General features: G+C 36.8%; 51 protein-coding genes and 1 tRNA gene (1 of these 52 cut by a window edge). 30 read left to right on the top strand and 22 right to left on the bottom strand.

What is annotated here, in order from left to right; all coding sequences use genetic code 11:
- Positions 1-156 precede the first annotated feature (156 nt).
- The 3 genes from R2Q77_RS03155 to R2Q77_RS03165 form a co-directional block, all read right to left on the bottom strand.
- Positions 157-230, bottom strand: a tRNA-Asp gene (locus tag R2Q77_RS03155).
- A 103-nt stretch (positions 231-333) separates the two neighbouring features.
- Entirely contained in the window at positions 334-1,407 is a 1,074-nt protein-coding gene (gene prfA / locus R2Q77_RS03160) for a peptide chain release factor 1 (protein ID WP_316802251.1), read from the bottom strand.
- A 169-nt stretch (positions 1,408-1,576) separates the two neighbouring features.
- Entirely contained in the window at positions 1,577-2,320 is a 744-nt protein-coding gene (locus tag R2Q77_RS03165; RefSeq protein WP_316802252.1) for a UDP-2,3-diacylglucosamine diphosphatase, read from the bottom strand.
- A gap of 100 nt (positions 2,321-2,420) precedes the next feature.
- Here R2Q77_RS03165 and R2Q77_RS03170 point away from each other — a divergent pair, with 100 nt between their 5' ends.
- The 5 genes from R2Q77_RS03170 to R2Q77_RS03190 all read left to right on the top strand — a co-directional run bounded on the left by R2Q77_RS03170 (position 2,421) and on the right by R2Q77_RS03190 (position 8,008).
- The gene (locus R2Q77_RS03170) at positions 2,421-4,547 is read left to right on the top strand and encodes a prolyl oligopeptidase family serine peptidase (protein ID WP_316802253.1); all 2,127 of its coding nucleotides are present in this window, start codon (positions 2,421-2,423) and stop codon (positions 4,545-4,547) included.
- Between the two features lie 29 nt (positions 4,548-4,576).
- Positions 4,577-5,713 carry a helix-turn-helix domain-containing protein gene (locus R2Q77_RS03175; protein ID WP_316802254.1) on the top strand — a complete coding sequence of 379 codons (1,137 nt, stop codon included), beginning with the start codon at positions 4,577-4,579 and terminating at the stop codon, positions 5,711-5,713.
- A gap of 46 nt (positions 5,714-5,759) precedes the next feature.
- Positions 5,760-6,452 carry a hypothetical protein gene (locus tag R2Q77_RS03180; protein WP_316802255.1) on the top strand — a complete coding sequence of 231 codons (693 nt, stop codon included), beginning with the start codon at positions 5,760-5,762 and terminating at the stop codon, positions 6,450-6,452.
- Positions 6,453-6,629: 177 nt separating this feature from the next.
- A complete protein-coding gene (locus tag R2Q77_RS03185; RefSeq protein WP_316802256.1) occupies positions 6,630-7,640 on the top strand; it encodes an NAD(P)/FAD-dependent oxidoreductase in 1,011 nt (336 codons plus the stop codon).
- Between the two features lie 47 nt (positions 7,641-7,687).
- On the top strand, positions 7,688-8,008 hold the full coding sequence (locus R2Q77_RS03190) for a 2Fe-2S iron-sulfur cluster-binding protein (protein WP_316802257.1): 321 nt from the start codon (positions 7,688-7,690) through the stop codon (positions 8,006-8,008).
- Between the two features lie 81 nt (positions 8,009-8,089).
- Here the strand turns inward: R2Q77_RS03190 and R2Q77_RS03195 are convergent, their stop codons facing one another.
- Together R2Q77_RS03195 and R2Q77_RS03200 are read right to left on the bottom strand one after the other, a co-directional pair.
- Entirely contained in the window at positions 8,090-9,781 is a 1,692-nt protein-coding gene (locus R2Q77_RS03195; protein ID WP_316802258.1) for a S41 family peptidase, read from the bottom strand.
- 167 nt (positions 9,782-9,948) lie between these two features.
- Positions 9,949-10,164: a hypothetical protein gene (locus R2Q77_RS03200; RefSeq protein WP_316802259.1), complete on the bottom strand. Its 216-nt coding sequence runs from the start codon at positions 10,162-10,164 to the stop codon at positions 9,949-9,951.
- A gap of 214 nt (positions 10,165-10,378) precedes the next feature.
- Here R2Q77_RS03200 and R2Q77_RS03205 point away from each other — a divergent pair, with 214 nt between their 5' ends.
- Entirely contained in the window at positions 10,379-10,981 is a 603-nt protein-coding gene (locus tag R2Q77_RS03205; RefSeq protein WP_316802260.1) for a porin family protein, read from the top strand.
- A gap of 142 nt (positions 10,982-11,123) precedes the next feature.
- Complete coding sequence (locus R2Q77_RS03210; protein WP_316802261.1) at positions 11,124-11,504, top strand: hypothetical protein; 381 nt, start codon at positions 11,124-11,126, stop codon at positions 11,502-11,504.
- 96 nt (positions 11,505-11,600) lie between these two features.
- On the opposite strand, the gene R2Q77_RS03215 is transcribed toward R2Q77_RS03210, so the two are convergent.
- From R2Q77_RS03215 to R2Q77_RS03225, 3 genes are read right to left on the bottom strand one after another with little or no spacing between them, the layout of a single operon-like run.
- A complete protein-coding gene (locus tag R2Q77_RS03215; RefSeq protein WP_316802262.1) occupies positions 11,601-12,392 on the bottom strand; it encodes a DUF4397 domain-containing protein in 792 nt (263 codons plus the stop codon).
- A 22-nt stretch (positions 12,393-12,414) separates the two neighbouring features.
- Positions 12,415-13,968: a SusD/RagB family nutrient-binding outer membrane lipoprotein gene (locus R2Q77_RS03220; protein WP_316802263.1), complete on the bottom strand. Its 1,554-nt coding sequence runs from the start codon at positions 13,966-13,968 to the stop codon at positions 12,415-12,417.
- A gap of 11 nt (positions 13,969-13,979) precedes the next feature.
- Positions 13,980-17,060: a SusC/RagA family TonB-linked outer membrane protein gene (locus R2Q77_RS03225; RefSeq protein ID WP_316802264.1), complete on the bottom strand. Its 3,081-nt coding sequence runs from the start codon at positions 17,058-17,060 to the stop codon at positions 13,980-13,982.
- A 241-nt stretch (positions 17,061-17,301) separates the two neighbouring features.
- On the opposite strand from R2Q77_RS03225, the gene R2Q77_RS03230 reads away from it, so the two are divergent.
- Complete coding sequence (locus R2Q77_RS03230; protein ID WP_316802265.1) at positions 17,302-18,048, top strand: DeoR/GlpR family DNA-binding transcription regulator; 747 nt, start codon at positions 17,302-17,304, stop codon at positions 18,046-18,048.
- A gap of 68 nt (positions 18,049-18,116) precedes the next feature.
- Here R2Q77_RS03230 and R2Q77_RS03235 read toward each other — a convergent pair whose 3' ends face one another.
- From R2Q77_RS03235 to R2Q77_RS03245, 3 genes are all read right to left on the bottom strand, one after another.
- Positions 18,117-19,415 (bottom strand): RagB/SusD family nutrient uptake outer membrane protein, encoded by a 1,299-nt coding sequence (locus R2Q77_RS03235; RefSeq protein ID WP_316802266.1) that lies wholly within the window; start codon positions 19,413-19,415, stop codon positions 18,117-18,119.
- Positions 19,416-19,433: 18 nt separating this feature from the next.
- Positions 19,434-22,523 carry a SusC/RagA family TonB-linked outer membrane protein gene (locus R2Q77_RS03240; protein WP_316802267.1) on the bottom strand — a complete coding sequence of 1,030 codons (3,090 nt, stop codon included), beginning with the start codon at positions 22,521-22,523 and terminating at the stop codon, positions 19,434-19,436.
- Between the two features lie 116 nt (positions 22,524-22,639).
- Entirely contained in the window at positions 22,640-23,836 is a 1,197-nt protein-coding gene (locus tag R2Q77_RS03245) for an anhydro-N-acetylmuramic acid kinase (RefSeq protein WP_316802268.1), read from the bottom strand.
- Between the two features lie 157 nt (positions 23,837-23,993).
- On the opposite strand from R2Q77_RS03245, the gene nagB reads away from it, so the two are divergent.
- The 3 genes from nagB (at position 23,994) to R2Q77_RS03260 (ending at position 28,304) form a co-directional block, all read left to right on the top strand.
- Positions 23,994-25,919: a glucosamine-6-phosphate deaminase gene (gene nagB / locus R2Q77_RS03250; RefSeq protein ID WP_316802269.1), complete on the top strand. Its 1,926-nt coding sequence runs from the start codon at positions 23,994-23,996 to the stop codon at positions 25,917-25,919.
- Positions 25,920-26,108: 189 nt separating this feature from the next.
- Complete coding sequence (locus R2Q77_RS03255) at positions 26,109-27,251, top strand: DUF5009 domain-containing protein (RefSeq protein ID WP_316802270.1); 1,143 nt, start codon at positions 26,109-26,111, stop codon at positions 27,249-27,251.
- A 33-nt stretch (positions 27,252-27,284) separates the two neighbouring features.
- Positions 27,285-28,304, top strand: coding sequence for a LacI family DNA-binding transcriptional regulator (locus tag R2Q77_RS03260; RefSeq protein WP_316802271.1), 1,020 nt, complete (start codon positions 27,285-27,287; stop codon positions 28,302-28,304).
- Between the two features lies 1 nt (position 28,305).
- Here R2Q77_RS03260 and R2Q77_RS03265 read toward each other — a convergent pair whose 3' ends face one another.
- Entirely contained in the window at positions 28,306-29,847 is a 1,542-nt protein-coding gene (locus R2Q77_RS03265) for a glycoside hydrolase family 10 protein (RefSeq protein WP_316802272.1), read from the bottom strand.
- Positions 29,848-30,056: 209 nt separating this feature from the next.
- Between R2Q77_RS03265 and R2Q77_RS03270 the strand changes: the two genes are divergently transcribed.
- Positions 30,057-30,959 (top strand): hypothetical protein, encoded by a 903-nt coding sequence (locus tag R2Q77_RS03270; protein ID WP_316802273.1) that lies wholly within the window; start codon positions 30,057-30,059, stop codon positions 30,957-30,959.
- Between the two features lie 115 nt (positions 30,960-31,074).
- Here R2Q77_RS03270 and R2Q77_RS03275 read toward each other — a convergent pair whose 3' ends face one another.
- From R2Q77_RS03275 to R2Q77_RS03290, 4 genes are all read right to left on the bottom strand, one after another.
- The gene (locus R2Q77_RS03275) at positions 31,075-34,833 is read right to left on the bottom strand and encodes a sensor histidine kinase (RefSeq protein WP_316802274.1); all 3,759 of its coding nucleotides are present in this window, start codon (positions 34,831-34,833) and stop codon (positions 31,075-31,077) included.
- Positions 34,834-35,007: 174 nt separating this feature from the next.
- Entirely contained in the window at positions 35,008-35,889 is an 882-nt protein-coding gene (fabD, locus tag R2Q77_RS03280) for an ACP S-malonyltransferase (protein ID WP_316802275.1), read from the bottom strand.
- 85 nt (positions 35,890-35,974) lie between these two features.
- Entirely contained in the window at positions 35,975-36,607 is a 633-nt protein-coding gene (gene folE, locus R2Q77_RS03285; RefSeq protein WP_316802276.1) for a GTP cyclohydrolase I FolE, read from the bottom strand.
- A 7-nt stretch (positions 36,608-36,614) separates the two neighbouring features.
- The gene (locus R2Q77_RS03290; RefSeq protein WP_316802277.1) at positions 36,615-37,025 is read right to left on the bottom strand and encodes a 6-pyruvoyl trahydropterin synthase family protein; all 411 of its coding nucleotides are present in this window, start codon (positions 37,023-37,025) and stop codon (positions 36,615-36,617) included.
- 154 nt (positions 37,026-37,179) lie between these two features.
- Here R2Q77_RS03290 and mqnB point away from each other — a divergent pair, with 154 nt between their 5' ends.
- Entirely contained in the window at positions 37,180-37,803 is a 624-nt protein-coding gene (gene mqnB, locus R2Q77_RS03295) for a futalosine hydrolase (protein WP_316802278.1), read from the top strand.
- Positions 37,804-37,843: 40 nt separating this feature from the next.
- Entirely contained in the window at positions 37,844-38,677 is an 834-nt protein-coding gene (locus tag R2Q77_RS03300) for a 1,4-dihydroxy-6-naphthoate synthase (RefSeq protein WP_316802279.1), read from the top strand.
- 35 nt (positions 38,678-38,712) lie between these two features.
- Here R2Q77_RS03300 and R2Q77_RS03305 read toward each other — a convergent pair whose 3' ends face one another.
- From R2Q77_RS03305 to R2Q77_RS03315, 3 genes are all read right to left on the bottom strand, one after another.
- On the bottom strand, positions 38,713-39,408 hold the full coding sequence (locus R2Q77_RS03305) for a response regulator transcription factor (protein ID WP_316802746.1): 696 nt from the start codon (positions 39,406-39,408) through the stop codon (positions 38,713-38,715).
- A gap of 149 nt (positions 39,409-39,557) precedes the next feature.
- Positions 39,558-41,399 (bottom strand): HAMP domain-containing sensor histidine kinase, encoded by a 1,842-nt coding sequence (locus R2Q77_RS03310; protein ID WP_316802280.1) that lies wholly within the window; start codon positions 41,397-41,399, stop codon positions 39,558-39,560.
- A gap of 206 nt (positions 41,400-41,605) precedes the next feature.
- Positions 41,606-41,974 (bottom strand): DUF3127 domain-containing protein, encoded by a 369-nt coding sequence (locus R2Q77_RS03315; RefSeq protein WP_316802281.1) that lies wholly within the window; start codon positions 41,972-41,974, stop codon positions 41,606-41,608.
- A 71-nt stretch (positions 41,975-42,045) separates the two neighbouring features.
- Here R2Q77_RS03315 and R2Q77_RS03320 point away from each other — a divergent pair, with 71 nt between their 5' ends.
- The 9 genes from R2Q77_RS03320 to R2Q77_RS03360 all read left to right on the top strand — a co-directional run bounded on the left by R2Q77_RS03320 (position 42,046) and on the right by R2Q77_RS03360 (position 50,115).
- Positions 42,046-43,224, top strand: a complete 1,179-nt coding sequence (locus R2Q77_RS03320) for a class I SAM-dependent RNA methyltransferase (RefSeq protein ID WP_316802747.1) — start codon at positions 42,046-42,048, stop codon at positions 43,222-43,224.
- 69 nt (positions 43,225-43,293) lie between these two features.
- Positions 43,294-43,776 (top strand): hypothetical protein, encoded by a 483-nt coding sequence (locus tag R2Q77_RS03325; RefSeq protein WP_316802282.1) that lies wholly within the window; start codon positions 43,294-43,296, stop codon positions 43,774-43,776.
- Positions 43,777-44,004: 228 nt separating this feature from the next.
- Complete coding sequence (locus tag R2Q77_RS03330) at positions 44,005-44,283, top strand: helix-turn-helix domain-containing protein (protein WP_316802283.1); 279 nt, start codon at positions 44,005-44,007, stop codon at positions 44,281-44,283.
- An 86-nt stretch (positions 44,284-44,369) separates the two neighbouring features.
- Positions 44,370-45,014: an HD domain-containing protein gene (locus tag R2Q77_RS03335; protein ID WP_316802284.1), complete on the top strand. Its 645-nt coding sequence runs from the start codon at positions 44,370-44,372 to the stop codon at positions 45,012-45,014.
- 87 nt (positions 45,015-45,101) lie between these two features.
- On the top strand, positions 45,102-46,358 hold the full coding sequence (locus R2Q77_RS03340) for a putative DNA modification/repair radical SAM protein (protein ID WP_316802285.1): 1,257 nt from the start codon (positions 45,102-45,104) through the stop codon (positions 46,356-46,358).
- Positions 46,359-46,400: 42 nt separating this feature from the next.
- Positions 46,401-47,165, top strand: coding sequence for a TIGR03915 family putative DNA repair protein (locus R2Q77_RS03345; RefSeq protein ID WP_316802286.1), 765 nt, complete (start codon positions 46,401-46,403; stop codon positions 47,163-47,165).
- A 33-nt stretch (positions 47,166-47,198) separates the two neighbouring features.
- Positions 47,199-48,224 (top strand): sensor histidine kinase, encoded by a 1,026-nt coding sequence (locus R2Q77_RS03350; RefSeq protein WP_316802287.1) that lies wholly within the window; start codon positions 47,199-47,201, stop codon positions 48,222-48,224.
- A 226-nt stretch (positions 48,225-48,450) separates the two neighbouring features.
- Positions 48,451-49,092, top strand: a complete 642-nt coding sequence (locus R2Q77_RS03355) for a DUF47 domain-containing protein (protein WP_316802288.1) — start codon at positions 48,451-48,453, stop codon at positions 49,090-49,092.
- 12 nt (positions 49,093-49,104) lie between these two features.
- Complete coding sequence (locus R2Q77_RS03360) at positions 49,105-50,115, top strand: inorganic phosphate transporter (protein ID WP_316802289.1); 1,011 nt, start codon at positions 49,105-49,107, stop codon at positions 50,113-50,115.
- Positions 50,116-50,246: 131 nt separating this feature from the next.
- On the opposite strand, the gene R2Q77_RS03365 is transcribed toward R2Q77_RS03360, so the two are convergent.
- The 3 genes from R2Q77_RS03365 to R2Q77_RS03375 form a co-directional block, all read right to left on the bottom strand.
- Complete coding sequence (locus tag R2Q77_RS03365; RefSeq protein WP_316802290.1) at positions 50,247-50,864, bottom strand: FMN-binding negative transcriptional regulator; 618 nt, start codon at positions 50,862-50,864, stop codon at positions 50,247-50,249.
- 88 nt (positions 50,865-50,952) lie between these two features.
- A complete protein-coding gene (locus R2Q77_RS03370; RefSeq protein ID WP_316802291.1) occupies positions 50,953-52,218 on the bottom strand; it encodes a carboxypeptidase regulatory-like domain-containing protein in 1,266 nt (421 codons plus the stop codon).
- Entirely contained in the window at positions 52,211-52,789 is a 579-nt protein-coding gene (locus tag R2Q77_RS03375; protein ID WP_316802292.1) for a sigma-70 family RNA polymerase sigma factor, read from the bottom strand. The genes R2Q77_RS03370 and R2Q77_RS03375 overlap by 8 nt, the downstream gene beginning before the upstream one ends.
- A gap of 215 nt (positions 52,790-53,004) precedes the next feature.
- Between R2Q77_RS03375 and R2Q77_RS03380 the strand changes: the two genes are divergently transcribed.
- From R2Q77_RS03380 to R2Q77_RS03410, 7 genes are all read left to right on the top strand, one after another.
- Complete coding sequence (locus R2Q77_RS03380) at positions 53,005-53,775, top strand: DUF4197 domain-containing protein (RefSeq protein ID WP_316802293.1); 771 nt, start codon at positions 53,005-53,007, stop codon at positions 53,773-53,775.
- 108 nt (positions 53,776-53,883) lie between these two features.
- Positions 53,884-54,795 (top strand): hypothetical protein, encoded by a 912-nt coding sequence (locus tag R2Q77_RS03385; protein WP_316802294.1) that lies wholly within the window; start codon positions 53,884-53,886, stop codon positions 54,793-54,795.
- A 300-nt stretch (positions 54,796-55,095) separates the two neighbouring features.
- Positions 55,096-55,647, top strand: coding sequence for an RNA polymerase sigma factor (locus tag R2Q77_RS03390; RefSeq protein WP_316802295.1), 552 nt, complete (start codon positions 55,096-55,098; stop codon positions 55,645-55,647).
- A gap of 10 nt (positions 55,648-55,657) precedes the next feature.
- Positions 55,658-56,014: a hypothetical protein gene (locus R2Q77_RS03395; RefSeq protein WP_316802296.1), complete on the top strand. Its 357-nt coding sequence runs from the start codon at positions 55,658-55,660 to the stop codon at positions 56,012-56,014.
- Between the two features lie 137 nt (positions 56,015-56,151).
- A complete protein-coding gene (locus tag R2Q77_RS03400) occupies positions 56,152-56,418 on the top strand; it encodes a hypothetical protein (protein WP_316802297.1) in 267 nt (88 codons plus the stop codon).
- Between the two features lie 7 nt (positions 56,419-56,425).
- Positions 56,426-56,665: a hypothetical protein gene (locus R2Q77_RS03405; protein ID WP_316802298.1), complete on the top strand. Its 240-nt coding sequence runs from the start codon at positions 56,426-56,428 to the stop codon at positions 56,663-56,665.
- 12 nt (positions 56,666-56,677) lie between these two features.
- Positions 56,678-57,671, top strand: partial view of a macrolide family glycosyltransferase gene (locus R2Q77_RS03410; RefSeq protein WP_316802299.1) — the 5' portion only. It continues 227 nt past the right edge of the window; only the first 994 of its 1,221 coding nucleotides appear in the window; the start codon lies at positions 56,678-56,680; its stop codon lies beyond the right edge, outside the window.

Here is a 57,671-nt window from a genome sequence, read left to right on the forward strand (position 1 = left end):
CGGGATTGCAAATATAAGACAATATTTTGTTTATTACTATTTAAAGCAACAATTTAATCAAAAATCACGTAACCCACTGAATCTCATTCTATATATTTTTACAGAATAGTTTAAAAACAAAAAAGCCTTAACTTGAAAAAGTTAAGGCTTTTATTGCGGAATGGACGGGACTCGAACCCGCGACCTCCTGCGTGACAGGCAGGCATTCTAACCAGCTGAACTACCACTCCTTTTGTTCTTCTTTAAAGTTAGAACCTCTTGTCTCTTTCGAGGATGCAAATATAGAGACTATATCTTTATTTGCAAACTTTTTTTTCAAATACTTTTAACTCACTAATTAACAGCACCTTCCTGCATTTTTTCTGCATTTTCAGCAAACTGCAATGCAGAAATGATCTCCTGAATATCGCCATCCATAATGGTTGGAAGGTTATACATGGTTAAACCAATGCGATGCTCGGTAACCCTACCTTGAGGATAATTATACGTTCTGATTTTTGCTGAACGGTCTCCGGTTGACACCATTGTTTTACGTTTAGCCGCAATATCACCATTCTTTTTCTGCAATTCAATATCATATAACTTGCTACGTAGCATTTCCATTGCAATAACACGGTTACCCAGCTGCGAACGTTCCTGCTGGCAAACCACTACAATACCAGATGGCTTATGCGTAAGCTGAACTTTCGTTTCAACCTTGTTTACGTTCTGTCCACCAGCACCACCCGATCGTGAGGTTTGTAATTCAATATCGGCGGGGTTAATGTACAAATCGATTTCTTCCGCTTCCGGTAATACGGCTACTGATGCAGCTGAAGTATGGACACGTCCTTGAGTTTCCGTATCTGGCACGCGCTGCACGCGGTGTACGCCACTTTCGTACTTTAACTGACCGTAAACATCTTCTCCGCTAACTTTTAAAATTACCTCTTTATAACCACCGGCAGTACCTTCAGTTACATCAACAGTTTCTACTTTCCAGCCTTTAGTTTCAAAAAAGCGAGTATACATGCGGTACAAATCACCCGCAAACAGCGCTGCTTCATCACCACCAGTACCACCACGAATTTCGAATACAGCATTTTTAGCATCTTCAGGGTCTTTAGGGATCAACATTAAACGAATGTTTGCCTCCATTTCCTCCTGTTGTTTTAGCAGCAAGTCTAATTCTTCTTTTGCCATATCGCGCATCTCCGAGTCTTTCTCTACAGATAAGATCTCTTTATTTGCATCAATATTGCTCATTACATTTTTGTAAACTTTATATTCGTCTACAATTTTGCCTAAATCTTTATATTCTTTGTTTAAAGCTGCAAAGCGTTTCATATCCTGGATTACATCCGGATTACTCAATTGCTCTTCTACATCTTCCCAACGCAGCTTTATGGCTTCTAATTTATCTAACATATTATTCTTCAAATAGAATTCCTAATTTGGCAGTACACGCCCAATAAATTAGGAAAATGCAAAAATAAGGAAAAAAGATGAATTAGTTTGTTGAAGGACTTAATTGTTCAACTGTTTGAGCTGGTTAACTGCTAAACAAATGAACAAGCCTATTATGAAATGATGTATTTTATGAAGTATAATATTCCAATTTTAAATTTTCCCCATCAAAAATGGCGTAAGACGAATAATTTATCCACTCGCCAATATTTACATAACGACTTCCGCTGCCTAAATTTATATCCAAAGGTAAGTGCCGGTGCCCAAAAATGAAGTAATCGAAATGCTCTTTTTTTAATTGTTGTTTAGCATAAATGGCCAACCATTCGTTCTCTTCACCTAAAAAGACTTCCTTTTCCGCTCCTGCTGCACGACTGCTTTTGCTCCATCCGTTGGCGATGCCTATGCCCAGGTTGGGGTGTAAACGGGCAAACAACCACTGGCAAAATTTACTTCTGAAAATTTTACGTAAGAATTTATATTTCGCGTCTCCAGGGCCTAAACCGTCGCCATGATGAAGATAAAATTTCTTAGCTCCCCGTTCCATAATCAATTCGTCACTGATAATTTCAAGCCCTATTTCCTTAGTAAAATAATCCCGTACCCACATATCGTGATTGCCTTTAAAAAAATAAATTTTAATCCCGGCATCCGCCATAGCTGCAAGTTTACCCTGCAAGCGAATAAAACCTTTAGGAATGACTTTACTGTATTCAAACCAGAAATCAAAAATATCGCCCATTAAAAACAGTTCGGCACAGTTAGGCTCAATAAAATTAAGCCAACGAACAATGTGTGCTTCACGGGAGCGGCTTTCGGTATAATTTGGGGTACCTAAATGAAAATCAGAAGCGAAATATATGTTTTTACCCATGTATAAGTTCAAAGGTAAAGAAAAAGCGGGAAGGAGAAAGCAAACACGATCCGATCATTAGCCTGTAAAACCATATATTAGTAAATAAATACGAATCAAAATGAAAAAATCACTCATTTTAGGCTTATTTGCAATAAGCTTTTTTGCTTGTAAACCAGGTAAAAAACCTGCTGAAAATATAACATTGATGAAATATCCTGATACCAAGAAAGACGCAACCACCGATAATTATTTCGGAACCACAATAGCTGATCCTTATCGCTGGCTGGAAAACGATACTTCAGCCGAAACGGCTAAATGGGTTGCGGAGGAAAATAAAGTCACACAAAATTATCTTGATCAAATACCTTATCGGGCTGACATAAAAAAGCGGTTGACTGAAATATGGAATTACCCAAAAGAAACGGCTCCATTTAAAGCGGGTGAATATTATTTTTTCACCAAAAATGATGGACTGCAAAACCAAAGCATCTGGTATATTAAAAAGGGGATTGATGGGAAAGAAGAAATATTCCTTGATCCCAACAAATTATCTACTGATGGAACGGCATCTGTTTCCTTATTGGGCTTATCGCATGACAAAAAACACATTGCTTATTCAGTAGCACAATCGGGTTCAGACTGGAGTAATATTTACGTAATGGACATTGCGCGTAAAACCAAGCTGCCGGACGAATTAAAATGGACTAAATTTTCTGGCGCTGCCTGGAAAAATGATGGTTTTTATTATAGCAGATATGACGAACCGGCAAAAGGAATGGAGCTTTCTGCAGCGAATAAATACCAAAGAATTTATTTCCACAAACTGGGTGATCTTCAGAAAAATGATCAATTAATTTTTGAAGATAAGCGCAACCCTAATCTGTATTTTGGTTCGGGCGTAACCGAAGATGAACGTTTTCTAATTGTTTATGCTTCTGCAGGTACCTCGGGCAATGCATTATATTATCAGGACTTAAAAGACCCTACAAGTAAAATTACGTTACTGGTAAAAGGATTTGAGAACAACCACAGCATCATTGATAACATTGGCGATAAGCTTTTACTAAGCACCGATTTAAATGCACCAAATAAACAGGTGGTTTTAATTGATCCTAAAAACCCGCTTCCCGAAAACTGGAAAAAAATTATCCCGGAATCTAAATTACCGATTGAGGGGATTAGTACTGGTGGTGGTTTTTTATGGGCAAGCTACCTCAAAGATGCAAGCACGCACATTATCCAGTTTGATTTAAACGGCAAACAAATCCGTGAAGTAAAACTACCTGACATCGGAACTGTAGATGGTTTTGGGGGCTATAAGGATGAAACCGAGTTTTTTTACACTTTCAGCAACTTTACTACACCTGGCACCATTTATCACTATAATGTTGCCAAGGCAGAATCAACCCTTTACAAAAAACCGGAGCTCAAGTTTAATACTGATGGTTATGAAACCAAACAGGTTTTTTATACCTCAAAAGACGGAACAAAAGTGCCTATGTTTATTGTGCATAAAAAAGGAATTAAACTTGATGGCAACAATCCTGTATTCCTATATGCTTACGGTGGATTTCAGATTAGTTTAACACCAGGCTTTAGCTTATCAAGGATGTTCTTTTTAGAGAAAGGTGGTATTTATGTACAGCCAAGCTTACGTGGCGGAAGCGAATACGGCGAAGCGTGGCATAAGGGCGGCATGCTGGAGAAAAAGCAAAATGTTTTTGATGACTTTATTGCCGCAGCCGAGTACCTGATTAAGGAAAAATATACCAGGCCAGAGAAAATTGCCATTTCTGGTGGCTCAAACGGGGGTTTGCTGGTAGGGGCTTGTATGACACAAAGACCAGAACTTTTTAAAGTGGCTTTGCCTGCGGTGGGTGTTCTAGACATGCTCCGTTATCATAAATTTACGGTTGGCTGGGGCTGGGCTGTTGAATATGGCACCAGTGATAAAAAAGAGGATTTTAATTACCTGATTAAATATTCGCCTTTGCATAACATAAAAAGCGGGGTTAATTATCCGGCAACATTAATTACAACAGCCGATCATGACGATCGTGTGGTTCCGGCGCACTCTTTTAAGTTTGCAGCAACTTTACAGGAAAAATATAAAGGCCCAAACCCTATATTAATCAGAATTGAAACAAAAGCAGGCCATGGTGCCGGAAAGCCAACAACGAAGTTGATAGAAGAAGCTTCGGATATATGGAGTTTTGTGTTTCAGAATTTGGGAATGAATTGGTAAGCACCTGTAAACAGGTCATTTAACATAAAATGATTCTAAAATCTTTATTATTAACCGGGCCTGCGCAAGGACTTTTTCTTATATTGCTTTTAAAGGCCAAGTCTGAAAACGCTGCCGCAGACAAGTTGTTGATGTTGTGGTTGGGTATAATTTCTACCCAGCTATTGTTTTATTATGATAACCTATCAGGCAATCCTTATATATCAAACTATATTCAGTTGGCCTGCTTTTCTCTACCACTGATTAGTTCTCCTGTTCTTTATTTATACATTAAGTCATTATCATCTGGTAATGACTTGAGGTGGAAAAAATCGGTAATACATTTAGTTCCGTACTTCATAATAAATGTTATTCTTTTATATTTATACTTAAATAATCGCTCCTCTGTAATAATTAGAAATTGTCTTCCACATTTTGATGGGGGAGTACCTCAATTCTTCATATATTTCCTTACAATATTAATGGGTCTTGTTCCGGGATTTTACACCATACAGGGATTGATTACACTAATAAAATATCAAAAATCACTTCCTGATAACTATTCCAACATCGAAAAATTAAAACTAAATTGGTTAAAGGGCATTGTTCTGTCCTTATTGATTTTATTCGTTTTATTGTTTTTTCTAATTAAGTACGGCATCAACTACAGCTTTGTTACCGCTCAAAATTTATTTGCAATTGTTGGATGTATCCTGAGTTTCTATATTTTTTTTGTTGGTTATTATGGTTTACGCCAAAACACTATTTTCACAAATATGCCCCTACAAGCAAGCCCTAAAAAAGAAACAGCGTTAAGGGTAAATTATAAAAATTCGGGGCTAAGCAGTGAAGCAGCTGATAAAATGTTTGAGGATTTAAAAACACATATGCAGAAAAACAGGCCTTTTCTGGACGAAAATTTGAGTCTGACTACACTTGCCGCTCAGTTAAACCTATCCGCAAATCAATTGTCGCAAATTATTAATCAAAAAGCCGGAAAAAATTTTTTCGATTTTATAAATACCTATCGTGTTATGGCTGTAAAAGAAAAGTTAAAAGACCCTACTTTTTCACACTATTCCATCATAGCAATTGGCTATGAATGTGGTTTTCAATCTAAATCCTCTTTTAATAAAATTTTCAAACAAATTACCGGCAAAACGCCTTCCGAATTTCAAAATGGTTAAACTTTATGTTTTATAAGTCCATCCCTACACTTTAGGACTTAAATCTATGGATTTCAACTTTTCTTTGCTTTATAAATTCAAAACAATGGAAAGTTTTTCTCTACTACACAACGCGAATATTATAATTCATGTTACCTCAGGGTCAATTGCGTTAATAATTGGTTTAATTGCATTATTAACAAAAAAAGGAAAAACCGGACATAAAAGAGCCGGGAAATTTTTTCTGTTCTTCTTAACCATTGTAATTATTACCGGGCTCATTGGCGTTTTTATATTTGGTAGAAATACATTTCTTTTAGTCATAACCGTTTTAAGTGGCTACCTCGGCTATTCAGGATATAGAATCTTAAAAACAAAATCCAACAAACCACAACTTACAGATATTGCAATTAACCTATTATCTATATTGTGTGTAATTTATTTTCTATATTATTTTAAGTCCGTTAGAATGATATGGAATCCAATAATTATTTATAGCACAATTGGCTATTTTATATTCATTTCTGCATATGATTTACTGCGTTACTTAATTCCAACAAAACATTATAAAAATTTATGGTTATTCGAGCATATTTTAAAAATGGTTAGCGCTTTAAGTGGTTTATTTTCTGCATTCACCGGAACGGTATTCCCGCAGTACCAGCCTTATAGCCAATTTATGCCTTCTGTTTTAGGAACCATTGTAGCCATCAGCTTTATAATTGTGACGTACAAAAAGCAAAAACCATTAATCTACTAAATCTATAGACCAATTATAATTTGCTTTAAATAGTAAAAGTGCTTTAAGTTTTGTTTTAGCCTACCTAAGGTGATATAAAATACTGAAAATTAATTTCTTGCAGAATTATCTGGAATATTTCTAAATAACAATGTTGATAAAAGTTTATTTTGTAACTTTGCATCAAATTTTTTTTGAATGATCTCTACTGATATAGCCGTAATTGGCGCTGGTCCGGTTGGTTTATTTGCCATTTTTGAAGCCGGTTTATTAAAAATGCGTTGCCATTTAATTGATTACCTTCCGCAGGTGGGTGGTCAGCTTTCTGAAATTTACCCTAAAAAACCGATATACGATATTCCGGGTTATCCTTCTGTTTTGGCCCAGGAACTTATCGATAATTTAATGGAGCAGGCAAAACCTTTCCATCCAACGTTTACTTTAGGCGAGCGTATTGAAGGCCTTGAAAAACGTGGTGAAGCAGATTTTGTTTTAACAACCAACATGGGAACCATTATCGAAGCTAAAGTTGTGGTTATTGCGGGTGGTTTAGGCTGTTTTGAGCCTCGTAAGCCTGCCGTTGAAAACTTAGAGAATTTCGAAAACGGTAAAGGTGTAAACTACATGATTCTTGATCCGGAGAAATACCGCGACCAGAAAATGGTGATTGCAGGCGGTGGTGATTCGGCTTTAGACTGGACCATTTATCTTGCTGAAATTTGCTCGGAGTTAACATTGATCCACAGAAGTGAAAGTTTCCGTGGCGCACCTGATTCTGTTGCAAAAGTAATGGCACTTGCAGAAAGTGGGAAAATAAACCTGGTTTTAAACAGCAACTTACATGCAGTACATGGAACAGATAAACTTGAAAAAGTTGAAATTGTTCAGAACCGTACCATGGAAAAATCTGTTGTGGATGCAGATCATTTAATTCCTTTGTTTGGTTTAAGCCCTAAATTAGGTCCAATTGAAGAATGGAACCTGAACATCAGTAAAAGTGCCATCGAGGTAAACACGGATGATTACTCTACAAACATTCCTGGAATTTATGCCATTGGTGATATTAACACTTATGCGAATAAGCTTAAACTAATTCTTTGCGGTTTCCACGAAGCAGCTTTAATGAGCCACAGTGCTTACCAATACATGAACCCGGGTATAAAATATACGATGAAATATACAACTGTTAATGGCGTAGCTGAATTTTAATTGGCTTTATCTTATATTTGCTTTTTGTTTATAAGTAAACCCGAAACATGGAAGAAAACAACATTAACATATATATGCAGGAGCCGGACGGCTCTGTAACAGAACATGTAGCTCCAACAGATATGGGCCTTAGCCTTATGGAGTTTTTAAAAGCATCAGAATATGACATTTTAGCCACTTGTGGTGGCATGGCTTTATGTGCAACTTGTTGTGTAGATGTTTTAGAAGGTGAAGAAAAGTTAAATGAAATGACGGATGATGAATATGCAATGTTGGATACCTTGCCCGATTTGTTACCAAACTCTCGCTTAGCTTGCCAGCTTCAGTTAAATAATAACATGGATGGCTTAACAGTTAAATTACACTAATTTTTACGCTGTACATATCAATAAAAACAGAAAGCCCGATTTACATCACGTAAATCGGGCTTTCTGTTAAAAGTAATTTTATTAGTTTACTGAAGCAGTATCTTTTATGGGTTTTCCGATAACTTTATAATTACCTTCGCCCTTTAAAATAGCCAGCATTTGATTTTGATTGCCAAACAATGTTTTGGCCGCCGCCAATTCTTTATCATACTGGAAACTTTGTTCAATGCGGCCTTTATCATAAAAATAACGGCTCACGATTTGCGATTCCAGTATACGTTTGATTTCGGCTTTATGGGTCGCTAAATCTGTCTTTTTAGAAGAAGTGAGTTTATATTTAAGGTTTTCCAGATCTGATTTAACCTCTTCGGATTTATTTTCCTTTTCGGCTTCTAAACGCAAATCAGAAAGCAGGCGCTCTGTTTTACTTTGATAACTTAAATCTTTATCGGCAAGGCTATTGGTAAAAGCTGTATAATCCGCATCCGAAACCTGAAATGCTTTTGCCGATGGTACGTTTGATTTAGTCTTCACATATTGATTGATGTAATTGAAGAATAAGTTTTTATTGAGCATTGAGATTGTTACCGGGCTCAATTTAAATACATCTGTTACCACATCAGGATAAACCCCATTGCCACTGTAAACATTTCTGCCCGCCTTGGTCTGAAACATGGTTATGGTCGAATCTGCAAAACGCTCCGCCCTTCCATCAGCATCTTTATGTGCATAATCGAGTTTTTGGATACATCTTCCCGATGGGGTATAATATTTAGCAACAGTTACCTTAACCAGGCTGTTATAAGGCAAATTAAACGTTTGCTGAACCAATCCTTTGCCGTAACTTCTTTGACCGATTATAATGGCTCTATCTAAATCCTGCAAGGAACCGGCAACAATCTCCGAAGCTGAAGCAGAGTTTCCATTAACCAGTACAACTAAAGGCACCGATGCCGATACAGGCATTTGCTGCGTTTTATAAGTAATTGTTTTTTCAACATTTTTACCTTTTTGAGTTACAATAAGCTGGTCTTTATTAACAAAAAGATTCACAATTTTAACGGCTTCCTGCAAAATACCACCCCCATTATTTCTTAAATCCAGAACAATGCCTTTAGGGTTTTCTTTATTTAAGCTCACCAAAGCATCTTTAACCTCCTGACCTGAATTTTCAAGAAATTTATCCAGTTTAATATAACCTACACCATCGCCAACCATTCCGAAATAGGATACATTTGGCTGCTTAATTTCTTCGCGTGTAAGTTTCTTTAAAAGCTCTTTTCCTTCTCGCAAAACGGCTAAATCTACTGTACTTCCTTTAGGCCCTCTTAATAAATGACTAACCTGACTGCGGTCTTTACCTTTAACTTCTATTCCGTTAATCTTTAAAATCTGATCGCCGGGCTTCACTTCTTGTTTATTTGCAGGATAACCTTCACTTACATCATTTACAAACAACTTACCGTCAATAAATACGGTACTGGCCCCAATACCACCATATTGGGTACTTACATATTTAAGCTTGTAGTCTTCTATCTCCGATTCAGGAACATATTCGGTATAAGGATCCAAGCTGTCGAGCATGGCATCAATACCAGTTTTCATTAATTGCGGCGCATTGGTATCATCAACATAATTAATATTGATTTCTTTATAGAGGGAAGCAAAAATATCAAGGTTCTTCGAAACCAGAAATAAATCTTCTTTAAAAGAAAAAGATATAACTGCAATGCCGGCAACAAGTGCAATTATGCCATATTTAATTTTTTTCATTGTATATGCTTTAACAGGCCAGGAATAATGCCCGGAATATTTATGGTTTGTACAACGTAAATGTACAAAAAGAGATAAATATTAAAAACAGCGTATTTACAGTTAAATGTAATTAAACTTTAATTGCTGGAGAAGTATCCGAATAGGAATTGAAAGCGTTTTTAAAACTAAAGTCTGTTTCCTTTTGTATCGGCAAGTGCCTTTTGGATTGTAAATTCTATATAGGTACGATCGCGTTTTACAAGACGCATTAAATCTAAAATCAGCTCATCTTCTTTACCTGGAGTAAAATCCAAAGGCTCATTGGCAAGGTCGCGGTATTTCCTTAAGAACTTTGTTTTTACTTTAAATGCAGTTTCTGCGGTAAGTTGAAAATTAGCCATAGCAAAATTTATTTCCTGCAAAAGTAAAAAATATTTGCGGCACCGCCGATAGCTTTTTGTGCATACTGACAAAAAAAGGTGAAATAGCCGTGATTTTACACACGATAATTTTGTTAAAATTGCGTTATACTGTGAAAAAGGTTAAAAAATCTTAATTATTACTTTTGAAAATCATCGCCTTAATCGGCGCAAACCCTAAAATAAAATAATCCAAATGAAAAAAATCATCATCCTTATTGTTTTCCTAACGGCAGGTTGGGCAACATCACAAGCGCAAACTTTTAATCTGGGGGTTAAAGCAGGTGTAAACCTCGCTAAAATAAACTCAGATTTTGCTAGTGAAGAAAATCGATTGGGCTATCAAATTGGTGCATGGGCCCGTATTGGTGGCAAAAGCTTTTATGTACAGCCAGAAGCTTATATCGGTAGCAAAGGCAATAAATTTATAAGCTTCACCAACAATAACAACAATGAAGTTGCCGCAGAAGGTAAAGTAAAATTTACCACATTAGATATTCCGGTGTTATTAGGTACTAAATTTGGCGCAAATAACTTAAACTTTCGCGTAATGGCAGGTCCGGTTATTTCTTTTGTTTTAGACGATAACTCCAGTTTTAGTTCTGCTTACCAACAAGCAACAGATTTTGACAATTACAAAAACCAGGCATTAGGAATGCAGTTTGGTGCAGGTGTTGATGTAGGCAGCATTTCGGTTGATTTACGTTATGAAGCCGGTTTAAGCAACATCAGCAAAAGCGACCGGTATAATCAGAAACCAAACTTATTTCAACTGAGTTTAGGCTTTAAGATTATATAACCAAATGCTATAACTCAAATTAGCTAAGCCATTTTTTTGGTATTTTAAGTGTAATGAAATCAAACAAAATAATTACAAACACCTTATTATTAATTATTTGTAAATTAGGTTATAATCATTCACTTATTAAAACCAATTTATTATGAAAACTACGTGGAGAAAATTTGCCTTTTTGCCTTTTCTGGCAATTGCGTTATGCTTATCATCTTTTACAACAATTCATCCCAAATCAAATACATCTGTTAATGCCAAAAGATTGGTAGATGAGAGCATAAGTGTTGGCACCGGACTTATATCTGGCTCAAATGATGTAAGTGTTAACTTTGACAGAACAGGCACAGAGGCAGGCTTGTACGAGGTTCACATTACTTATACCGTTCGTTTTAATGAAGGCAGCCCAAGCCAATCTATACAAACATTTACAAAGACTATGGGGCCTGGCGAGTTTACTGCGACAGAGAGTGTTCAAGGCCCTAATCCAACTGCTTGGGCTGAAGTTATAGACGCCAGCTGGACTTATTAATCTAGCACTATTTAGAGAAGTTTAGGAATAATAACAACTATTCGGAAATTAAAAAGGCAGCCATTAGGCTGCCTTTTTAATAAATTAGTATTTGTGCTAATAAAAAGTTGTATAAAAAGTTATCGCAGGTGGAAAAGCAGTACTACCAAAAACTCCTCTCAGATAAATTGTATACGCCCTACCTTTGGTTAGGGTTATAGTTGTTGCCGTTGTTAGTAGCGGAACACCAGTAGCTGAGTTATTAAAGAACACCTTATTACTCGGTGCTGTACCAATCCCAGGATTCGGAATTTCTACCCATGTGGATGCGGTATTGTAAGCTACATTTGAAATCAACTTAGTTCCTGTAGCTACATCTCTTACCATATCTAAATTAGGCGATCCACTTAATAAATTTACAAGCCTAACAAAGATTTTTGCAGTATCCAATAAAGGCTTTGTATCCTCAATCATTAAGGAAGATGGAATTTGTTTCGATGCCGAGTATTGTCCGGTAGGAAACACGGTATAATATTTACCCGCTTCAGGGGTAATTTGAGTCTTAAATACTTCTAAATTAGGATCATCTTTAGCTGTTGGTATAATTTTACCAGTTAAAGTATGCGCACCTGGTGAAGTAACGGCATATCCAAGATCAGGAAATAAACCATTATAAGTATAGCCTGAATTTTCTGTACCTGAGCTAGAAAGCGCGGAAGAAAATTTAGTGCCATCCATATAAAAGGTAAGTACCGGACTACCTGGACTTAGATTTAAGATTTTAATATAAGAATATTTCGGGTCTGCTGGCGCAATCTTCTCATAAGAAGTGTTTTCCACAAAATCTCCTTTTTTACAAGCGGCAAATAATCCAAGACTAACCGCAATAAAATATAGTATTTTTTTCATTTTTCTTTAATAAATAGTGAAACTACGGTTGAGAAAACCACATTTTATAGGTGTGGTAATCATTCTTATCGGCACCAATTTTCTTTAATGCTTCTGTATTCCAAAGATATTCAGAATTGAAACGTGGACGATAACGTTGGGCTGGTTTACCTCCATTATCCGGATAGAAACTTGCCGGGAAAATATATACATTTTGATATGGATTGTTCCCTTTTGAATCTCCAACGTTGTAATTAAACTTACGTAAATCGCACCAGGTTTCTACAAAGCCATAACCGTACAACGCAAGGTATTTTTGTAACATAATATCTTTCAGTGTTAAATCTGCAGTAGTTTGTCTAACAGAAGCACTTGTCATATATGCTGCTTTTTCAGTTGCAGTAATTGCCGAACCTAAAGCACTAACAAAATCAATACTGGCCGATATGCCTTTTGTATAAGCATCAAGCGCAAGTGGAAGATTATTACTTCTAAACGCAGCTTCAGCTTTAATAAATTGCATTTCAGAATAAGTCATAATTGGAAAGCCAGCAGCATCTTTAAATAAATACTTCCCTTGGTTAGGACCTGGATTTACAGAGTTTAAAGTACCCCATGGATTAGGAACCTGATTTTTATTCACAACAGTTCCTGCATCTCCAACATATGGTAATGTACCTCTAAAAATACCATCAGCTGATATTGTGATCATGTTATTACGACGAGGATCGATTACTGAACCTGGTGTTGCTGTAAAATAAGAACCATCTAATAAGCCTACAATAATTCTTGTTTGACGGTAAGCGCCTAAGTTAGCTCTTAACGGGCCAAAGAAATTAGCGTTACTTGCGGTAGTACCAGTATTTGGAATGATAAAATTATCGCCATTGCTCGCCAACGCTTTATCCACATATTCAATAACCTTTGCTGGGTTATAGAATGCCTTATTCACTAAATTATTCGCGTTTCTGGCAAGAATTCCATAATTGAATTTTATCCACTTTGCGTTATCGCCTGCATAAATTAAATCGGCAGGGCCAAATTTTACAACTGTTCCTGTACCATCTGTACGGGTAAAGTTAGTGATTGATTCATTCGCTAGTCTAACGACTTCTGCATATACATCTTCCTGCGAATCGTAATCATATATGTAGCGATTAACATCAAATGCTTCTTTCAAAATAATTTCACCGTGATAATCTGTAGTTGTTTGCCAGCTCCATGCTTTTAAAGCCTGAGCCATACCTACATAATTGTACTCTTGTTTTTTATTAGAATCGTCGATAATTAAATTCAGGTTAGCACCTAAACCAAAATAATTTGTTCTCCATATTTCGCCAGAAGAATCAAGCCCTGGAAACCATCCATGTTGCTCTCCAACATTAACTGCACCTCCAAAATATTGGATTAATCCGCCTAAATATCTTGAGTCAAACTGTATTCCTCTTTCCATTTGTGCAAATAAAGGAGGGGTTAATGTTTTGCTCGAAACTTCTTGCGGAGTTGCCGGATCTATATTTACATCCAGATACTTTCTACATCCCGAAGCTATTACCATTGCAGCAAAGGCTGCAAATAATATGTATGTCTTTTTCATTCTCTTAAAAATTAAAAACCAACTCTAACACCTAAATTATAGCCTCTTGGCAAACCTACAGAACCAAAATCAATTCCTGTTCCACCTAAACCACCTGCCGCAGCACTTAGCCCATTAACAGATGGATCTACACCTTTATAATTGGTGATTAATAATAAATCTGTTCCGGTAACAAATACATTGGCGCTTTTAAATACACGACTTTTTTCGAAAAGGCTTTTTGGAAGATTGTAACTTAAAGTAATGTCCTTTAATCTTACCCAGTTCACATCCTTTTGAAGAAAATCTGCTGTATTATAAAAAGTTGAGTAATATGATGTCGTAATGTAAGGTATAACAACTACATTATTTTTAGTTGGATTTGCTGAGTTTTCTAAACCATCTCTCATTACACCCGCAATGATACGAGGCTCCTCACGATCGACACTTAACTTAGATAAACCTCTAGCATACAGATATAATTCAGTAGCATTATAGATATCACCACCTTTTCTAATATCAAGTAAGAAAGAGAGATTAAAGTTTTTATAAGTAAAGCTGTTGGTTAAGCCTATGGAAATGTCTGGTGCTCTATCACCCATTTGCGTAAAGTTTACATCTTTAATAGGCATTCCATTTGTTGGATTAATCAATAATTGGCCATCTTTGTTGCGTAAATAATCTATACCAGCAAACGCTGAAATAGAAGTTCCAACTGCATACTGTGCTCTTACGTTATCAAACAACCAACTGTCTGATATGTAAAATGCATCCTGATTAGCCGGTAGAGATAAAATTTTACCACGTGAACGAGAAAGATTTGCCGAAATATCCCAACTAAAATCTTTTGTTCTAATTGGCGTTCCTTTCACTAACAATTCAAATCCATGAACACGAATTTTTCCACTGTTAATATATTGAAGTACCGCTCCTGAAGCATAACTTAAACGTGGTGCTGTAATTTGCTTATCAGATAAATTATGGAAGTAAGTAAAATCAAATGATAAGCGATTTTTAAAGAAACCTAATTCAATACCTGCTTCTTTCGCTGTTGTAAACTCTGCTTCCAGATTTGGATTACCCATAGTAGCATCTAAGGCATAACCACCACCGGTTGTTTGTTGTGCAATTAGTTTGTTATTGGTAATATAAGCTGCTCTTGCATCTTTTCCAGATTGGCCCCATGAAGCTCTTAATTTACCGTAAGACAACCATCCTAAATTTTTAACTGATTCCAGATTTGAAAACACAAAACTTAATGATGTTGCCGGATAAAAGAAGCTATAGTTTTTTTGTGGTAAAGTAGATGAAAGATCTTGTCTTCCTGTTAAAGTTAAATATAAATAATCATCATACCCCAATTCAGCATTTGCAAAAAAACCAACTTTACGTTTCAACTCATCTGTAAAAGCTACTCTTTGCGTTGTTGGATCAACGTTATTCATGCTGAAGAAGTTGGCCTGATAGAAACGTGTGCCAAATTGAGAATTTACCTGGTATGAATCATCTTTAATATCTGTTCCAATACGAATAACAGGTTTAAACTTTCCAAAGTCCTTTTTAGCAGTAGCAATAAATGAAGCATTAATTAAACGCTCATTTGCACTATATGTATTTAAACCACCACCTGAGTTTGTTGTTGCTGGTTTATTTGATTCATAAGATTGAACATCATATGCTGATAAACCTGTTTGAGAAAAAATATCAGCTCCTGCTCTTGCAGAAATGCTTAACCATTTTGTTGGGGTATAATCTATACCGATATTACCCAAAACACGATTTAATTTATCATAATTTGGGTTTCTTTCTACGCCCCAATATGGGTTATCTAACTCTCCTCCCAAACTACCGGCAACTGTTCTTCTTTCGCCTAATGGTGTTAGGTAATTTCTCATATCATCAGTTAATGGCCATGATAATGCACTTAACATTGGACTACTAACCCCTTTATAAGTTTTATCTGTTCTTGATGATATTAGATTTAGTGAAGCAGTCATGCTTATTTTATCACTAATTTTCGATGTTCCGGTAATTTTTCCATTGATGGTATTATAACCAGTACCCGGAATAACCCCTGTTTGATCGGTATAACTAACGGTTGTTCTAAGCGATAGTTTTTCACTACCACCTTCTATAGTTGCATTATGTTTTTGAGTAAAACCGGTTTTGTAAAAATTTCCAATATTATCATACATAGTTTTGTTTGGTGGGTATTTCGATCCGAAAAATGTACGGGTACGTTGTTCTTCATCAAATATACCTCCTGCTCCTCCTCCATAAACTTTTTGTACTTCTGGATAGCGATACGTATTTTCAAGTCTGAAAGAATTACTATAAGTTACCCTTGCAGTACCAGCCTTTGCTCTTTTTGTTGTAATTACAACAGCACCTGATGCACCTTCTGTACCATATAAAGCAGAAGCCTCAGGGCCCTTTAAAATGGTAAGGGATTCTATTTCCTCTGGATTGATATCCATCGCTCTGTTTCCATAATCATTTTGACGGTTAAAACTTCCCTGACCTACTAAGTTATATTCACTAAAAGTACGGTTTGAAATAGGTAAACCGTCTATTACAAATAGAGGTTGATTATCACCATCTAAAGAAACACCTCCACGTATAACCATTGTTGCAGAGGCTCCCGGTGTTCCGGTGGTAGGGGTAATAGTTGCACCTGCAACCCGCCCTTGTAAAGCATTTAAAAAGTTATCTCTTTGCGTATCTGCAATTTCAGAACCTTTTAATGTTTGTGCCGAATAACCCAATGCATCTTTTGGCCTTGAAATACCAAATGCTGTTACTACAACCTCTTGAAGATTACTAGCATCAGATTTGAGTGCAACATTAATGGAAGTATTGCCGCCAACGGAACGCTCCTGAGTAGCATAACCTATATAAGAAAAGGTAAGTACATCTGTTTTTAGCGCTTTTATAGAGTAAACACCATCGCTATTGGTCTGTGATACTACGGTGCTTCCCTTTACTCTGATGGAAACTCCAGGTACAGGCCCGTCGTCTGACGTAACCTTACCTGTAACGGTTATTTGTTGCGCAATGGCGTGAGCCAGCAACAAAAACGTACCGATAAAAATTAAGAGTAGTTTTTTTCTCATAAACTGTCGATTAGGATTTGATTAAATGGTTTAGTTGTTTTGTTAGTTGTTTGCCAAACACGCATAATAACGCATTTTTTTCCAATATTTAGCTAATATCATAAATGTTTTCCAATAAAAAAACAAACAAGAAAGATTTTTCTCCTTAACACACAACATTTTATTGCATAAAAACGCAAAAACACGCAAGTTTTAAAAAAGATTAAAATCTTTTTATACATTCGTTAAAACCAAATGCCTTATGCTTAAAAAAGAACGTCATGATTTTATAATGCGACAGATTAACTTGCACAACCGCGTGCTAACTTCTGATATGGTTCAGTTGCTAAATGTATCTGAAGATACCATTAGACGGGATTTGCAGGAACTGGTTGATGACGGCCTGCTTTTCAAGGTGCATGGTGGAGCATTATCCAAATCTTATCACAGTTCTTTTGATGACAGCACCGTTTATGCCCGCGACAGCAAGATAATTATTGCAAAAAAGGCAACAGAACTGATTAAAGACGGAATGGTGGTTTTAACCGGCGGCGGAACAACTATACTTGAATTTGTAAAACAATTGCCTAAAGGATTACAAGCCACATTTTTTACCATTAGCCCTTTAGTTGCAGTAGAGCTTTCAAAATATAATAATATCGAAGTAATTTTAATTGGTGGATTATTTTCAAAAAATTCGCAAATTACCTATGGCGGCCATGTAATTGGGCAGCTTGCCGAAATAAAAGCTGATTTATGCTTAATGGGCACGAGCGCTATACACCCAAAAGAAGGTTTAACGGATACCGACTGGGAAATTAACCAACTAAAAAAAGCCATGCTTGCTTCTTCAAAAAAGTCGGCTGTACTGTGCATCTCCGAAAAACTGGATATTACTTTGAGGCTAAAGGTTTGCTCAATAGAAAGTATCGATTATTTAATTACCGAACTCGACAGTAAACATGAAGCCTTAACGAGCTATAACTCCAGGGAAGTAAATATTTTATAAAATAAGACTGATACAGGCATCATTATTAAAAAAGAGCGGCAAAATTTGCCGCTCTTTTTTATGCTTTCCTAAAACGTAGGGTCTGCTGGTGTATTTGTATTGTTATCTCTTTCCGGAAATGGATATGGAAAAAAGTTACGTTTACGATCAGCCAATGGCTGGTTAAACCTTCTCATATCTTCAATCTTTAAACCTGACATGTACAATTCAATACAGCGGTTTTGATAAATTAAATCCAATAACTGTTGTTGTGTATAGGTTCCGGTTAAAGCCGGCAGTGCGGCACCCACACCAAATGGATCCATTGCCGCTGTTTTAGTAATCACTTTGTTTAATTCAATTAAAGCATTTGGTAAATCAGGCTGCCTGGCATAAACCTCTGCTTTAATTAAGGTAATTTCTCCTGGCAAATAAATCGGATAAGCTGTGGCCGCGGCGGCTCCAAATCCACTAATTCTTACCGTAGGCGCGGTTGCTGCCGTTGTGGTGTAAAATGGAATTCTCTTATCATTTGCATCCGGAACAAATGCTCCTGTTAATCCAAGATTTGCATTTGTAGGCTGAAAAACATTGTTGGTGGATGTTGCGACCTCAAAAATTGGATTCAAAGTAATGGCATCAAAATTAAAGCTTGATTTCTTTGTTAAATCTACAAGGTTAGCTGCCGATAATGCTAAAGTATAGTTGCCTGCAAAAAGTGCATATCTTGCTTTTAATGCATAAAGCGTATTGGTAACATCTACTCCGGCAGGAATTTGAGCTAAAAACGTTGCGCTCATTGGGTTGGCCGCAATGGTACTTAATGCATTATCGATTACCGAAATGGCTTTATTAAAGCCTTCTACCCTGGTAATGAAACTAACATTTTTACCGATTCCAGATGGAACTTTTTCCCAGTATTGAGACATATTCCCAATGGCAAGCGCTTTAAAAATACTCGAATAAGCAATTAAACCTGATGCATAACTTTTATCAGCAAGATTTGCCGCATTGTTGATTACGTTATCTGCATCGTAAATGATTTTATTTGCGTTTGACCATAAGTTAAGTAAAATAGAATTTGTTCCATCTACCGCACTACCTCCAGTGGTTAACTGCAATTCGGGAATATTACCCGAGTTAAGTAAAAATATTTCGTTGGTTACAAAACCATTTGCCGAAATAGAATTAAACAATAAACCTGGCCGGCTTATGGTATATGTTCTTTGCAAACCTACCGACACCCCAGTTAAGCCCTTAGAAGATGACAATACATCTCCAGCAATAGCACCGTTGGGATCTTTGTATTCTTTTTTGCACGACAGCAATGCCATTGAGGCTGCAATTAGTACAATGAATGATAAATATTTTGTTTTGATACTTTCCATGATGAATAATTTTAAGAATTAGAATTTAGCTTGTAAGCCCAAAGAAAATGTGCGTGGAATTGGAACTGACCCAAAATCGATATTCCGTAAAAGAGTCGATTGTCCACCTGAATTTAACTCCGGATCATATCCTTTGTATTTATCCCAGGAAGCCAGATTACGTCCACTTAGATTTACGGTTAAATCCTTAAAAAATTTCACTTTCCCAATATTATAACTTAAGGAAACCTCTCTAAGTTTTACATAAGAGCCATCATCTATTCTCCATTCTTCAGTTGCATACACACCCGCAATATAACCCCTTGGTAACTGACCTAAATCTTCAGCCTCTGCAACTTTACCATTTCCAACACCTTGTCTTGTTCTCCAATCTGCATTCCAAACCTCACCTCCTTGCACAGCGTCTAACTGAATATGTAAACTCAGTTTTTTATAGGTAAAATCGTTTACAAAGGATGCTGTATAATCGGGATTTGGATCGCCTAATACTTTACGAAGAGTTGTTCCTGTTGGCAAACCATTTGCATCACGTAGTGGCTGATAAGAGGTTGTTGATGTTTGGTTTCCTTTCTCCAGTTGAGGAATACCAGCTGCATTGGTTAGCAAGCTTCCATCTGCATTTCTCGCAAAAAATGTTCCGTAAAAAACACCTACAGGCTGTCCGTCAATAATAGCAACTGGTGCGCCCGGATTGGTAGATATTAACCTTAAACCACCTGTACCAACTGCCTTATTTCTATTGCGATTGAAAATTAATGTCGAATTCCATGTAAAATCTTTAGTTTTTAAAGGAACGCCAGTTAACATTAATTCTACACCTCTGTTTTCTACCGAACCGGCATTATCTAACAAGCTTGAAAAACCTGTGGTTGGCGCAATCACTACCGGAATTAATAAATCTTTTACTTTTTTGTTGTACCAGCTAAATGTTAATCCCAAACGATTATTAAAGAATGACATATCCGTTCCAACCTCTAACTCTTTCTGACGCTCTGGCTTAACATTCGTGTTCGCTAACTGACCGCTTGAAACTAATGAGATTTTGCTTACGAAAGGGTTTGACGTATATTCATTAAAGCGATCGTATGGGCCTATACCAGTTAAATTTCCTGATTCTCCATAAGCGGCTCTTAATTTAAAAGCGTTCCACCAAGAAGATACGCCCAAATTCTTCCAATAATCGGCAGATGATAAAACGTAACTCACATTTCCTTTTAAATAATATTGCGTACGGTTATCTTCACCAAAAACAGTAGATTCATCAACCCTTAATGCTCCAGTTACAAACAAATGATCTTTATACTTGAAATTCTGTTGTAAATAGGCACCGCTGATAGAAAATTCAGACCTACGATCGATGTTTGGCAAAATAGAACTTGCCCCATTAACGGTTTCAACAAATGGAGCCAAACCACGTCCGTTTAATAGGCTGTATAAATCCTTTTGGTACTGGTAAGATCCGCCCAACTGCGTTGTAGAGCTTAAAAGCGAAGTCAATTTAGCATCATAAGTAAAATTCAATTCATTATTGAATAATGTTGTTGTTGCATTTGCAGCACTTGCATATCCATTTAACGTTGGATCTAAAGCAGGCCCGCCACCATAAAAACCTGTACTTACATTATAGGCAAATGGAGGTATAAAAGTTGTTCCATTTTGAATGGTGTTATCCACACCCATAGTATAATCTATAGTAAAGTTTTTTACAGGATTTAATTTCAAACTGGTATTGGCGATAACACGGCTTGAAAATTCACGCTGCTTAATATCCTCGATTACAGAAACCGGATTAACCCGGCCACGTTCACCAACAGCAAGCAAATTGCCTAAAGCATCTCTTTTAAAGATATCGTGAAAGTTTCCGATAATTGTTACCGAATTCATAGGAGAGAAAAACGAATTACCATCAGGTTTTTCATTTGCATCACTATGCACATAATTAAACCCGGCAGTCATTTTTGCCCAGTTATTTATTTTCTGATCCAGGTTTGCTTTAAAGTTGTACCGCGTAAAATCAGTATTTTTAATAATCCCCTGATTGCTAAAATAACCAGCCGAGGTATAAAATTTAGTATTGTCATTACCGCCAGAAACTGAAACAGAATTATCAGTACCCACGCCTGTGTGGAAAATATAATCCTGATAATTGTAACGGGTTACCGGAGTTGTATTGGTTAATAAAACCGGTGGCGTACCTACCGTTTGGATAATATCTTGTGTAAAACTATCTACCGAACCACCAAATTTAGTGGGCGCCTGATTTACTTCGATTTGTTTTCTTAATTCGCTAATGGTTAAGCTCGTATTAAAACTTACCTGAGGTTCACCTGTTTTACCACGTTTAGTGAAAATTTGAATAACGCCAGCATTTGCTCTTGAACCATAAATTGCGGCAGCAGCAGCACCGTTTAACACTTCTATATGATCAATATCAGAAGGACTTATATCGACCATTCTATTTTGACCTATAGATCCTACAAAATTATTTCCATCATAATTTGATGAAGTATTTGTTACTCTCGTAGTAGAATTATTTGCAATTACTCCATCAATAATATACAATGGTTCTGAAGATGAATAAACGGAACTAATTCCTCTTAAACGAACGGTCATTCCTCCCGCCGGGTCGCCAGAGTTTTGGCTAATTTGTGCGCCCGGGGTTTTACCCTGTAAAGATGATAGCACATTTCCACTTGGTGCTTTATTTAAATCATCGCCTTTTATTGTACTTACATAACTACCCAACTGTTTCCTGGTTGTTCCTTGTGATGTACCGGTTACAATTACTTCGTCCAAACCCACGGCATCGCCACTTAATGCGGCATTTAATTGAACTGCAGTGTTACTCCCCAAATCTATGGTTTGCGTAAGCGTTTTATACCCCACGAAAGAAAATTGTAACTGATATTTTCCCGATGCCAAATCAACAGCAAAAGAATATTCTCCATTGGTATTGGTACTGGTTGCTAAGCTTGTATTAAGAATTTTAACAACTACACCAGGAATTGGGGTTCCTCCGGGAGATTCAGATAATTTTCCACTGATGGTATAGCGTTTATTTTGTGCTTGTGCCGTTCCCGAAAATAAGAGCAACAGCAGTGGAATCATCAAAATTAGAAAAAAATTTGATGACCGTTTTAGGTAACATTTTTCCATAAAATTTAGGTTATATTAGTGATTAGGAATTAAGCAAAATTAATAAAATACCCCGCAAAGCAAATATTTTATTCGGGCAAACTGATTTTACCCATACAAACCGAAGGTATACCCTTACGGTTGCCAAAATTTATTGGGCTGCCACATAAAGTTTCATTGGCCAAAACAGCGAACAAAACGGCTTCCTTGGCATCAGGATCAATGTTTAAATCTCCAGTGTCTTTAAATTCAGATTGAGGTAGTTTCTTTTTTAACAAATCAACCAATAAAGGATTATGCATACCACCACCACTCATATAAATTTTAAGTTTTGGTGTTGTGCCAAAACAGGTTTTAAGTAGGCCTGCTATCGTTTCGGATGAAAAATGGCATAAAGTTGCCATCACATCTTCGCCACTTAAATTTACTGTTGATGATTTTTGCTGGGCTTCCATTAAATAATCCAGGTTAAACAATTCGGGCCCCGTAGTTTTTGGAACATTCAAGTCAAAAAAGGCATTTTCGAGGAGTGCATTTAAAAGCGCTTCGTCTGGCTTTCCCGAACGTGCTATTTCTGCATTTTTATCATAAAACCGGTTATAATGCTTTTGAACATACTGGTCCATTAAAGTATTACCCGGACCAACATCCGTTGAAAATATCTCGCTGGCCTTTAAATTGCCTGGCAGATAAGTAAAATTAGCTATGCCGCCAATATTAAGCATAATCCGGTCTTCACCCCTTTCAGAAAACATCAGGTAATCGCCATAAACGGCCAATGGGGCTCCATCGCCCCCTGCAGCAATATGCTTTTGTCTAAAATCAGAAAGCGTAATAATGCCCGTTTTTACAGAAATATGATCGCCATCTCCAATTTGCAGGGTTCCGGTGGGGTAATCATTTAGTTGGTGCAAAGACTTTGGCGCATGAAAAATTGTTTGGCCATGACTGGCAATAAAGTCAATTTCCGAATTTTGATATCCCCATTCCTTTAAAGCTTCATTAATAAGTTCAGCGTGCGTAAGTCCAATTAACTCATTCATTAAACATACCAACTGTAAATCAACCTCTTTTTTAGAAAAAACGGCTTTTACCTTTGCCCTGAAATCAGCAGTATAATCGCCGGTTTTAAAGTTCAAAACTTTAATCTCAGTGGCTGCTCCATGGCTTTTTACCGAACAAAGAGCAATATCCAACCCATCCATTGAAGTGCCAGACATTAGGCCTATAATCAATCGTTCTTCTTTGTTTGCTTTTGAATAGAGGTTTTGTATCTGGTTGTTCATAGGTTTAAAGTTTTTTTTGGAAAACGATCAAACGTTTGTTTATAATGGCAAAATGATTTTTGTAGAATTCCGGCAATAAAAGTAAAAAACCTTTATTAAAAACGGCACATAACTCCTATATTTACTGCTCCGTACATCAAAAACCATATAAAATAAAATGGCTAGATTAAATCTACTGGAGGAAACACGCTTCGAGAAATTGCCCGTTAGCGTATTCGAAAATCCAAAAATTGCTTCGGTTAATGTGGCTCATCGCATTGCGAACCTCATTAAAACCAAACAAGCAAACAACACACCTGCCGTACTGGGCTTAGCAACAGGTGTTACCCCAATTGCAGTTTATGCCGAATTAGTAAGACTGCACAAAGAAGAGGGTTTAAGTTTTAAAAACGTAATTACTTTTAATTTGGATGAGTATTATCCAATGCAGCCAAATGCGGCGCAAAGTTACGTTACCTTTATGAACGAAAACCTTTTCGATCATATCGATATTGATAAAAACAATGTTCATATTCCTGATGGCACACTTGCCCTTGAAGAGATTCCGGCTTTCTGCTTAAATTACGAGAAGAAAATTGGCGATTTAGGTGGTCTTGACATTCAAATTTTAGGTATTGGACGTACCGGTCACATTGGCTTTAACGAGCCGGGGTCTGCTCCAAACTCAGGTACACGTTTGGTTACCTTAGATGACTTAACACGCCGTGATGCGGCACGTGATTTTGGTGGAAAAACTTTTGTGCCTACAAAAGCAATTACCATGGGAATTGGAACAATTTTCAAAGCCCGCGAAATTATTTTAATGGCCTGGAGCAGAAAGAAAGCTTCAATTATTAAAAAAGCCGTTGAAGGCGAAATTTCAGGTGATGTGCCGGCAACCTACCTGCAGCTTTCTGATAATGTTGAATTTATTTTAGATCAACCCGCAGCTACAGACCTTACCCGTTTCAATACACCTTGGTTGGTTAAGGATTGTGTATGGACAGATGCCTTAATCCGCAAAGCAGTTATTTGGTTGGCAAATACATTAAATAAACCAATTTTAAAATTAACTGAAGACGATTACAACAACAATGGTATGGCGCAACTGGCTACTGAAAAAGGGCCCGTTTACAACATCAACATCCATATTTTTAATAAATTACAGCATACCATTACAGGTTGGCCAGGTGGTAAACCTAATGCTGACGATTCGCAAAGACCCGAAAGAGCTGAACCAGCGAAAAAACGTGTTATTATTTTCTCGCCGCACCCTGATGATGATGTAATTTCAATGGGTGGAACGTTTATCCGTTTGGTTGATCAGAAACATGATGTACATGTGGCTTATCAAACTTCAGGAAACACAGCCGTTTGGGATGATGATGCTTTACGTTTTGTGGAGTTTAATGTAGATTTTACAGAGAAAATGGGCATGGATAACGCTAAGCTAAAAGAGCTTTACCATAACATGCGTACATTTATAGAGCAGAAAAAGCCAAACCAGGTTGATACTCCGGAAATCCAAACCGTTAAGGGTTTGATTAGAAAAGGTGAAGCAATTGCAGGCGCCCGTTATTGCGGATTGGACGATGACCACATTCATTTTATGGCCTTACCATTTTACGAAAGTGGCAAAAACCAGAAAAACCCTGTAACCAACCTGGATGTTGAATTAACCATGGATTTATTGCAAAAAGTAAAACCTGAACAGGTTTTCGCTGCAGGCGATTTTGAAGATCCGCATGGTACACACATTGTTTGTTTCAATATTATTTTAGAAGCCTTAAATCGTTTGCGTAAAACCGAAAGCTGGGCTAAAGATTGCTGGCTATGGATGTACCGCGGTGCATGGCATGAATTTGAAACTCATGAAATTGAAATGGCTGTTCCAATCAGTCCGCAAGAACTGGAACGCAAGAAATATGCAATTTTCAAACATCAAAGTCAGAAAGACCGCGCTGTTTTCCCTGGAGACGATTCACGGGAATTTTGGCAACGTGCCGAAGATCGTAACCGCGATACGGCCAAAGCCTATGATGATTTGGGATTAGCCGAATACGAAGCAATGGAAGCTTTTGTTCGCTGGAAATTCCAGGATTAAAATTATTTAATATAAATTAAAAGCCTGTTTTGTTTAATCAAAACAGGCTTTTTTATTGGCTATTCTTTCTTATTAAACTTTTAAACCCTCAAAAAACTTACATAGGGTGCGGCCTCCGAATGGTTATTTATTTCACTTTACAAGAACAATGTTCTAATTTAGTTTATCAATAACCAAAACAGCCTTCAAATGACCGAACCAAAACAACGTTTGCTCTCTCTGGATTTTTTTAGGGGATTAACAGTAGCTGCCATGATTTTAGTGAATAATCCCGGCAGCTGGGGTCATATTTATGCTCCTTTAGAACATGCTGAATGGAATGGCTGTACGCCAACAGATTTAATCTTCCCCTTTTTCCTCTGGATTGTGGGCGTATCAATTGCTTTTGCCATGAGCAGCAGCAAAGCTGATCCCGCTACACATAAAAAAACAATTTTAAAAGCAATAAAAAGAGGGCTTATCCTTTATTTTTTAGGGTTCTTTCTCGCTATTTTTGGTAAATTAGTTACAGATTATTCAACTGCTTTTCAAACCGTAAGGTTACTTGGTGTATTGCAACGCATCGGAATTGTATTTATCATCAGCAGTATTATTTTTGTAAAGGCCTCCCCTAAAACCATTTTTAAAACTTTAATTATAATATTGGCTGTTTACTGGGCCTTAATGACTTTTGTTCCGGTACCGGGAGTAGGTTATGCCAACCTTGAAAAGGAAACCAATTTAGCCGCCTGGATAGACCGGGGTATTTTAACCGAGGCACATACCTGGGCGTCAGCAAAAACCTGGGATCCTGAAGGTATTTTAAGCACATTACCCGCAATAGGCACCTGCCTGTTTGGTATATTGGTGGGCATTTGGATGCGCCGTAAAGATGTAGATAACTCCACGAAAGTAGCCTGGTTATTTTCTGTTGGTATTTTAACAATTATTGCAGGTTTACTATGGGATTTGCAATTCCCCATTAATAAATCATTGTGGACCAGCTCTTATGTGTTGTATGCAGGCGGTTTAGCATCAGTAGCGCTTGCTTTATGTTACTGGATTATTGATGTGCAAGGTTATAAAAAATTTACAACACCATTTGTAATTTATGGCGTAAATGCCATAACTGTATTTTTTCTTTCGGGTTTAATTCCCCGTTTACTCAACTTTATTTTAATCACCAAACCCGATGGCAAAAAAATCGGAGCATTAGCCTATGCATACAATACCTTTTATGCGCCATATTTTTCTCCAATAAACGCTTCATTAATGTGGGCAATAAGTTTTGTGCTCGTGTTTTATGTGCTGCTTTGGTTTATGTATAAAAAGAACATTATTATTAAAGTATAAACTCTAAATTGTTGGCCTAATTAGTTGTAAAGATTGAAAAAGAAAACCACTATATATGATATTGCGCAAGAACTCAATGTAACCGTTTCTACGGTTTCAAGGGCATTAAGTGGTTTTCCTGCCATAAGTGATGCCACCAGGAATGCCGTATTAGAAGTAGCCAAAAAATTAAACTATAGCCCAAATAAATTAGCTTCAGCGCTAAAATCCGGAAAAACGTATATTATCGGCGTTATTGTGCCCAGTGTGCAGGCGCATTTCTTTGCATCTGTTATTCATAGTATAGAAGAAGGTTTAAAAAACAGTGGATACCGGATTATCCTTTACCAGTCAAACGAATCAATTGATAATGAAATTAATGGAGTAAAAACTTTGCTCGAGGCACAGGTAGATGGAATTATCGCTTCCATGTCATTAGAAACAAATATTTTTGAACATTTCAGTGAAATCATTAAACAAAATAAACCTTTAATCTTGTTTGACAGGGTGCACGAAAGCTTAAAAGTTCCGACCATTACGCTGAATGATTTTGAAGCCGGCCTTATTGCAACGGAACACCTTATTAAACAAGGTTATAAAAACATTGGTTTTGTAACAACAGAACACCAGATTAAAATATTTGATGATCGTTTAAAGGGTTATAAGGCTGCTTTACTTAAGCACAATTTAAGATTTGCTGATGAACAGGTTATTTATGGTGATTTATCTATTGATGGTGGGCAAAAGGGTGCAGAAATGCTAATGAGCAGTAAAAATGCTCCAGACGCCATTATTGCCGGAGATGATTTTACCGCCTTAGGTGTAATAAAAAAGCTAAAACAACTGGGTAAAACACCGCCTCAGATTGGTGTGATTGGTTTCGCAAACGAAACCTTTTCAGATTACATAAGCCCGGCCCTATCTACAATAGATCAGCACCCGAATAAAATGGGTTCTGCCTGTGCAGAAATGTTTTTAAAAATGATTAAACAAGAAAATCCCTATCAAAACACCAATAAAATAGTCCTGAGTCCAACATTGGTGGTTAGAGAATCTACCTTAAAGGTATCTTAGCTTATTTAGCAAGTGGAATTTCTACACCTACCGGCCCGCTTGGTTCACTTTCATTTTTCAGTCTATCTAAAGCTGTAACCAAATAACTATATCTTTTTCCTGCTTCTACACTTGTATCAATAAAAGAATTATAATCTTCAAAACTGATTTTCAGGATGTTTTTAGGATCGAGAACTGAAATTTTTTCTCCTTCGCTGAACCTGTAAATTACAAAACCGGATGAGGTTTCGCCATCACTGGCCTTTACCGGGTTTTGCCATTTTAAATGCACGCCATCTTTTAGCGCCTCAACAATTAGGGCTTGAGGAGAATTTGGTGGTACTTCATCCAGCCAGGGCATTTGTGGTGGCAAAGCAGGATATTTATAAAAATCGGTCCGCAACGAATCGCCGAAAGCTTTGGCAACTGTACTTAAAGATTTTGAGGAAAAGAAAACACTTCCCTGTAAGCGGTTATTTTCTCGGATGTATCTGATTTGATTCGGAAGTTCGGACGGGTTACGCCAGGCGAGTTCGGCTCTTGAATTTACCAGATAAGCGGCCTGTCCAACATAAACATGCCTTCCATAACTATTATTGCTCCACCAATCGGTCAAAATTCCAAATGGTGCAACTTTGCGGGTAAACGTAAAATAAATTTGTGGATTGATGTAATCTACCCAGCCTTCTTTTACCCACTTTCTGCTATCGGCATAAAGCTCGGCATAATTGGAAAGCCCATTACTGGCCGACCCTTCAGGGTCTTCGTATTTGTTTCTCCATATACCAAAAGGACTGATTCCAAATTTCACATACTTTTTATAGTGATGAATACTGTCATCAAGCATTTTAATTAATAAATCAACATTGTTTCTCCGCCAATCCTTAATATTCGAAAATCCATTTGGATACTTGTAAAAAGTATTCCCGTCATTTATAGTCTGTCCTTCTATTTTATAAGGGTAAAAATAATCATCGAAATGAATCCCATCCACATCGTATTCTTTAACTACATCTAAAATAACCTGAACAATATATTCTCTAACTTCCGGAATACCGGGATCAAATTGTTTTTTCCCTCCATATATAAAAAACCATTCAGGATGCTTTCTTGCGGCATGCATTTCGCTTAAAACGGTGGTACTGCTCATACTCCCCCGATAAGGATTAAACCAGGCGTGCAGCTCCATTCCTCTAAAATGAGACTCTTTAATAGCAAAAGCTAATGGATCATAACCAGGTGCAGGTGCAAGTCCTTGTTTTCCCATCAGCCATTGGCTCCAGGGCTCTCTTGATTTTGCATATAAAGCATCGCCCGCCGGCCTGATTTGTAAAATAATGGCATTAAACCCCTGGCTTTTGTGTTTTTCCAATATGCCGATTAATTCCTGTTTTTGCTGATCAACGGTTAAACCGGGTTTAGAGGGCCAATCTATATTGGTAACAGTGGCCACCCAAACCCCTCTAAATTCTCTTTTTGGTGCAATTTTTGTTAGTGGTTGTGCATTTAGTATATAAGGCGCTGTAATTAAAGTTAAAATTGCGTATATAAAGTTTTTAAGCATTATTTTTCTCTGTTTTTTTATTGAGGACGTAGGTTTGTGTTATTTACCATACAATAGGGAACATTAGCAAGTAAACGATTTTTTTTAAAAACTCATATAATTATTAGTAAAAATTTTAATTTACGCTCTATTATAGTTCCACCCGTGTTGCCATTTACCTATGAAGATACAAAGTATATTAAATTTGAAATAGAGAGCATAATTAAAAAATGGACCCAAAAATTGTTAATAAAGGTGATAGAAATAAAATTTACCTCCTTATTATTGTTATCGCAGCCCTAATTGGTACAAATGCATATTTGTTTTTTAAAGATAAACAGCAAAATAAAAGATTTGTAACCGTAAGCACAGAAAAGGATAAACTCCGGCTGGAAGTTGAAAAAATAGAGGTTGAGCTGGATAAAGTAAATGCTTTAAACCTGAACCTGAATGAAAAACTGGTTGAAAGTGAAAAATCTGCCCGCGAAAAAATTGCTGAGTTAAAAATAGCTTTACAAAAAGGCGAAATGACACAGGCACAATTAGATAAAGCGTATGCGCAGATTAATGAGCTTAAAGGCTTTGTTAAAACCTACAACGAACAGATTATCCAGCTTCAAAAAGATAACATATTCTTAAAGAATAGTCGGGATAGCCTTGCAAATGCCGTAAAAAACATGAGCAGCAAGGCTTCAAATCTGGAGAATGAAAACTCAAACTTAAATGCTAAAGTAAAAACGGCTTCAGCTTTAAAACTTCAAAATGCAGAGGTCGTGGCTTTCAGAACAAAATCCAGCGGCAAAAAAGTAGAGGTTACGAAATCGTCAACGGCAGAAAAGCTGAGTGTTCGTTTTAACATTATCCCAAACGAACTTGCTGAAAAAGCACACCATAACATTTACATAAGGGTATTTGATCCCGCCGGTAACCTTATTGCAAATGAAGGCAATCGTTTTGAAGCTGATGGACAAGAAATGCAGTACAGCCATTCTATCTTTATCAATTACAACAACGATGAAAGCACCTATGTAATCGACTGGAAAAACCCGAATCAATTCATCAAAGGTATTTACACCGTAATTCTTTATGCAGACGGTGGCACAATGGGCAAGGCCCAGATAGACTTAAGATAAATCAATCCCAACTCCCCTTTCTTACCATCCCAACCCCACTCCCAAATCCTTTTACAACTCTATTAAACATCCAAGCAATTTGTTTCCGAAACAGTTATCCTGTTTAGGCTTTATTCTATGCCTTTAATTTTCCTGGTGAATTGGCTAATGGAAAACTTAAATAAAATGTTGTACCAACCTCTGATATGGAAGTAAAACTTATGGTACCGCCTGCATTTCCTACTGCCTGTTTTACAAAGGCTAAGCCTAAACCTGTACCCGAGGTTTTGGTTGTAAAATTAGGCACAAATATTTTATTGTGTAGAGAAGCCGGAATGCCTTTGCCATTATCTTTTATTTCGATGTAAGCATTAATCTCATCATTGTATAAAACAGCCGTTATACAGCACGAACCATCTCCGTCAATGGCTTCAATTGCATTTTTAAACAAATTATTAAAGGTTCGCAGAAGCTGATCACGATCTGCCATAATCTGCACGTTAAGATCAGCTTTATTCAATATGTTAATCTCTACGTTCTCTGTGCTTTTAAATACTTCCCTGGTTTGTTCTATAATAGGCAAAATGGAGAGTTTCTCCAGGTTGGTATCTGGCATTTTGGCAAAATTTGAAAATTCTGACGCAATTTTTGAAAGACTGTCAATTTGCTCAATAAAAGATTTACTGAACTTATTAAATTTAATTTCAAAATTTGGATCCTTTTCCCGCCATGATTTTTCCAGTAGTTGTACCCCTAATTTCAAAGGTGTTAAAGGGTTTTTAATTTCGTGGGCAACTTGCTTCGCCATTTCACGCCATGCACTTTCCCGTTCAGAACGCGCCAGCTTTATTGCACTGGCTTCCAGCGCAGCAATCATACTGTTGTATTCCTTAATTAATGAGCCAATTTCATCGTGCCGGCGCCAGACAATAGGCTCGTTACGCTGTCCTATCTTTGTGCGGCTAATGCTTTCCTGTATAAATGTTAATGGGTTGGTAATCTGATTAGCCAAAAATACGGCCAGCACTCCAATGGCTACAAACACCAGGGCATAAATGTTAATCAGGTTACTTACAAAGAGTGCAATCTTATCTTTATATTCTTCCTCATTGGAATAATTTGGCAGGCCTATATAAGCTATTGTTTTATTCTGCGCATTTCTGATCGGCGCATAGGCTGCCGCATAAATTAGCGAGCCTATTTTTTCCTCCCCGTTAATAAATTCTGAACGTTGCAGTTGCTTTAAATAGATATAAGCAAGCGGGGCTATTTTCCGGCTGATTATTTTATACGAAAATAGTTTTGGGAAAGTGGTCATAACCAGGTTTCCATCTAAATCGTACAAATTTAAATCTGCATTATTAATATCTGCAAAATTATTAAAATCGGCAATGGCATTTTCATCATTATTGATGCTGCCATGGTTAAAAACCTGTTTTTCGTAGTTTTGCTGTACCTTCCTTATCTTATCTTTAATTAAAAGATCCTGCTGACTTCTGTATTCCTTATCCATATAGAAATAAGTTGTCCAGCCAACAATAAGCAAAGTTGCCACTACAGAAAGTACGATGGAAAGTTGAATACGGGTTTTGTAGAGGATTTTATTGGCATTAATCATTAAAGATCTGTTGATGCTAAACCAGCCAACTTTATCATCGTCAAGGTTCTTAATCAACCAGATTAAACCGTAAAGAATAATAGAGAATACAATAAAAATCAAAAAGAAGAAAGATAATGCCGCCAGGCGCTCTATATAACTTACCTTTTCTTTGCTGATGATAACCATTTTACTTGGCGTTGGCATATAAACCATATGGCTATAGCGCAAAAAGTGATCGTCGCTGGTTATAAAATCATCTATTCTTCCCTTAAAAATATGCCCATCCAGTGGATACGTAAAGTTTCCGGATTGGTTAAGTAATTTATTATTGTTGTAAAGCGCAAAAGAATAATCTTTAAAATTCTCTTCCCGCATTAATCGCTGGTCGCCAAGCAGATCGGGCAAACGGTTATTGTAATTATAGGGTTTCGAACGCAGTTCAATAACAAAAGTGCCGAGTAAATTTCCGCCATTCAGCACCGGGATAATTCCAAAGTAATCCTGGTAACCAAAAGTGTTGTTTACCTGATAGAAGTAATTTGACCGTTCTATTTTAACCGACCCATATTCAACCAGTGTTTTATATTTAGAAATTAGCGGCTGTGCCTCAGGATTATTGAGTGATTTTTCGCCCTCATCATACGGGTAAATCTGATAATCGTACTTTGTTAAGTAGCCATCGAGATAATTTTTGAAATGGTTTTTTAAAACTGAATAATTATTGTTCTCTGATTTCGTAAAATACTTAACCAAATAAGGGTCGCTAATAATTTGTTGTTCCAAATTTCCCAACGCAATTATCGCATTTGGATCTTCTGATGATTGCACTTTCCGGGCAAATGTTTCACGAAAACTACGCTCTTTTATATCTTTATACTTGATGTATTTTATGGAGGTATTAAACGCTAAACAGAAAAAAACAATCGCAAAAAGACCCATCGAAAAATAAGCACGCTTTACATATACGCTTCTTGTTACTATAAAAAGTACCAGGGCGAAGATGATGAAGAAAGCCGTAAAATTGGTAACACATTTATACAGGAATACCATCAAAAAGCCAGTTGCAAAGATAATTAACCGCTCTTTGTTTGTTACGTTTAATTGTAAACTTACCGTAGTGGATATAATCGTAACTAAATAAATATGGAACCAAACCAGGCACAGAATAACAATACTAACCCAGCTTGTACCACTTAGCTTTAAAATATTAATGATCTCGAAATTTATTTTTGAATTGTAAATTAACCCAAAGAAAATATCATCAACCACAAGCGCCATGTAGCCTATTAAGAATAAAAAGATTACATGGATAATAATTCCCGCTACTTTACTTCTTCTAATACTTTCACTAAACTTATATTCAACCCGGTGGTTGTACATAAACAAAAGCACCCAGGTTAAAGAGAATACATTTAACAAAAAATCTCCCAAAGAAGGCATCAGCCAACTTTCGGAATAAATTCTTGGATCGAAAAGTTCGAGCACAAATCGGTGGTTAAACCAACCGTAATACAAATCGCTTATTCGGGTAGTAAAGAAAAAAAGCGTAAGCAGAAATGTGGCTGAAAGTAAATAACCCCGCTTTGCTATTAACGAGCAAAGAGAATTAAAAAACATGCAAATGCATAAAACACCAAACAAAAACAACCAGAGCTGAACGCCCGAATAATATTTTTCTGCATAGTTGGGCTTAACTTTTAACCCAAAAAGAAATTTATTATCAATACTTTTTATTGCATAAATCTCTTTATCGTTAAAGTTTGCTAAAGTAAGTTTGTTTGATCCGGATAACAACGGATCGATATCGTTTTTAAAATACTGGTTTTCTTTAACCTGAAACTGTGACTGAATGGTTATTAAAAAAACCAGGCTAAAATCATTTTCTGTGCGCTTTATAACTTCATACCAGCCATTGGATAAAAACAAAACCGAATGACCTTCTTTTAGCGCCGAAGGATCAAGATCTGAAACCTTATTTGTACTCCAAAATTTTAGTTGATTGTTTTGATAGGTAAGTAGGTTAATCCCAAGTTTTCTCCTGTAAACCTCTATAAAAGAGAGTGCTTTGGCCGGATCAAAGTGAAATTTCTCGGCATTCTCTATATTGTTTTTATTGGCTAAAAAATTTTGAACAGTCGTTTCACTGATCAGCAATTTCTCCTGTATCTCTTTTGAGTCCCGTTCTAAAAGTTCCGACCTCGTGGTAAACCTGCTTAATGATATGGATGTTGCTATCAGGCAAAAGCCTAAAACAAGCAGTAGAAATCTAATTTTTACGCCAAAGGTTAATTTCATCGATGCTGATAAAGGTATTAATTATTGATAAAAAAAAGGGTGCTTTAAAGTATAACTATCCGACCAAATTATATTTCATTTCCTATGAACAAAAATTATGCTACATAATGGAAAATACAGAAATATCTTTGGGGAGTTACTTTAAAACACCCTTTATATAATGGGAATGCTTTGTTAAGCTATTGTTGCGCTACTGGTTTGAACTTCGCGATTTACTTTTTTTACCAACCCTTGTAATACATTGCCAGGGCCAACCTCTACAAATGCTGTAGCTCCATCAGCAATCATGTTTTCTGATGTTTGAGTCCACCTTACCGCACCGGTTAATTGCTTAATTAAGTTTTCCTTTATCTGAGCAGGGTCGGTATATGGCTTGGCGTCAACATTTTGATATATAGGGCAAAGCGGCGTATTAATAGTTGTACTTTCAATTGCGGCCTGCAATTCTATTTTTGCCGGTTCCATTAAAGGGGAATGGAAAGCACCGCCAACATTTAATTTTAATGCTCTTTTTGCACCGGCTTCGGTTAATTTAGCACAAGCTAAATCAATGCCTTCAATACTTCCGGAAATAACCAGCTGCCCAGGGCAGTTATAGTTTGCCGGAACAACAACCGCATCAATTTCCGAACAGATTTTTTCTACTACATCATCTGCTAAACCTAAAATAGCAGCCATGGTTGATGGTTGTGCTTCGCAGGCTTTTTGCATAGCATTGGCACGCGCAATAACCAATCGTAACCCATCTTCAAATGTTAAAGCATTAGCCGCTACCAAGGCAGAAAATTCGCCCAAAGAGTGCCCGGCAACCATATCCGGTTTAAAATCTTCGCCTAAAACTTTAGCCAAAATAACCGAATGCAAAAAAATTGCAGGTTGTGTTACATTGGTTTGTTTAAGCTCATCATCAGTACCGCCAAACATAATATCGCTAATGCGGAAACCAATTATTTCGTTTGCTTTTTCAAAAAGTTCTGCTGCTTTTGGGTTTTCATAAAGATCCTTACCCATGCCAACAAACTGTGCTCCCTGTCCGGGAAAAATATATGCTTTCATATGTCTTAACCCCAAAAGGGGAAACTAAATTTTATCTAAACTTTTACTGTTATAATCTGCCCGTTAAATCATTTAAGGGGCAAATTTAATCTAAACTGGCTGTAATTAACCTTAAAAATTCTGCCCTTGTTTTATCGTTGCTTAAAAAGCTTCCGGTAAAAGCAGAAGTGGTGGTTACCGAGTTTTGTTTTTGTACACCACGCATGGCCATGCATAAGTGTTTACATTCCATTACAACTGCAACGCCCTGAGGGTTTAGTGTATTTTGGATGCAATCTCTGATTTCGTTGGTTAAACGCTCCTGCACTTGTAACCGACGTGCAAAGGCATCAACCACGCGCGGAATTTTGCTTAAACCTACAATATGTCCGTTAGGAATGTAGGCAATATGGGCTTTACCAAAAAATGGCAGCATGTGATGTTCACACATCGAATACACCTCAATATCCTTAACCACAACCATTTGGCTGTAATCTTCTTCAAACATTGCAGATTTTAAAATCTCATCCGGTTTTAAATCATACCCATGCGTTAAATACTGAAGCGCTTTAGCAACACGTTCAGGTGTTTTTAATAAACCTTCTCTTTCAGGATTTTCGCCAAGCTGACCCAAAATATCTTTATAATGTGTAGCAACTGCAGAAATTTTTAAATCATTGTAACGGTCTATTTTCATATAGCCCATTGATTCTTCTTGTAATATGTCTTTATCTTCCATTTATGGATTAGCCAAAATATTCAACGTAGTTATTTTCGGTTTCGTAAATTTTAACCGAGTGTAAAATTGCTCCGCTCTCTGCTATGGGAGCTAAAAGTTGTTCCCATATTGCAATGGCGAGGTTTTCAGTCGATGCAAGTTTATCCTTCATAAAATCTACATCAAGGTTTAAATTTTTATGATCAACCTTATCTACTACATAGATATTCATCACATCTTTAAGCCATTTCAAATCTACAAGGAAACCTGTTTCAGGATTTATCTCTCCTTTAACGGTTACGTATAACCAATAATTATGACCATGCCAGTTAGGATTAGCACACTTGCCATAAACCTCATTATTTTTGTCTTCATCCCAATCTGGTCTCGCCAGTTTATGGGCTGCATTAAATGATGCTTTTCTCGTTATATAAATCATTATAAAAAAATAAAATACAAATATACGGATTAAGGACGAACGCAGAAGGGGCTAAATGTAAGATGGAAATAGAATGATAGAAAATAACAGGCTACATTATTTTAAGCATAGATTGTGATTAGCCAATTAAACATGCATTGGTTACCTTTACCCTATGAAAACATTAGTTGTAGCTGCAACAAAGGCCGAGCTTACTTTTATTTACCAGCAGTTTAACTTGCCGGAAGAGGATTTTGTAGAAACTAAAGATTTTGACTTATTAATAACCGGCGTTGGCATGGTGGCTACCGCTTTTGCACTGGGCAAACATTTAAGCAGTAAATACAAGCTGGTTATAAATTTAGGCATTGCCGGGTGTTTCGATCGTAGCATTGAACTTGGGAGCCTTTTAAATATTACCACCGATACTTTTGCAGAACTGGGCGCAGAAAACGGCAATGATTTTCTATCCATTGATGATTTAGGCTTTGGCGAAAGTACTTACAACAACAGAAGCACTTTAAAAATAGATTTGCCTACAGCCTTGGCTATAACTGTAAACCGGGTTAGTGGTCATGAAAAAAGTATTGCCAATCTGATTAAAAGACTAAACCCTACTACCGAAGGAATGGAAGGTGCTGCTGTTTTTTTTGCGTGTAAACGTGAAAATATCGATTGTATTCAAATCCGCAGCATTTCCAACTATGTTGAACCCCGAAATAAAGACAACTGGAAAATTGGGCTCGCCATTAAAAACCTGAATCAATGGGCAATTTCTTTTCTTACAGAAATGAACTGATTATGACGAAGTAATCTATTACAGTCGTTAATTTTGACTTATGAAACTTACACTTGGTTTTTCGCCCTGCCCTAATGATACTTTTATTTTCGATGCACTTATCCACCATAAAATTGACACGGAAGGCTTAGAATTTGAAGTCTCTTTTGATGATGTTGAAACCCTTAATCAAAAAGCATTAAAGGGCCAGCTGGATATAACTAAATTAAGTTTTCATGCTTTTGCGTACGTAGCAAACCAATATGCATTGCTGGATGCAGGAAGTGCCCTTGGCTTTGGTGTTGGACCGCTTTTAATTAGTAAAAATAAGTTTTCAGAAGAAGATCTTTTAAATCCCGATCTAAAAGTCGGAATCCCCGGCAAGTATACAACAGCCAATTTTTTATTAGGTATTGCTTACCCCCATTTACAGAATAAGCAGGAAATGGTTTTCTCTGATATAGAAGCTGCTTTACTGGAAGGCAAAATTGATTTAGGCTTAATTATTCACGAAAACAGATTCACTTACCAGGATAAAGGCTTAAATAAAATTGTTGATTTAGGCGATTACTGGGAGAAATTAACCGGTTGTGCTATCCCGCTTGGGGGCATTGTAATTAACCGCAATTTAGAGAGGGATGTTCAGTTAAAAGTAAATAGGTTAATCCGTTTATCAGTTGAATATGCTTTTGCACATCCAAAATCCTGCATTGATTTTATTAAACAACATGCACAGGCTATGGACGAAGCGGTGATGTACAAACACATTGAATTATATGTAAATAAATACAGTATTAACTTAGGCGATGAAGGCCGGAAAGCAGTTGATACTTTGTTTACATTAGCCCAGGGCAAAAATTTGATTCCTGCGGTAGAATCAAATCTTTATATATAAAGTCATTCTGAATCATTCAGAATGACCATAAAACTTTAGTTTACAAGCAATTTGTAGCCTTTTCCGTGAACATTAATAATTTCTACGGAAGGATCTTCTCTAAGATATTTACGTAGCTTACTTAAAAACACATCCATACTACGGCCGTTAAAGTAATTGTCATCATGCCAAATACTCAATAAGGCTTCCTCGCGCGTTAAAACCGTGTTTTTCTTCAAACAAAGTAACCGTAAAAGCTCGGCTTCCTTTGTCGATAACTTTTGTTGCTGATCATCTGAGGTTATAATCTGCGTGGTATAATCGAAATTATATTTCCCTACCGAAAACTGCGTTTCAACAGCTTCATTAGTTGTACCTGCCTTATTGGCAACCCTCTTAAACATGGCATTTATACGCAACAGCAATTCTTCTATACGGAAGGGCTTGGTAATGTAATCATCACCGCCTAAATCATAAGCGGCAGATTTATCTTCAAGCATGGTTTTGGCCGTTGCAAAAATAATAGGTACCTGCGCATTGGTTTTTCTAATGTCTTTCCCTAATGTAAATCCATCTTTTTTTGGCATCATCACGTCAAGAATGCAAAGATCAAAAGTTTGTTTGGTAAATGCTTTTAAACCCTCTTCACCATCAGTGCATAAAACCACATCAAATTTTCCTTTCAATTGCAGGTAGTCCTGCAACAATAAACCTAAATTAGGATCGTCCTCTACCAGAAGTATTTTTTTCATTTTCTTTAGTTTATTCTCGTAAGCCATGCGGCCTACACTTAAAGTTTGATTCTGATTATGCATAACGGTTTAATTTACTATAGTATAAAAATTACGTCTGCAAAACCTTAATGTATCGATAAAGCAAGCTTTTGTACCGATGGTTAATGCTATTTTATGTAAGGTAAAGATATTTCGAACGTAGTTCCCCTATCTTTTTCGCTACTTACTTTTATATTGCCGTTTAATCGCTTAATAATATCCTGAACATAATTTAAACCCAAACCAAAGCCCTTTACATCATGCAGGTTTCCTGTTGGTACCCGGTAAAACTGATCAAAAATTCTTTTTGATTGTTCCTTAGTCATCCCGATACCTTTGTCTGAAATTTCTATCACTAAGAGTTTACCACTGTTTTTGGTGCTAATGTTTATTTCAGGGGTATCTGCGCTATATTTATTGGCATTATCAATCAGGTTATAGATTACGCTGGATAAATGCATTTCATCCCCAAAAACAAGCGCCTGAGTGGCCTCTAAATTTAGATTAATAATTGCATTTCTTTTTTGAAGCTGCAAACTCATGCTATCTAAAACAATAGCAATCAAATCGTTCATATCAACTTCAGTATTTTCCAGTTCAAGCTCATTTTTCTCTAATCTGGCAATACTTAAAACCCGCTCAATATGATTTCCTAAACGTACGTTTTCATCATAAATAATCCCTGCAAGGCGTTTTATTCTCGATTTATCTTCTGTAACCTCAGGGTCTTTTAAGGCCTCGCTTGCAATCATTATGGTTGCCACAGGCGTTTTAAACTCATGGGTCATGTTATTGATAAAGTCTGTCTTCATTTCAGATATTTTCTTCTGTTTCAGAATGGCATAAAGCGTATAAGAAAAGATAAAAACTAAAATTAGCAGTAGGCCCACTGATGAGGCTAAGGTTGCACTTAAATTGGATATAATGGCCGAGTTTTTATCCGGAAAACTTAGCATCAACAATCCAGGATCACGGAATAAATCGCTCCCAAATAATGGAATTTTATAGGTATTTTTTGGTAAAAAAGCATTAGCCGGATTAGATGCCTGCAAATATAAAACAGAATCTTTCTGAGCCAGCTTAACCTGCATATCATACTTTTGATCTATGTTATGGTTAAGCAACTCTTGTTTCAAAATTGCGTTAAGATCTGCAAATTTAATACGCTTATAAATCGGCACATTTCTTTCCTGCATTTCCTTAGATACATCTTCAACAATACTGGAACGGGAGTAAGAAAAAGTATCTTTTCCAAGGGCCGCAATTTTAATCTCCAGTGTCTTTTTGGCAATATCATCTTCGCGTTTGAATTTCTTCTCCAAATCATCAGAGATTTTTGGCAGGCCCACCAATAATGGATTTCCAGTCATAGGATCTGCAACAAGGTATCGAATGGTATCTGGTAAATTTTGAGGTGTTCTAAAATTAAAGGTCTTGGTGTCTCCCGAACCGATTAATTTAGTCCGCATGCTGTAACCCTTCAAGTTAAGGCTATTCAAATCAACAACAGCATCCATATTCACCTCTAAGTGCGTGCCTGTTACGGATGATTTCTGTGTTGATAAAGTTTTAAAGTCATTTTCAGATATAAACTTTGGTCCGCGGTAAGAAACCCTGATTAAACTATCCTGCTGATTCAGGTAATTTTCAATTTGATTTTCCCGCTCAGCTTGCTTCAATTCAGATTCCTGCACAAACTTCTGCCTTAAATCTTTAATATCTAAAGTTCTTTGTCTCGAATCCTGAAGCTGCCTTAACCTGTTTTCTGCATCCTTTCTATTGAGGTGATCAGCAACATTTAAGCGCTCCACTTTTTTCACCACATCACTTAATGTTTGATTAACCTGTTCGTCAAATAGCTGTGATTTTAGGCTATACGCTTCCCTGATGTAATACAGTTGCATCACGAAAACACCAAGCAGTGCAACGGTCATTAAAACAGTAATAAACCAAAAACTTTTTTTCTTCATTAAATCGGATGATCTTGCAGCGTTAAACTATCAGACCTCAAAAATACTCAATACCCTGTTTAACTATAGGTTTTTAACATATTTTAACAAGCACTATCCTACTGTAAATGAAGCACTAACCAGATGTTAAAAAAAATCAACAACAAAAAATGCCGGAATAAATTCCGGCATCGTTCAAAATTGTTTGCTTAAAAAAGATTCTTTATTTAGAAAGGTAAATCATCATCTTCACCTGGCGCATTGCTCACATCAACCGGAGCAGCATATTCTGGAGTACCTGCTGCAGCAGCACCTGCCGCAATTGCATTGATTCTCCAAATAACCAGACTGTTAAAATAAGATGTTTTTCCTGCTTTATCTGTCCATGGACGACCACGTAAATTAAAGAAAACCTCAACCTCATCGCCCGCTTTAAAGCTATCTAATAATGCAGTTTTATCTTGCAATGCCTCAAAACGAATATATTCCGGATATGTTGGGTTTTCTGCGTATTCTACTATTAAATCACGTTTTTTAAACGTTTCACTTACTTGCTGCGTGGCACCTACTTCGTGTACTTTTCCTTTAATTTCCATAACTAATACTACTTAATGTACTATAAACATCAAATCTCAATAATTTTATTGATAACTTCGCATATATTATGATGCAAGTTTTCCACAATAAAAGCAAGGTAATTATTACCTGCAACAAGCGACTTTCTCCTTACTTACAAGATGAAGTTACCGCCTTGGGTTACACCATAGAAAGAGCCTTTGCTACGGGCGTTGAGCTTAACATAACCCTTACTGAGTGTATTAAACTCAATTTAAACCTGCGTTGTGCAAGTCAGATTTTGTATGCAATAAAAAGTTTTAAAGCCATTACGCCTGATGATTTATATAAAGAAGTTTCTGAAATTGAATGGGAAGAATTAATTGATTTTTCGGGCTATTTCTCTGTAACTTCAAATGTGGATAATCCAAATATTACCACACCTCTTTTTGCCAACTTGAAAGTAAAGGATGCCATTGTTGACCGGATAAAAGAAAAAAAAGGTATCCGTCCTAATTCAGGTTCGGATGCAAATAAAACCGTTGTGCATTTATATTGGAAAGATGCAGATGCTGACATGTTTTTAGATACTTCAGGTGAAACACTGGCCAAACATGGCTACCGTAAAATCCCTGGCAAAGCCCCAATGCTTGAAGCACTTGCATCAGGTGTAATATATGCAACCCAATGGGACAAAAAATCGCCGTTTATAAATCCAATGTGCGGTTCAGGAACATTAGCCATTGAAGCAGCTTTAATTGCGACAAACAGGGCACCTGGCTTATACCGAATGAATTATGGCTTTATGCACATCCTCGGCTACAATGAAGAGGAGTTTTTTGCCGAGCGAAGAATTTTGAAAGATCAGGTAATTAAAAACATCGATTTAAAAATTATAGCTTCCGATCTTTCGGAAGATGCTGTAGAAGTTACCCGCAGAAATGCTAAAACGGCTGGGGTAGATACTTTAATTGATTTTGAAGTGTGCGATTTTGAGTTAACACCAGTACCAGAAGGTGGAAAAGGAGTTGTGGTTTTCAACCCAGAATATGGTGAGCGCCTTGGGGTACACAGCAAGCTCGAATTAACGTATAAACGCATGGGCGATTATATGAAAAAAGAATGCAAAGGTTATTCAGGATATATTTTTACTGGAAATCCTGATTTAGCCAAAAAAATAGGCCTAAAAGCCTCAAAAAAGGTAGAATTCTACAATGGAAAGCTGGATTGCCGCTTACTTGAATATGAATTATATGACGGAAGCAGGCGAACTATACAGGCAGAAGTATAAGTTTTTCCATAAAAATTAATATATTACGCTCTTCTGCGCTCCCATAACGCAGCTTCAAATTGAAAAAGTATGGATTTTGATGACATGAACCACATGCCCGAATGGGAACAACTTAGCAGCTTAGGTGAAGAGGACTGCTTACCGCAACAGGAAACTGAAAAAAGCAGGCTAAAAGCACTCCGGGCTAAAGCTTTATACAACCAGGCAAGGGCAGTTTACAAATATGCTGCCCTGTTCTGCGAAACATTAAAAGGCGAAATGGCTGATTTAACAGCGAACCTCATTATGCAAAATGTGCTGATCATTTGCCCTAAAATTGTTGGTGCAGAGGGTGCTGATATTTACGTCTTACGCATGGAAAATGCATCCATAATAAGATCCAATTGCCGCGAACTCGAAATTCAGGTTCAAGCCGCAGACATGCTCCAGATTTGTGCCCCTGAGTATAAAAATATCGTACTTAATGAACTCGAAAAATTTCGTCTTATCTTTATTGAGTGGGTAAAACACTTCGAAAAAGATGAATATAAAGACGAATGGGGCCTTTATTAACCTTCTAATACCACCGCTTTATCGCTCAAAAAAATGAACGCCTTTCAATCAACAGATTCCCTATAATTTAACTTCTTACTGAAATAATCTAAAGCTTTTTAGCTTAAATGTATTTGCCGCTCCCTTCCTTTTCTTCAGCTTTTTTGGTAAAAAAATCAACCCAGAAAAATCTATTACAGAAGTAACCTCGTTTATATCATTAATATAAATTAAAATTACACCTATTTTATGGAAGATTTATTGGCTTTGAAGACGAAGAATGTGGCTGCGAATATTAGAAAAATCAGAGAATATAGAGATTACACCCAGGATTATTTAGCTGCAAAGTTAAAAATATCTCAAAATGCCTACAGTAAAATTGAGTTGGGTTACAGCAAACTAACGGTAGAACGTTTGTTTCAGATTACTGAAATTTTAGATGTAGAAATTTTACATGTATTAACCTTCCAGTCTAACGAAATTATTAAATTAATTGACGCAGATCAGGAGCCGGCAACCATTTCCTGACCGCCATTTTAATAATTCCCTTTAAAATTCATTCGTTTTATTTCACTGCATATAATTTAATACCTTTGATTTTTTAATTTCAGGTTATGCAGGATACAATAAAAAGCACCATTTCTTTTGTAAAAAAAACACTCGAAAACGCAGAAGCAGGACACGATTGGTTTCATATAGAACGTGTTTATAAAACGGCTTTAAATATTAATCAAAAAGAAAATGGTGAAGAAGCTGTTGTTGCTTTTGCAGCACTGCTGCACGACATTGCTGATCCAAAATTTAATAATGGAAATGAAGAATTAGGGCCTCAAATGGCTGAAAATTTCTTAAGATCTTTAAACGTTAAGGAAGAAATCATTACGCATGTAAAACTGATTATCCAGAACATGTCGTTCAAAAATAGCTTTGATAAAACTGGTTTTACGTCTAAAGAAATGCAAATTGTACAGGATGCAGATCGCCTGGATGCCATTGGCGCTATTGGCATTGCCAGAGCCTTTACTTATGGGGGTTTTAAAAACAGGGTTTTATACGATCCAGCCATTAAACCTGAACAACATTTATCAAAAGAGAGCTATAAAAATACGATAGCGCCCACTATAAATCATTTTTACGAAAAACTACTTCTACTTAAAGATATGATGAATACGGAAGCTGGAAAGATCATCGCTGAAGAAAGACATCTTTTCATGTTGCAGTATCTCGAACAATTCTATAAAGAATGGGAAGGGAATTAGTTCACACTACTTATAAGAGTATAATTAAGTATAAATACTAATTATATTAGCTTTTTATTTGCTATTTTTGTTAGCAAATAAAAAGCTATGTTTGACCGAATCCGTGAAAAATTAAATATTCTCGCCGATGCTGCAAAATATGATGTTTCCTGCTCCTCCAGTGGCGGCACGCGTAAAAATGATAACAAAGGCTTAGGCGACAGTCATTCTTCAGGCATCTGCCACACGTATACTGAAGATGGGCGATGTGTTTCCTTGCTTAAAATTCTCTTAACCAACCACTGTATTTTCGATTGTGCTTTCTGCGTATCCAGAAAAAGCAATGATGTAAAACGTGCTGCATTTACAGTAGATGAGGTAGTAGAACTGACCATGAATTTTTATCGCCGCAATTACATCGAAGGTTTATTTCTGAGTTCAGGTATATTTAAAAATGCTGATTTTACAATGGAACGGTTGTTATTAGTGGTTAAGAAACTGAGATTAGAGCAGCGCTACAATGGATATATACATTTAAAAACCATTCCCGGCGCCAGTGATGAGCTTATAAAAGAAGCGGGGTTATATGCCGATAGGATGAGTATTAATTTAGAAATGCCCACCGAAGCCGGATTAAAACTTTTAGCTCCCGAAAAAAGCCATGCCGATGTAATTAAACCATTAAGTTTTGTTCAGGAAAATATTGTTCAGTTTGCCGCAGATAAAAAACTCATTAAACACATTCCAAAATTTGTTCCTGCCGGGCAAAGCACCCAGATGGTTATCGGTGCAACACCAGAAAGCGATAAAGATGTAATGTATATGGCAAATGCTTTTTACAAAAACTTTTCTTTAAAAAGGGTTTACTACTCGGGCTATGTACCGATAAGTAACGATACCCGAATGCCTGTTTTGGGCACTCAACCTCCACTTTTAAGAGAAAACAGGCTTTATCAAACCGATTGGTTAATGCGTTTTTATGGTTTTAAAGTTCAGGAAATTTTAAACGATGCCAACCCAAACCTCGATGTGGATATTGACCCGAAATTAAGCTGGGCCATTCGAAATATGCAACATTTTCCAGTTGATGTTAACAAGGCCGATTATGCCATGATTCTCCGCATTCCCGGAGTTGGGGTTATGTCTGCCAAAAAAATTGTTCAGGCCAGAAAATTCGGAAAACTCAGGATTGACCAGCTGAAAAAAATTGGGGTCTCTTATAACCGGGCGAAGTATTTCATCACCTGTGCCGACAGTCCATATCAATTAAAAGATTATCAGGGTACCCAAATTAAAGCCTTTATTTTAGCCGAAAGCCAAAGCAAATACTTAAAAACAGACAACAATCAATTGATTTTATTTTAATCCTATGCTCTTGTACAGCAGCAGGGTTGCAAAAACTAAATAATGACTTACATTTTCGACGGCTCAATGCCAGGGCTTTTAACTGCAGTTTTTGAGTGGTTTGAACGCAAACCGGGAAAAATTGTACTTAAATCTATTGATATTTTTCAGCCGGAGGCTTTTGCTGAATGTTTTACGGTAATAACCGATCATCAAAAGGCAGACCGGGTTTGGGCAGGGCTTCAAAAGAAACTAAAAAAGGAATGGTTGTGTAAATTTTATTGTGCTTACTTATCAGAAATTCAGGAAGCTTATAACCATCTTTTTCAATTTTCAGTGTATATTTTTAAAAACGAAACTGGTGCTGAAACCAATTATGGAAATGAGCACGTAATAGCACTTTCAAAATATGCAAAAAGTGTAGAACGTGAAAAACATCGTATGGAGGCTTTTATACGGTTTCAAAAAACAGGCGACGGAATGTTTTATGCTGCTATTGATCCCGATTTTAATGTTTTGCCTTTAATTTCCAATCATTTTAAAAACCGCTACGCCGATCAGCAGTGGATTATTTACGATTTAAAGCGAAAGTTTGGTCTTTACTATGATTTAAAGGGTGTTGAAGAGATCACAATGAGTTTTACAGATCAATTGAATAAGAAAAAGCCAAACACCGTTTTGATGGATGAAAAAGAGGAACTTTATTCTCTTTTATGGAAAGATTATTTTAAAAGTGCAAACATTGTCGCACGTAAAAACACTAAACTCCATCTACAGCACGTACCTAAACGCTATTGGAAATATTTGACCGAAAAGCAACTAACTTAACATTGCCTTAATATAAAAAACTTAAATTGCAGCATGAAATTAAGTGTGCTGGTTTTATTTACGGCTCTTGCAGTTGGTCTGTCAATCGGGCTGGTTAATTACCACTTTCAGGGAAGTTGGTACTATCTGCTTATTTCTTTTGGCATTTCCTTTATAACCAGTTTTATTGTTTTTTATTACCTGATTGAGAAATATATTTACACTAAAATTAAACTCATTTACAAGTTAATTCACAACCTTAAATTAGGCAAAGACTTAAAAGAAGCCTTAGGCGAATATGTAAGTTCTGACCCCATTAACGATGTAGAAAATGAGGTTAAGGAATGGGCCGGCGCAAAGAAAAAAGAAATCGACTTGCTTAAAAAACAAGAACAGTTTAGACGAGAGTTCCTTTCTAACGTTTCCCATGAGTTTAAAACCCCGCTTTTTGCCATCCAGGGCTATATCGAAACTTTACAGGATTGCGTTGTTGACGATCCTGAACAAGCTGTTATTTTCCTTAAAAAAGCTGGAAACAATGTAGAAAGGTTAAGCTATTTAATTAATGACCTGGATGTAATTTCCAAACTGGAAACCGGAGAATCTCCAATACATTACCAAAAATTTGATTTTGTGCACCTGGCCAAGGAAGTGATGGACTACCTGGAAGACCGGGCACATTCAAAAAACATAAAACTTTTTTTTAAGGATAAATATACGGCCCCAACCATGGTAACTGCCGACCGGGAAAAAATCAGGCAGGTGCTCATCAACTTAATTGTAAATAGCGTTAAGTATGGCATTGAAAATGGCGAAACCGCGATTAAAATTTTCGAATTGCACGATCAGTTTTTAATTGAAGTGACTGATAATGGAATGGGCATTGAAGAAAAACACTTACCACGTTTATTTGAACGTTTTTATCGTATAGATACCCACAGGGCAAGGGAAGTTGGCGGAACGGGTTTAGGATTGGCAATTGTTAAGCATATTTTAGAAGCGCACCAGCAAACCATTTCTGTACGCAGTACGCCTGGAATAGGTACCACATTTGCCTTTACCTTGCAAAAAGGCAGCTAAAGCTGACAAATAAAATTCTGACACGGGCAGCAATTAACCTTGGTTAAGCTCCTGTTATATCCCAAAACAACGACTGCAGTTAGTTCTAAAGCATCACCATACCTATAAAACACTTTAAGTTAAGTCAATAAAGCATTGTTTCTTAAATGTAATTCCTTAATATAATTTATAACTTAACATTAACTTAACATTGGGCTTGTAGCTTTGCAACATATTATAAATTAAGATGAACAATATTTTCAAGTTCTTTACCCCACAAGATAGAAAGTTCCATCCGCTTTTCGAACAAGCTGGTAGCAATGCACTTAAAATAGCTGAAGCCCTTTTAGAAATGGTAAGCACTGCGGATGCAGAAAGCAGAAAAACAATTTTTAAAGAGATTGAACGCTTAGAGCATGTTGGTGATGACATTACCCATTCTATCTTTCTTGAGTTAAGTAAGAACTTTATTACTCCATTTGACAGAGAAGATATCCACCAACTGGCCACAGCTGTTGATGATGTTGCCGATTATATTTACGGCACTGCAAACCGTATGCAAATGTACAATATGAGCACCATTAGCGAACCAATTGTAAAAATTGCCGAGCTTTTAGTAGAGATGTGTACCGATATTGACAAAGCAATTAAAGAATTACGCAGTTTCAAAAACATTCGTGTTATTGCCGATGCTTGTATCCGCATTAACAGTGGCGAAAACCAGGCAGATTATGTATTTACTTTGGCCGTAGCGCGTTTATTCGAGTACGAAACCAATGCAATTGAATTAATTAAACATAAAGAGGTTTTACAAACGATAGAAAAAGCAACGGATAAATGCGAAGATGTTGCAAATGTGCTTGAAACTATCCTTGTTAAAAACGCTTAATAAAAAATAAACATGGTAACTACCTTATTGGTTGTTGTTGTAATACTGGCTATCGCTTTCGATTACATTAACGGCTTTCACGATGCCGCTAACTCGATTGCAACAGTTGTTTCTACAAAAGTACTTACGCCCTTTCAGGCGGTATTATGGGCTGCTCTTTTCAACTTTGCAGCTTATTTCTATTTCACAGACCATAAAGTGGCCAATACGGTTGCTAAAACTGTAATCGAGAATTACATTACGTTAGAAGTTATTCTTGCTGGCCTTATTGCTGCCATCATCTGGAATTTATTGACCTGGTGGTATGGCATTCCTTCAAGTTCTTCGCATACCCTGATTGGTGGTTTTGCAGGCGCAGGAATGACACATGCCTTGTTAACAGGCGCCAGCCCGCTGGATGCTGTTAACATGGGTTATGTAATTAAAATTGTTTCTTTTATTGTATTGGCCCCTGTTATTGGTATGGTAATTTCAGTTGTTATTACTTTAATCATCATTAACATTTGCCGCAATGCAAAACCTGCCACGGCAGAGAAATGGTTTAAACGCCTTCAGCTTTTATCATCTGCGGCTTTAAGTTTCTTCCACGGAGGTAATGATGCTCAAAAAGTAATGGGTATTATTGCTACAGCTTTAATTGCTTCTAAAGTAATCCCTAACTTCGAATCTATGCCGGGCTGGGTACCGGTAGCCTGTTATTCAGCAATTTCTTTAGGTACCATGAGTGGTGGCTGGAAAATTGTAAAAACAATGGGTTCAAAAATTACAAAAGTAACGGCTTTAGAAGGTGTTGCAGCCGAGACAGCTGGCGCAGTAACTTTAGGGATTACAGAACATTTTGCAATTCCTGTTTCTACCACACACACCATTACCGGTTCAATTGTGGGTGTAGGTTTAGTAAAAAGTGTTTCAGCAGTACGTTGGGGTGTAACCATCAACTTAATATGGGCATGGATTTTAACCATCCCGGTTTCGGCTACATTAGCCGCAATTATTTACAGCTTGATTTATTATTTCAGATAGCGCTGAATTACAATATTTTAAAAGCCCAAAGTTTGAACGCTTTGGGCTTTTATTTTACCCGTAATTTTAGGCTTTAATAACAAAGTTTGCTTTGGAAGAATGCGTAAAATAAATTCAGCACGACACAGGTGCTAAATACCTTCTCTTTTCATTTCTTTCGCCACCTCCAGCGCTAAAACATCATCACTATTTTCTAAATTTTCAATAATGGCTTCCTTATTTTTAGCGGAATGGTTTTGGCTCATTTTAAAAACATGATCTAAGTTGGTCACCAAAATTTCGAATCCGGTAATTGCTTTTAAATGTTTCTGAATATAAGCATCATCCATTTTATTAAACGCCGCAGGGCTTGTTTTTGAATCCTCGTAATGATCTGTCAAATCTTTGATCACCTGATAAGTTTCCTCGGAATTCATTAACCTGATGACGCCTTTTGCCTGTACCGTTTTATAATTCCAGGTTGATGCTACTGCCGGGCTTTCGTAAACAGATGCGCTGATGTAAGCATGTGCACCGGTAAAAACCGCAAGTACACTGGGGTTTTGCTCAAAAGCCTTGCAATGATTTGTTTTAGTCATGATATGGCCAATTAATTTAATTTCATCGTTATCAACCATCGTTTTAACAGGAACCTGGGTAGCAACAGGAAATTCCCCATCAAATCCAATTAGCGTAACGAAGGAATTTTTATGCATAAAATCCAGAACTATATCCTGGTTTTCGGCGGTAAAATAGGGCAACTTATACATAAGATATATAATGCATCAAAAATTAATTTGATTGTTTATTTATAGCGTAATAGAATTGGCGGCTCATGCCACCGGTGTGATGAAACGATTAGAATTTAATTGTTAATTCAACTGTATCGTTTCCGTTTTTTGGCAGAACCCAGTCTGGTCCATTTTCAACAAGCCGTTTTGCCTCAGCATCAGCCTCATTATTTAAGCCTTTTAAAATTTTAACTGAACCAGGCCGTCCCGATTTGCGTACCTTAAAACTTACCGTAACATACTGTTCAGGTCCCTTTGGATTGTATAATTTATTATTATTTTCCAGGTAAGCCTCGTAATTAACTGTAGAAACCGGTACAGGTACGGTAATTTCTTTCGAAGATTTAGCATCCAGTGAAGGGTTTGCTTTTAAAACAACCTTCCCAGCAGGTATGGATTTTCTTTCCCTTCCGTTTGATCCGGTTACGGCCGCAATTTCATTTAAAGATAAATCTCCCCTTAACGCAATCCGGATTGTATTTGGATCATTTGCCTTTGATATTTCGGCATCTTTATAGCCCTCTGCCCTTACCACAAGTTCTCTATTTTTCAAGCTACTGTCAACAGGTAAATAAAAGTTACCGTTGGCATCTGTTTTTGTTTCGCTTTTAGTTCCTGCCACCTTAACAATTGCGCCAGAAATGGGTAAACCGTTGCCTTCGGCGTTAACGGTGCCACTGTACACCGCGCTGTTAGAAACGATAGCCGGTGCTGCTGCAACTCTTGCTTCCTGTACGGAAAAACTTCTTTTATCATCAACCGCAACTACTTCAACCTTTTTTCTGCTCGTAGGAGCAGGAAGATCTGCAGCAACAGGATGATTTGATGACCTGATGTTTTTTGCCAAATCTCCGGTTTTAGCATCTTTAACGGCCTTATCAATCAGGGCAGACTGTGCTGTTTCAGTTTTATCGGCGCTGATGTCTTCAGCTTTTGGTTTATTCGCTGCAATGGCGGTATTGGTATCTAAATTAACGATTACGCCATTTGCTTTTCGCTGTGCCACTTCATTTCGGTGGTTAATCTCACGCATAAAAAACAAAATGCTTACTGTAATAAAGGCTACTGTAGCCGTTGCTGCTATACTTAACCTTTGGGTGGTAATGCCCCATAACCTACGTTTAACAGGCTTAATTGCAATACGATCATGAAGTTGCTTTTGAAGAATAGAATACGTTTGCTTTCTTTTAGGAGATTGACGTAAACCTTCGAGTGCTTCGGCCACAAAAGGATCTTCCAGCTCTTGTCGTTCAACAAAGTGCATAGCCTTGGCATCAAGCTTACCATCCAGGTAATCTTCCAGAACATCAATATCTAACCAATCGTTATTCACTACTATTTTTCTCTATACAAATCTTCAAATTCCGCTTTCCATTCTGAATATAGCTCTTAACCTTAAGCATTTCGTAACCGGTAATATCAGCCACTTCCTTATAGCATTTTTCCTGTAGATAAAATAAATCTACACTTTTTCGCTGTTCTTCAGGCAAAGTTTCCATACACTTTTCCATTGTGGTAAGCTGCGTTTCTTTTGTGTTGTCGATATCAAGATGCACAAACTCACTATTTTCCACAAAAGTATCATCCAAAGAAACATTGTTATGCTTTGCCGATTTTCTAAGCGCCATTAAACAATGGTTACGTGTTAAAACGTGTAGCCAACTCTTAAAATTTTGTACTTCGTGATTTTTAAGTTTAGATACTAATTCTTCAAAAATCTGCATTACGGCGTCCTTGCTTTGCTCCTCATCTTTAAAGTAGTTAAAACAAACCCCGAAAACCAGGTGCATGTACTTATTATAAAGTTTACCCAACGCGTTTAAATTGTCGGTATTTTTATACTCGGCAATTAATTTTGCATCATCTTGCTGGTTATTTCCAGCTGTATTTTTTATAAACTTCAAAAAATTGGGTAGCTAAAGCGAATTATCCTCAAGTATAAAAAATATTTTTGAGTGATCAGACATAAACTAAATTATTACAGCAATTAAACCCCAACAAAAAGCGACACTCTAACTGGTTTAAAAACAAACATTGGAGCAAAGCTGTATCTTTGGCTATTGTATATAAATTATAATTTATGGCAATGCTTTTGCTAACAATAACTTAAACAAACAAAATGAAGAGTACTACTATTTTAGCATCGCTGGCATTAACCTTAATTGGAAGCCTGAATGCACAAAGCCAAACCAAATTAAGCGATTTGCTAAAAAAGGTAACCAATAAACAAACCACTGCTACAACAACTTCTACTTCAACTTTGGGTACGCCTTCAACCTTAGAAATTGGACAAGGCATAAAGCAGGCATTAGAGATTGGTGTTTCTGCAGGTGCTGATCGGTTATCTGCAAAAGATGGTTTTTTAGGCAATTTGGCTGTTAAAATTTTAATGCCTCCTGAAGCACAAAAAGTAGAGAAGACATTGAGAGGGCTTGGTTTAAACTCGCTTTGCGATAATGTAATTACAAGCTTGAACCGTGCAGCAGAGGACGCAGCAAAAGAGGCTAAACCTATTTTTGTATCTGCCATTAAACAAATGACTTTAACCGATGCCACTAATATTCTTTTGGGCAATAATGATGCGGCTACAGCCTACTTTAAAAGGGTTACAACCGCTCAGTTAATGCAAAAATTTAGTCCGATTGTAAGCACCAGCTTAAATAAAGTTAACGCAACGAAGTATTATGGCGATTTAACCTCGCAGTATAATCGCTTGCCGCTGGTAAAACCAGTGAACACAAATTTGAGTGAATATGTTACGCAGAAAGCCATTGATGGTTTATTTATAGAAGTAGCCCAGGAAGAGCTTAAAATAAGGGGAAATTTGGGTTCGCGCAGTACTACCTTACTTCAAAAAGTATTTGGTTACGCAGATAAGAAAAAGAGTTAAGTCGATATTTTATCATAAAACAGGTAAGATCCGGATTCTACAGGGCCCGGATCTTTTTTGTTTAAAAGTATTTTGTAAAATTGCAGCTTACCAAAAAATCTTTGTGTCATGCGTTTGATTCGTCTTTTTATCCCCTGCCTCGCACTTTTGGCTTCGTGTACTGCCAATAACGATAAAGAAAGTGCTAAAGCAATATTGGATACGGTTTCTTTAAGTACAAAACGTTATGCAATTGCTTACCAAAATGGAGATAAAATTGTGGCCAGCAGCGCCGACACCATTAATCAGGTTTCTTTTGGTGGTGCAACCAATCCAGCCATTTCACCAGACGGAAATAAACTGGCCTATACGGTAAAAGATTCTGCCGGGCACACAACCATTTGGGTTGCCGACATGGAAAATAAAAGCCAGGGACAGTTAAAGGTAAATTACGACAATTACGATCAGGCCGTATGGGCAGCTGATGGCAATTCGATTGCATTTAGTGTCCTTAATAAAAAAGGGAACTGGAAAGTCGGGATTATTAAAACAGACAATACAGGTTTTATGATGCTGGATAGTACTTCGAAATTAAGTGTTTATTCTCCAACATGGAAAGATGTAAATGAACTGGTAGCACACGATTTAGTTAATTTATATACTTTCGATGTTAGCGGGAAATTGATTAACACAAAATTAATTGCAAACCTGATTGGAAAAGAGTTTACGCTTGCCAAGAGCAATCGTTTCTTTTATACTAAAGATGGAAAGAAATTGATTTTCAGCGCTGGAAAAATGGATGCTAAAAAATCTAAATTCCCAATTGAAGGTGTGTATCTTTTAGATTTAGCAACTCAAAAAATTAATCAGATTTCTCCTCCTGAAATGAATGCTTTTTCTCTTTTTGTAACAGCCGACGAGCGAATCTTTTTTAGTGGCGGTGATACGCCATCAACATCTAAAATCTATGTTTCTGATTTCAATGGAAGTGCAAAAGTAGTGGTAGATAAGGGTACTAATCCCACTGGAGCACTTAAGTAAGCATAAATTATTAACGGTATTACGTTTTTGAATTACCTTAGAACATCTAAGTTCTATATATAAGATGCTCATTATTTGAATACCCGGATGTGTAGCGCGTATTTTTTTATCCCCTAATAACCTTTAGAAAACCTGAATTCTTTATAGGAGATAATTTGCAATTCTAATGCTTTAGCAGGCAATAAGAAAAGTTTTTGAACTACAACAACGATTTACTCAATAGATCTTTTTCAAAAAAAAGAAGAAAATTTAAAGTAATATTGAATTTCGTCCGTTTACTCGTTTATAAAGCAATAAATAGTGCCAGCAAACGAATCCCAAAATATTATTTCAACGGTTGCCAGTTATGGTAAGCGCTTATTCAGTTTCATCCGTGGGCGGGTGAATACGGATGAGGATGCGGAAGATATTTTGCAGGATGTTTGGTACCAATTGAGCAATCAGCCCGAAGCAGGTGCAATAGAACAGATTAGCGGCTGGTTATATCGCGTAGCCAGAAATAAAATAACAGATAAGTACAGAAAGCAAAAAGACGACCTTTTAGAGGATTTAAGCTACGAGGATGAAGACGGCGAGATTAACTTCAGGGAGATTTTAATGGCCGAAGCCAGCACTGAAGAGGCTGAAGAATTAAAAAAGTTATTTTGGGATCAGCTATTTATTGCGCTTGAGGAGCTACCTGAAAACCAACGTTATGTTTTTATTCAAAACGAACTTGAAGAAAGAACTTTTCAGGAAATTGCCGATGAAACCGGCGAAAACATTAAAACTTTAATATCAAGAAAAGGTTATGCAGTTAAACACCTGCGCAACCGGTTACAAAATTTATATCAGGAATTTATTAACTATTAAATTTGCAGGCATGAGGAATAGAAATTTTAATCGAGGTAAGAAATTCGCTTTCTTTTTCCCGGTAGCAGTGCTTATAGCAGTTGTACTGGGTTATGTGGTTATGTTTTTATGGAACTGGATTTTACCGGAAGTGGCACATACCGGAAAGCTCAATTACTGGCAGGCACTTGGATTACTGGTACTTTGCCGGATTTTATTTGGGAATTTTGGCCGCGGCGATGGCTTTAAAAACCGGCATGGTGGCTTTGGCCGGGATGGCCGAATATTAAGAGAAAAATGGCACAGCATGAATGATGAAGAGCGCGATAAATTCCGAACGGAATGGAGAGCACGTTGCGGAAACAGAGATCATAGAAATCGCAGATAATTAGAACCGGCAAATGCCGGTTTTTTTATTGATTTAACCTTAATAAACTAACAATCAATACACTGCATAAAAAAAATAAAAATATTTTAAAGTAAAATCTAAAATCATTCGTCTTCCTAATTAAAATAAGAAGAAAAATGAAAAAGATATTTAAAGCCATTGGATTTGGAATTGTACTCGGTGCAGCCCTTTTCTTTATACCATTTATATTTAAGTTTATTCTCATCGCTGCCCTACTTGGAATGGTCTTCAGAATCATTGCCCGCAATCGCCGAAGACATTTTATGCACCATTTTGATGCGTATTATCCAAACCAATTTCAACGCATTACCCCTATTGACGGGCAGTGGTATAAACCAGCGGTTCAAAGTAACGCAACAATTAATCACATAAACATTAATTAATCAGGCCATGAGAATATTTAGAGGATTATTAGTACTTGTTGCAGCAGCTGCAACCTTTTACAGCTTAAATGTATTCGCCGTTCAAAATGGTTATCGAGACAGGCTTGATTTTAAAAACAGGCATTATCACGATGACGATTGTAGCAATAGGCACTACAGACAACACAGCTTTAATCACCACAATAATAAAATGCAGGATTCTATTGCGCCTGATAGTACACGCAACAGTAATAACACCCCACTTTAATAGCAATACAATATGTCGCACATACTTTTTTTATGCATTCCTTCACATGGCCATGTTAACCCCGTAATAGGATTGGCCGGCGAGTTAATTAACCAGGGAGAAAGGATAACCTTTTTCTGTTCTGATGAATTTAAGAAATCGATTGAAGGTATTGGAGCTGATTTTAAATGCTATAAAGAAGATTTAAATATTTTTCAAAAGAAGAACGGGACTCCGGATGAAAAACCAACTTCAGGTTTAGTGAGCGCCCTACTGGAACCGATGAAATTTATAGACGATATTTTGGTTCAAATTAAAAATTTAGAATTCGATTATATTGTTTTTTCTTCAGCTTACCCTTATGCTAACGTAATTTCACAGATTTTAGACATTCCAACGGTTTCTTCTTTTGCCGTTTTTATGACACTGAAAGACTTAATGGCCAAAAAAGCAGAAGATCCCAGCACAGCTGGCAAACAAGGCTTTATGGGCATAAATGCTGAAACAACTGAAATATTTAAAAAAGTACGTCAGGATTTAATACAAAAATATCAGGTTGAAATACCGGATAATATGATGGACCTCTTTTTCAATAAGGGAGATTTGAATATCATTTATACATCAAAATATTTCGTTCCCGATCCCGATCAGTACGATGACAGCTTTATTTTTATAGGACCTCCGGTTTACAATAAAAAATATGCACTTGATTTTCCTTTTGAAAAGCTCAAAGGAAAGAAAGTAGTCTACATTTCATTAGGCACCGTGTTTAGCAATCATTCTGATGAAATTAACAACATATTCTTCAAAACCTTTGCTGATTTGGATGTAGTAGTTGTTATGGCCGCTTATAATATTGATCTTTCCCGGTTTAATGTTCCGGCTAATTTCATTGTGAGGAACTATGTACCGCAACTAAAAGTTTTAAAATACACTTCGGTAGCCATAACACATGCCGGCATGAACAGTATTGGTGATATCCTGTACAATAATGTTCCTTTTATATCTATTCCATTGGGTGCAGATC

Origin of the sequence: Pedobacter nototheniae (assembly GCF_032678625.1) — a bacterium.
Classification (GTDB): Bacteria; Bacteroidota; Bacteroidia; order Sphingobacteriales; family Sphingobacteriaceae; genus Pedobacter; species Pedobacter nototheniae_A.

Bases quoted from the DNA above. Each gene is read 5' to 3' on its own strand.
- prfA (WP_316802251.1), bottom strand. From the start codon at position 1,407: ATGTTAGATAAATTAGAAGCCATAAAGCTGCGTTGGGAAGATGTAGAA.
- R2Q77_RS03165 (WP_316802252.1), bottom strand. From the start codon at position 2,320: ATGGGTAAAAACATATATTTCGCTTCTGATTTTCATTTAGGTACCCCA.
- R2Q77_RS03170 (WP_316802253.1), top strand. From the start codon at position 2,421: ATGAAAAAATCACTCATTTTAGGCTTATTTGCAATAAGCTTTTTTGCT.
- R2Q77_RS03175 (WP_316802254.1), top strand. From the start codon at position 4,577: ATGATTCTAAAATCTTTATTATTAACCGGGCCTGCGCAAGGACTTTTT.
- R2Q77_RS03180 (WP_316802255.1), top strand. From the start codon at position 5,760: ATGGATTTCAACTTTTCTTTGCTTTATAAATTCAAAACAATGGAAAGT.
- R2Q77_RS03185 (WP_316802256.1), top strand. From the start codon at position 6,630: ATGATCTCTACTGATATAGCCGTAATTGGCGCTGGTCCGGTTGGTTTA.
- R2Q77_RS03190 (WP_316802257.1), top strand. From the start codon at position 7,688: ATGGAAGAAAACAACATTAACATATATATGCAGGAGCCGGACGGCTCT.
- R2Q77_RS03195 (WP_316802258.1), bottom strand. From the start codon at position 9,781: ATGAAAAAAATTAAATATGGCATAATTGCACTTGTTGCCGGCATTGCA.
- R2Q77_RS03200 (WP_316802259.1), bottom strand. From the start codon at position 10,164: ATGGCTAATTTTCAACTTACCGCAGAAACTGCATTTAAAGTAAAAACA.
- R2Q77_RS03205 (WP_316802260.1), top strand. From the start codon at position 10,379: ATGAAAAAAATCATCATCCTTATTGTTTTCCTAACGGCAGGTTGGGCA.
- R2Q77_RS03210 (WP_316802261.1), top strand. From the start codon at position 11,124: ATGAAAACTACGTGGAGAAAATTTGCCTTTTTGCCTTTTCTGGCAATT.
- R2Q77_RS03215 (WP_316802262.1), bottom strand. From the start codon at position 12,392: ATGAAAAAAATACTATATTTTATTGCGGTTAGTCTTGGATTATTTGCC.
- R2Q77_RS03220 (WP_316802263.1), bottom strand. From the start codon at position 13,968: ATGAAAAAGACATACATATTATTTGCAGCCTTTGCTGCAATGGTAATA.
- R2Q77_RS03225 (WP_316802264.1), bottom strand. From the start codon at position 17,060: ATGAGAAAAAAACTACTCTTAATTTTTATCGGTACGTTTTTGTTGCTG.
- R2Q77_RS03230 (WP_316802265.1), top strand. From the start codon at position 17,302: ATGCTTAAAAAAGAACGTCATGATTTTATAATGCGACAGATTAACTTG.
- R2Q77_RS03235 (WP_316802266.1), bottom strand. From the start codon at position 19,415: ATGGAAAGTATCAAAACAAAATATTTATCATTCATTGTACTAATTGCA.
- R2Q77_RS03240 (WP_316802267.1), bottom strand. From the start codon at position 22,523: ATGATTCCACTGCTGTTGCTCTTATTTTCGGGAACGGCACAAGCACAA.
- R2Q77_RS03245 (WP_316802268.1), bottom strand. From the start codon at position 23,836: ATGAACAACCAGATACAAAACCTCTATTCAAAAGCAAACAAAGAAGAA.
- nagB (WP_316802269.1), top strand. From the start codon at position 23,994: ATGGCTAGATTAAATCTACTGGAGGAAACACGCTTCGAGAAATTGCCC.
- R2Q77_RS03255 (WP_316802270.1), top strand. From the start codon at position 26,109: ATGACCGAACCAAAACAACGTTTGCTCTCTCTGGATTTTTTTAGGGGA.
- R2Q77_RS03265 (WP_316802272.1), bottom strand. From the start codon at position 29,847: ATGCTTAAAAACTTTATATACGCAATTTTAACTTTAATTACAGCGCCT.
- R2Q77_RS03270 (WP_316802273.1), top strand. From the start codon at position 30,057: ATGGACCCAAAAATTGTTAATAAAGGTGATAGAAATAAAATTTACCTC.
- R2Q77_RS03275 (WP_316802274.1), bottom strand. From the start codon at position 34,833: ATGAAATTAACCTTTGGCGTAAAAATTAGATTTCTACTGCTTGTTTTA.
- fabD (WP_316802275.1), bottom strand. From the start codon at position 35,889: ATGAAAGCATATATTTTTCCCGGACAGGGAGCACAGTTTGTTGGCATG.
- folE (WP_316802276.1), bottom strand. From the start codon at position 36,607: ATGGAAGATAAAGACATATTACAAGAAGAATCAATGGGCTATATGAAA.
- R2Q77_RS03290 (WP_316802277.1), bottom strand. From the start codon at position 37,025: ATGATTTATATAACGAGAAAAGCATCATTTAATGCAGCCCATAAACTG.
- mqnB (WP_316802278.1), top strand. From the start codon at position 37,180: ATGAAAACATTAGTTGTAGCTGCAACAAAGGCCGAGCTTACTTTTATT.
- R2Q77_RS03300 (WP_316802279.1), top strand. From the start codon at position 37,844: ATGAAACTTACACTTGGTTTTTCGCCCTGCCCTAATGATACTTTTATT.
- R2Q77_RS03305 (WP_316802746.1), bottom strand. From the start codon at position 39,408: ATGAAAAAAATACTTCTGGTAGAGGACGATCCTAATTTAGGTTTATTG.
- R2Q77_RS03310 (WP_316802280.1), bottom strand. From the start codon at position 41,399: ATGAAGAAAAAAAGTTTTTGGTTTATTACTGTTTTAATGACCGTTGCA.
- R2Q77_RS03315 (WP_316802281.1), bottom strand. From the start codon at position 41,974: ATGGAAATTAAAGGAAAAGTACACGAAGTAGGTGCCACGCAGCAAGTA.
- R2Q77_RS03320 (WP_316802747.1), top strand. From the start codon at position 42,046: ATGCAAGTTTTCCACAATAAAAGCAAGGTAATTATTACCTGCAACAAG.
- R2Q77_RS03325 (WP_316802282.1), top strand. From the start codon at position 43,294: ATGGATTTTGATGACATGAACCACATGCCCGAATGGGAACAACTTAGC.
- R2Q77_RS03330 (WP_316802283.1), top strand. From the start codon at position 44,005: ATGGAAGATTTATTGGCTTTGAAGACGAAGAATGTGGCTGCGAATATT.
- R2Q77_RS03335 (WP_316802284.1), top strand. From the start codon at position 44,370: ATGCAGGATACAATAAAAAGCACCATTTCTTTTGTAAAAAAAACACTC.
- R2Q77_RS03340 (WP_316802285.1), top strand. From the start codon at position 45,102: ATGTTTGACCGAATCCGTGAAAAATTAAATATTCTCGCCGATGCTGCA.
- R2Q77_RS03345 (WP_316802286.1), top strand. From the start codon at position 46,401: ATGACTTACATTTTCGACGGCTCAATGCCAGGGCTTTTAACTGCAGTT.
- R2Q77_RS03350 (WP_316802287.1), top strand. From the start codon at position 47,199: ATGAAATTAAGTGTGCTGGTTTTATTTACGGCTCTTGCAGTTGGTCTG.
- R2Q77_RS03355 (WP_316802288.1), top strand. From the start codon at position 48,451: ATGAACAATATTTTCAAGTTCTTTACCCCACAAGATAGAAAGTTCCAT.
- R2Q77_RS03360 (WP_316802289.1), top strand. From the start codon at position 49,105: ATGGTAACTACCTTATTGGTTGTTGTTGTAATACTGGCTATCGCTTTC.
- R2Q77_RS03365 (WP_316802290.1), bottom strand. From the start codon at position 50,864: ATGTATAAGTTGCCCTATTTTACCGCCGAAAACCAGGATATAGTTCTG.
- R2Q77_RS03380 (WP_316802293.1), top strand. From the start codon at position 53,005: ATGAAGAGTACTACTATTTTAGCATCGCTGGCATTAACCTTAATTGGA.
- R2Q77_RS03385 (WP_316802294.1), top strand. From the start codon at position 53,884: ATGCGTTTGATTCGTCTTTTTATCCCCTGCCTCGCACTTTTGGCTTCG.
- R2Q77_RS03395 (WP_316802296.1), top strand. From the start codon at position 55,658: ATGAGGAATAGAAATTTTAATCGAGGTAAGAAATTCGCTTTCTTTTTC.
- R2Q77_RS03400 (WP_316802297.1), top strand. From the start codon at position 56,152: ATGAAAAAGATATTTAAAGCCATTGGATTTGGAATTGTACTCGGTGCA.
- R2Q77_RS03405 (WP_316802298.1), top strand. From the start codon at position 56,426: ATGAGAATATTTAGAGGATTATTAGTACTTGTTGCAGCAGCTGCAACC.